At 57.5% G+C, this 48,097-nt stretch carries 48 protein-coding genes; 28 read left to right on the top strand and 20 right to left on the bottom strand.

Annotation, left to right across the window (positions count from 1 at the left end; translation table 11 throughout):
* Positions 1–85 precede the first annotated feature (85 nt).
* From ACIQLF_RS21170 to ACIQLF_RS21150, 5 genes are all read left to right on the top strand, one after another.
* Positions 86–1,393, top strand: coding sequence for a ParB/RepB/Spo0J family partition protein (locus ACIQLF_RS21170; RefSeq protein WP_400303027.1), 1,308 nt, complete (start codon positions 86–88; stop codon positions 1,391–1,393).
* An 849-nt stretch (positions 1,394–2,242) separates the two neighbouring features.
* Positions 2,243–3,034, top strand: a complete 792-nt coding sequence (locus ACIQLF_RS21165; protein ID WP_400303025.1) for an SH3 domain-containing protein — start codon at positions 2,243–2,245, stop codon at positions 3,032–3,034.
* A 102-nt stretch (positions 3,035–3,136) separates the two neighbouring features.
* Positions 3,137–3,412: a hypothetical protein gene (locus ACIQLF_RS21160; RefSeq protein ID WP_400303023.1), complete on the top strand. Its 276-nt coding sequence runs from the start codon at positions 3,137–3,139 to the stop codon at positions 3,410–3,412.
* Between the two features lie 135 nt (positions 3,413–3,547).
* Positions 3,548–4,444, top strand: coding sequence for a hypothetical protein (locus ACIQLF_RS21155; protein ID WP_400303020.1), 897 nt, complete (start codon positions 3,548–3,550; stop codon positions 4,442–4,444).
* A 351-nt stretch (positions 4,445–4,795) separates the two neighbouring features.
* Positions 4,796–5,029 (top strand): hypothetical protein, encoded by a 234-nt coding sequence (locus ACIQLF_RS21150; protein WP_400303018.1) that lies wholly within the window; start codon positions 4,796–4,798, stop codon positions 5,027–5,029.
* 92 nt (positions 5,030–5,121) lie between these two features.
* Here ACIQLF_RS21150 and ACIQLF_RS21145 read toward each other — a convergent pair whose 3' ends face one another.
* From ACIQLF_RS21145 to ACIQLF_RS21125, 5 genes are all read right to left on the bottom strand, one after another.
* On the bottom strand, positions 5,122–5,625 hold the full coding sequence (locus ACIQLF_RS21145; RefSeq protein ID WP_400303015.1) for a hypothetical protein: 504 nt from the start codon (positions 5,623–5,625) through the stop codon (positions 5,122–5,124).
* Between the two features lie 304 nt (positions 5,626–5,929).
* Positions 5,930–6,421, bottom strand: coding sequence for a DUF4411 family protein (locus ACIQLF_RS21140; RefSeq protein ID WP_400303013.1), 492 nt, complete (start codon positions 6,419–6,421; stop codon positions 5,930–5,932).
* A complete protein-coding gene (locus ACIQLF_RS21135; RefSeq protein ID WP_400303010.1) occupies positions 6,422–7,573 on the bottom strand; it encodes an ImmA/IrrE family metallo-endopeptidase in 1,152 nt (383 codons plus the stop codon).
* 282 nt (positions 7,574–7,855) lie between these two features.
* Positions 7,856–8,380: a hypothetical protein gene (locus ACIQLF_RS21130; RefSeq protein ID WP_400303008.1), complete on the bottom strand. Its 525-nt coding sequence runs from the start codon at positions 8,378–8,380 to the stop codon at positions 7,856–7,858.
* A gap of 331 nt (positions 8,381–8,711) precedes the next feature.
* Positions 8,712–9,257 carry a GNAT family N-acetyltransferase gene (locus tag ACIQLF_RS21125; protein ID WP_400303005.1) on the bottom strand — a complete coding sequence of 182 codons (546 nt, stop codon included), beginning with the start codon at positions 9,255–9,257 and terminating at the stop codon, positions 8,712–8,714.
* 174 nt (positions 9,258–9,431) lie between these two features.
* On the opposite strand from ACIQLF_RS21125, the gene ACIQLF_RS21120 reads away from it, so the two are divergent.
* Positions 9,432–10,472 carry a hypothetical protein gene (locus ACIQLF_RS21120; protein WP_400303003.1) on the top strand — a complete coding sequence of 347 codons (1,041 nt, stop codon included), beginning with the start codon at positions 9,432–9,434 and terminating at the stop codon, positions 10,470–10,472.
* Between the two features lie 83 nt (positions 10,473–10,555).
* On the opposite strand, the gene ACIQLF_RS21115 is transcribed toward ACIQLF_RS21120, so the two are convergent.
* Complete coding sequence (locus ACIQLF_RS21115; protein ID WP_400303001.1) at positions 10,556–10,861, bottom strand: transcriptional regulator; 306 nt, start codon at positions 10,859–10,861, stop codon at positions 10,556–10,558.
* A complete protein-coding gene (locus tag ACIQLF_RS21110) occupies positions 10,845–11,327 on the bottom strand; it encodes a hypothetical protein (protein WP_400302998.1) in 483 nt (160 codons plus the stop codon). The genes ACIQLF_RS21115 and ACIQLF_RS21110 overlap by 17 nt, the downstream gene beginning before the upstream one ends.
* A 273-nt stretch (positions 11,328–11,600) precedes the next feature.
* Here ACIQLF_RS21110 and ACIQLF_RS21105 point away from each other — a divergent pair, with 273 nt between their 5' ends.
* Both ACIQLF_RS21105 and ACIQLF_RS21100 read left to right on the top strand, forming a co-directional pair.
* Positions 11,601–12,185, top strand: coding sequence for a recombinase family protein (locus ACIQLF_RS21105; protein ID WP_400302996.1), 585 nt, complete (start codon positions 11,601–11,603; stop codon positions 12,183–12,185).
* A gap of 114 nt (positions 12,186–12,299) precedes the next feature.
* A complete protein-coding gene (locus ACIQLF_RS21100) occupies positions 12,300–12,653 on the top strand; it encodes a recombinase family protein (RefSeq protein WP_400302993.1) in 354 nt (117 codons plus the stop codon).
* A gap of 76 nt (positions 12,654–12,729) precedes the next feature.
* Here the strand turns inward: ACIQLF_RS21100 and ACIQLF_RS21095 are convergent, their stop codons facing one another.
* Positions 12,730–13,827 (bottom strand): hypothetical protein, encoded by a 1,098-nt coding sequence (locus ACIQLF_RS21095; RefSeq protein WP_400302990.1) that lies wholly within the window; start codon positions 13,825–13,827, stop codon positions 12,730–12,732.
* Between the two features lie 1,231 nt (positions 13,828–15,058).
* Here ACIQLF_RS21095 and ACIQLF_RS21090 point away from each other — a divergent pair.
* The 5 genes from ACIQLF_RS21090 to ACIQLF_RS21070 all read left to right on the top strand — a co-directional run bounded on the left by ACIQLF_RS21090 (position 15,059) and on the right by ACIQLF_RS21070 (position 18,847).
* A complete protein-coding gene (locus ACIQLF_RS21090; RefSeq protein WP_400302987.1) occupies positions 15,059–15,427 on the top strand; it encodes a hypothetical protein in 369 nt (122 codons plus the stop codon).
* A 66-nt stretch (positions 15,428–15,493) separates the two neighbouring features.
* Positions 15,494–15,922, top strand: a complete 429-nt coding sequence (locus ACIQLF_RS21085; protein ID WP_400302985.1) for a LexA family protein — start codon at positions 15,494–15,496, stop codon at positions 15,920–15,922.
* Positions 15,904–17,229 (top strand): Y-family DNA polymerase, encoded by a 1,326-nt coding sequence (locus ACIQLF_RS21080; protein WP_400302982.1) that lies wholly within the window; start codon positions 15,904–15,906, stop codon positions 17,227–17,229. The genes ACIQLF_RS21085 and ACIQLF_RS21080 overlap by 19 nt, the downstream gene beginning before the upstream one ends.
* 146 nt (positions 17,230–17,375) lie before the next feature.
* The gene (locus ACIQLF_RS21075; RefSeq protein ID WP_400302979.1) at positions 17,376–17,837 is read left to right on the top strand and encodes a MarR family transcriptional regulator; all 462 of its coding nucleotides are present in this window, start codon (positions 17,376–17,378) and stop codon (positions 17,835–17,837) included.
* Positions 17,837–18,847 (top strand): zeta toxin family protein, encoded by a 1,011-nt coding sequence (locus ACIQLF_RS21070; protein WP_400302976.1) that lies wholly within the window; start codon positions 17,837–17,839, stop codon positions 18,845–18,847. Before ACIQLF_RS21075 ends, ACIQLF_RS21070 begins: the two co-directional genes overlap by 1 nt.
* A 325-nt stretch (positions 18,848–19,172) precedes the next feature.
* Here the strand turns inward: ACIQLF_RS21070 and ACIQLF_RS21065 are convergent, their stop codons facing one another.
* On the bottom strand, positions 19,173–19,583 hold the full coding sequence (locus tag ACIQLF_RS21065; RefSeq protein ID WP_400302974.1) for a hypothetical protein: 411 nt from the start codon (positions 19,581–19,583) through the stop codon (positions 19,173–19,175).
* A 287-nt stretch (positions 19,584–19,870) separates the two neighbouring features.
* Between ACIQLF_RS21065 and ACIQLF_RS21060 the strand changes: the two genes are divergently transcribed.
* Genes ACIQLF_RS21060 through ACIQLF_RS21050 form a run of 3 tightly spaced genes read left to right on the top strand, consistent with a single transcriptional unit; the run spans position 19,871 to position 22,896 of the window.
* Positions 19,871–20,332, top strand: a complete 462-nt coding sequence (locus ACIQLF_RS21060; protein ID WP_400302971.1) for a MobC family plasmid mobilization relaxosome protein — start codon at positions 19,871–19,873, stop codon at positions 20,330–20,332.
* A complete protein-coding gene (locus ACIQLF_RS21055; RefSeq protein ID WP_400302968.1) occupies positions 20,332–22,008 on the top strand; it encodes a relaxase/mobilization nuclease domain-containing protein in 1,677 nt (558 codons plus the stop codon). The genes ACIQLF_RS21060 and ACIQLF_RS21055 overlap by 1 nt, the downstream gene beginning before the upstream one ends.
* A gap of 18 nt (positions 22,009–22,026) precedes the next feature.
* Entirely contained in the window at positions 22,027–22,896 is an 870-nt protein-coding gene (locus tag ACIQLF_RS21050; RefSeq protein ID WP_400302965.1) for a hypothetical protein, read from the top strand.
* A gap of 265 nt (positions 22,897–23,161) precedes the next feature.
* On the opposite strand, the gene ACIQLF_RS21045 is transcribed toward ACIQLF_RS21050, so the two are convergent.
* The 8 genes from ACIQLF_RS21045 to ACIQLF_RS21010 all read right to left on the bottom strand — a co-directional run bounded on the left by ACIQLF_RS21045 (position 23,162) and on the right by ACIQLF_RS21010 (position 31,582).
* Positions 23,162–23,710 carry a DUF4913 domain-containing protein gene (locus ACIQLF_RS21045; protein WP_400302962.1) on the bottom strand — a complete coding sequence of 183 codons (549 nt, stop codon included), beginning with the start codon at positions 23,708–23,710 and terminating at the stop codon, positions 23,162–23,164.
* Between the two features lie 2 nt (positions 23,711–23,712).
* Complete coding sequence (locus tag ACIQLF_RS21040; protein WP_400302960.1) at positions 23,713–25,284, bottom strand: type IV secretory system conjugative DNA transfer family protein; 1,572 nt, start codon at positions 25,282–25,284, stop codon at positions 23,713–23,715.
* A gap of 139 nt (positions 25,285–25,423) precedes the next feature.
* Entirely contained in the window at positions 25,424–26,791 is a 1,368-nt protein-coding gene (locus ACIQLF_RS21035) for an ATP/GTP-binding protein (RefSeq protein WP_400302957.1), read from the bottom strand.
* A 212-nt stretch (positions 26,792–27,003) separates the two neighbouring features.
* Positions 27,004–28,488 carry an SCO6880 family protein gene (locus ACIQLF_RS21030; protein ID WP_400302955.1) on the bottom strand — a complete coding sequence of 495 codons (1,485 nt, stop codon included), beginning with the start codon at positions 28,486–28,488 and terminating at the stop codon, positions 27,004–27,006.
* Entirely contained in the window at positions 28,485–29,819 is a 1,335-nt protein-coding gene (locus ACIQLF_RS21025; protein ID WP_400302952.1) for a hypothetical protein, read from the bottom strand. The genes ACIQLF_RS21030 and ACIQLF_RS21025 overlap by 4 nt, the downstream gene beginning before the upstream one ends.
* Positions 29,820–29,908: 89 nt before the next feature.
* Positions 29,909–30,652: a hypothetical protein gene (locus ACIQLF_RS21020; RefSeq protein WP_400302950.1), complete on the bottom strand. Its 744-nt coding sequence runs from the start codon at positions 30,650–30,652 to the stop codon at positions 29,909–29,911.
* A gap of 46 nt (positions 30,653–30,698) precedes the next feature.
* Positions 30,699–30,989 carry a hypothetical protein gene (locus tag ACIQLF_RS21015; protein WP_400302947.1) on the bottom strand — a complete coding sequence of 97 codons (291 nt, stop codon included), beginning with the start codon at positions 30,987–30,989 and terminating at the stop codon, positions 30,699–30,701.
* Positions 30,990–30,991: 2 nt separating this feature from the next.
* The gene (locus ACIQLF_RS21010) at positions 30,992–31,582 is read right to left on the bottom strand and encodes a DUF6668 family protein (RefSeq protein ID WP_400302944.1); all 591 of its coding nucleotides are present in this window, start codon (positions 31,580–31,582) and stop codon (positions 30,992–30,994) included.
* Between the two features lie 231 nt (positions 31,583–31,813).
* Between ACIQLF_RS21010 and ACIQLF_RS21005 the strand changes: the two genes are divergently transcribed.
* The 6 genes from ACIQLF_RS21005 to ACIQLF_RS20980 all read left to right on the top strand — a co-directional run bounded on the left by ACIQLF_RS21005 (position 31,814) and on the right by ACIQLF_RS20980 (position 36,678).
* A complete protein-coding gene (locus tag ACIQLF_RS21005) occupies positions 31,814–32,089 on the top strand; it encodes a helix-turn-helix domain-containing protein (protein WP_400302941.1) in 276 nt (91 codons plus the stop codon).
* A gap of 130 nt (positions 32,090–32,219) precedes the next feature.
* Positions 32,220–32,345 (top strand): hypothetical protein, encoded by a 126-nt coding sequence (locus tag ACIQLF_RS21000; RefSeq protein ID WP_400302938.1) that lies wholly within the window; start codon positions 32,220–32,222, stop codon positions 32,343–32,345.
* Entirely contained in the window at positions 32,342–33,406 is a 1,065-nt protein-coding gene (locus tag ACIQLF_RS20995) for an NlpC/P60 family protein (protein ID WP_400302935.1), read from the top strand. Before ACIQLF_RS21000 ends, ACIQLF_RS20995 begins: the two co-directional genes overlap by 4 nt.
* Positions 33,407–33,420: 14 nt before the next feature.
* On the top strand, positions 33,421–33,966 hold the full coding sequence (locus ACIQLF_RS20990) for a hypothetical protein (RefSeq protein WP_400302933.1): 546 nt from the start codon (positions 33,421–33,423) through the stop codon (positions 33,964–33,966).
* Positions 33,967–33,970: 4 nt separating this feature from the next.
* On the top strand, positions 33,971–35,917 hold the full coding sequence (locus tag ACIQLF_RS20985) for a hypothetical protein (protein WP_400302930.1): 1,947 nt from the start codon (positions 33,971–33,973) through the stop codon (positions 35,915–35,917).
* Positions 35,918–35,931: 14 nt separating this feature from the next.
* Positions 35,932–36,678 (top strand): hypothetical protein, encoded by a 747-nt coding sequence (locus ACIQLF_RS20980; protein ID WP_400302927.1) that lies wholly within the window; start codon positions 35,932–35,934, stop codon positions 36,676–36,678.
* A 53-nt stretch (positions 36,679–36,731) separates the two neighbouring features.
* Here the strand turns inward: ACIQLF_RS20980 and ACIQLF_RS20975 are convergent, their stop codons facing one another.
* The 3 genes from ACIQLF_RS20975 to ACIQLF_RS20965 all read right to left on the bottom strand — a co-directional run bounded on the left by ACIQLF_RS20975 (position 36,732) and on the right by ACIQLF_RS20965 (position 38,888).
* A complete protein-coding gene (locus ACIQLF_RS20975) occupies positions 36,732–37,391 on the bottom strand; it encodes a hypothetical protein (RefSeq protein WP_400302924.1) in 660 nt (219 codons plus the stop codon).
* Positions 37,392–37,418: 27 nt separating this feature from the next.
* The gene (locus ACIQLF_RS20970; protein WP_400302922.1) at positions 37,419–38,447 is read right to left on the bottom strand and encodes an SH3 domain-containing protein; all 1,029 of its coding nucleotides are present in this window, start codon (positions 38,445–38,447) and stop codon (positions 37,419–37,421) included.
* Between the two features lie 105 nt (positions 38,448–38,552).
* Positions 38,553–38,888 (bottom strand): hypothetical protein, encoded by a 336-nt coding sequence (locus ACIQLF_RS20965; protein WP_400302920.1) that lies wholly within the window; start codon positions 38,886–38,888, stop codon positions 38,553–38,555.
* 231 nt (positions 38,889–39,119) lie between these two features.
* Between ACIQLF_RS20965 and ACIQLF_RS20960 the strand changes: the two genes are divergently transcribed.
* The 6 genes from ACIQLF_RS20960 (at position 39,120) to parA (ending at position 47,504) form a co-directional block, all read left to right on the top strand.
* Positions 39,120–41,876, top strand: coding sequence for a VaFE repeat-containing surface-anchored protein (locus tag ACIQLF_RS20960; RefSeq protein ID WP_400302918.1), 2,757 nt, complete (start codon positions 39,120–39,122; stop codon positions 41,874–41,876).
* A gap of 178 nt (positions 41,877–42,054) precedes the next feature.
* Entirely contained in the window at positions 42,055–42,705 is a 651-nt protein-coding gene (locus tag ACIQLF_RS20955) for a class F sortase (RefSeq protein WP_400302915.1), read from the top strand.
* 255 nt (positions 42,706–42,960) lie between these two features.
* Positions 42,961–43,206 carry a hypothetical protein gene (locus tag ACIQLF_RS20950; protein WP_400302912.1) on the top strand — a complete coding sequence of 82 codons (246 nt, stop codon included), beginning with the start codon at positions 42,961–42,963 and terminating at the stop codon, positions 43,204–43,206.
* Positions 43,207–43,763: 557 nt separating this feature from the next.
* Positions 43,764–45,659: a MarR family transcriptional regulator gene (locus ACIQLF_RS20945; RefSeq protein WP_400302909.1), complete on the top strand. Its 1,896-nt coding sequence runs from the start codon at positions 43,764–43,766 to the stop codon at positions 45,657–45,659.
* Between the two features lie 23 nt (positions 45,660–45,682).
* A complete protein-coding gene (locus tag ACIQLF_RS20940; RefSeq protein ID WP_400302906.1) occupies positions 45,683–46,615 on the top strand; it encodes a hypothetical protein in 933 nt (310 codons plus the stop codon).
* A 238-nt stretch (positions 46,616–46,853) separates the two neighbouring features.
* On the top strand, positions 46,854–47,504 hold the full coding sequence (parA, locus tag ACIQLF_RS20935) for a ParA family partition ATPase (protein WP_400302903.1): 651 nt from the start codon (positions 46,854–46,856) through the stop codon (positions 47,502–47,504).
* Positions 47,505–48,097: the final 593 nt, after the last annotated feature.

The following is a 48,097-nucleotide window of genomic DNA, read 5'->3' as shown; positions in this document are numbered from 1 at the left end:
TCGCCAGCAACCAAAAAAACGCGGGGGAGAGACAAAGCGCGGGGCTGGTGCCGCGATCCCCCTCACCCATGAAACGAGAACCACCATGAACACCCAAAGGATTGAACAGGTCGACCCCCGGTCACTGACTGTGGACACCAACGTGCGCACCGTGGCCGAACTCGGCACCGACTTCATTGCCTCGATCAAGGAGCACGGAGTACTCCAGCCCGTCACCGTCCACGAAAAGAACGGCACGCTCCACGTACTGATGGGCCAGCGCCGCACCCTCTCTGCCATCGAAGCCGAATGCCAAACCATCCCCGTCTATGTCGTGGCCACTCCCGAGGAAGCCGACCGACTGGCAACCCAAGTCGTTGAAAACGACCAGCGCCAGGAACTCACGCACGCCGACCGCGCCGAAGCGTTCCACCAGTTGTCCCTGCTGGGCATGACCCCAACCAAGATTGCCAAGCGCACCGGAGCGCAGAAGGAAACCGTTGCCCAAGCCCTCAAAGCCAAGGCCAACACCGCCGCCGCCGCATCGCTCGGACAAGGGCTGACCATTGAGCAGGCGGCGAAGATCGCGGAGTTCGACGGACACGAGAAGATCATTTCCCATCTGACCGAAACCGCGTTGGAAGAACCAGCGGAATTCGCCCACCTCGCACAGCGCCACCTCGACCAACTGGCCGAAGACGCCGCAGTGGAAGCGGCAAAAGCGGAACTGGTAGAAGCCGGTAAGGCGCTGGCCACGGCAGAGGAAATGAGATTCGACGGCACCGCCAAAGCCGTCACCTCGTTGAACCGCCCCGACGGCGAACCCGCCACCGAAGAGGACGCGACCGCATATCACGTTCGCGTCCTGTACAACGGAAAGATCGAAACCACACCCGTTGTCCAGGAATGGAAGGCCGCAGGCTTCGCGGACCGCTGGGGCAACAGCGGCAGTGGTTCCCGTTCGGGCCCCATGACCGAGGAACAGAAGGCCGAACGCAAGGAACTGATCAGCCGCAACAAGGACATGGACTCGGCAATCACCGTACGGCACGCATGGATTACCAACCTGCTGGCCCGCAAGACGGCCCCCAAGGGTTACCTGCACTTCGTGGCCAAGACCATGAGTGCACACAGCTACGAGCTAAGCCGCTCCATCCAAGAAATGGCCGCGACATTCGCGGGGATCAAGATCGGGGGATTCCACCCGGTCACGGAGCACACCGCCAAGGTCGCGGCTCGCAGTGAGTTCGCCATTCTGGCCCTGTGCTTCGCCGCCTACGAAAAGCACTTAGACCGCACGGCATGGAGGAACCCCACCGCCGATACCCGCGAATACTTCGCACAGCTGATCGCATGGGGATACACCCCCAGTGCAGTTGAAAAGCTGATCACCAACGAGCCAACCGCGGAATAGCCCGGTAGGGGAGGGGCACCGCTATCGGTGCCCCTCCCGTTTCTTGGTGGTGCGGGCGGCCTCCGCCGCACGCTCCCCCGGCCGCTTGACGCTGCGCGGTGGCGGGTTTGGTCTGATGAACCCCATGGATACATTGGAGCCTTTGGATAGGTTCAACCCATTGGGTCGAATGGGGCGGGGTCGGGTCCGCAAGCCCCGCGCCCACATGGGCACGGCAAAAGAAATTTCCTTCGGTCTTTTCCCGCACACCTGATGGACGCCGGGACCCAATCGACCACCCGCACACAATGCCCAGGTCACCACACTTGGTTGGCTCGCCTGTTGCTGCCGGGCAATGTGCACGGCCTCTGTTCTGATAGTGGGGAAGGCCTGCGGGGTTGGCTTGAACCCGCATTACTCAATTACTCATATGAGTAGTGAATCATTTACTCAATGCGGGATGGTGCGGTTTCAGGCGCCCTGGGCACTCGCTCGCTCGCACCCAGGAAGAGGACGCCCCGCTGGCGCGGTGCGGCTGTTGACCTGATTAGCCTTCGGCGAATCAGGTAGCCGGCCTTCGGCCGTCCCCTTTTTTTGGTTGCTGTCCTTCGGAGTGTATGGCCCGAAGCCAAGGGCACAAGCCCCTCGCTGCGCTTCGGGGCCAAGCGCCCGCACTTCTTTGATCGGCGCTTCGCTTATTTCCTCACAAAGAAGTCCGGGCCCTTGCCCTACGGGTTGATGCTCCTTGGTGCTCGGGCCGCTCATTTCATTTCGCCAGCAACCAAAAAACGCTGTGGGGGGCAAAGCGCACAGTTGGCCTTCGCGACCCCACCAAAGATCCCCAAACATCACGTTGCAAGGAAACACACCATGAAAAAGATTCCAACCCTCATCCTCGCCCTGGCACTGGCCTTCGGTGCCACCGGCCCCGCCGTCAGCACCCCGTCCCCACCGCCGCTCCAGAGCACCCATGTTGCCGCCGCCGTGCCAGCATCGGTGAGCAAACAAATCACCAAGACCACCACCAACCTGAACCTGCGTCTGGGGCCCGGAACGAAATACCGATCCTGGGGAATCCTGAACAAGGGAACCACCGTCGCCAAAACAGGCAGAACCAACGGCAAGTGGATCCAGATCAAGACCCACGGCAAAACCGGGTGGGTCTCCTCGACATACTTGCGCACCAGCACCACCAAGGCCGCCAGCCCCGCCCAAAAAACAGCAGCTCCCAAGAGTTCCCCGCCCCGTACACGGGCCGAGCTGCAAAGCTTCGTGGCACGCACCATCGCCCCATACTGCCCCAACACCAAAGTCACCGTCGGCAACGGACTTGTCTCCTGGTACTACTTCGGAGAAAACCGCATCACGGTCGGGGCAGGCCTGCTCAAATTCCCCACAGCCTCGATCAGGTTCGTGGCCATGCACGAATGCGCCCATCACCTCCAAGACCAAGCCGCAGGCAGCTACACCCGCGCCAATACCCTGGCCTCACGTTCCTTCGCCACGCTAGCCAAGAATGCCACCACCATAGAGCTCCAGGCCGACGCCATGGCACAACTCATGAGCGGAACCGCGGCAAAGACCTACGGTTCCTACACCCGAGCAACGCCGACCCAAACACAGCTCAAGACCGCCGCCGCCGTCATCGCGGACGGCCGCTGACACCCGTGGGGAGAGTAGTGCGCATAGGAATAGCTGAAGGCAACAGATCTGCCCTCAATGCTTCACACTCCACAGACCGTTCCTGAAAGGAACACTCCACTCATGAACACACTCGACCACATCGCAGCCCTGCTTGCCATTGGATACGCCATCATCCAAATTTTCACCGTTCTGACCTACGGGGGACGTTCACGGACCGTATGCAACCACCCAACGAAAAAGAAAGGACGATGCAAGCACCCTCGACGTCGAGGAACCCAATGCGCCGCGCGTCACGATGACGCCTGGATTACCTCTACCTATGCGTTGGTGGTTCTCTTGGTCACAGCAGCAATTGCCCTGGCACTCGTGAAACCCCTGAGCTTAATCACCAGCTAGTACGTCATCTTTACCTCAAATGTTCTCGACGCCAAGAGCGACGAAAAATGCCCTACTCTGATCGGTTAGATCGTGGGCATCTCACCTCAAGTGATGCACTGTTGGGCACCTTGCCCGCAGTCGGATAGGAAAGAAATGAGTAATCGCTCAAAACTTGCTCTTGCGGCCGCAGTTCTTTGGGCTGCTGGATGGGCTGCTGGAACATGGAATGCCGTGATGCGGTTGCTCGGGTTTATCCCGGATATTGAATACAACCCTTCGTGGATCAAAACCGTATACGATGCGATTTCTGGAGCAGCCAATGCGGCTCTGCTGGTGTTCTGCGTTTACCTTTGCGTCAAATACCTGGCAAAAGTTTCGTTCAAGGATGCAGGACTCGCATTCCCCACGACACGTGCCGCGTGGAAATCTACGCTCACCGTAGCGGTGCTTTATGTGCTGATCCAAGTGGTGGGAAAAGTTGCCCAATTTCTACCTTCACTACTGACAGGCGGAGGGCCTTCTGGGTACCCGACCCCTGAAACGGCGTCGTTGGTCTGGCAGGTACCGCTAGCTTTCTCCTCGGTATTCGAGGCAGGTCCCACCGAAGAACTTGTGCTTGTCGTGGCGATTCCGTTGCTTCTGCTGGCGGCGCGTGTGCCGTGGCGCGCTGTCCTGGCTATCGCCATGATTGCCCGTGTCAGCTTCCATCTCTACTACGGTTGGCTTGCTGTTCCTGGTCTGGTTCTATGGGCGTTCTTGGCGATTCTGCTGTGGCGGGTATGGCCTAGTGCTTGGGGGCTGGCACTCGGCCACGCAATCAGCAACGGACTCAGCGTCCCCGGTGTTTTGAACCTTCCGACCGCTGCGGTCACAACGGCCGGCGTAGTTCTTGTTGCCTTGGTAATTTGGGGCGGATTCATTCTTGTCAGGAATTTCCTCGGGCACTGGGCGCAACTCCAAGCGTCCGGCAATTTCAGAAACACTGACCTGGATACCAGCAAGAATGCCACGAAATTTCGATGGGACGGCAACAAAAAGCTAGCTCGATAACTACCTCCGAGGAGAAACGTGAAGGTGCGCCCCAAACCTCTTGACGATCGGGGCGCACCGCTAAGGAGCATTTCAGGAACGGAGCAGGAAGAGGACCGCGAGACCTGAGCGATGTGCGAACGACCCCACCGGAAGAAGCGGGCACTATCCTTGAGGCTGAAGCCGGAGCCTTCTACTCTTGCCGCCCGGTACAACAGTTGAACGGTAGAGGATTTCTGCACAGTGAGCTTTGTTCCTGATCCCGAGAAAACCCAGCGATACCCTTTTGGCCGGCGGCCCTACGTCGAATTCGATACTCCGGAGGGTAGGGTCCACGCGAATGTCATCGGGTGGCAAGGCCACATGGTCTTGGTGGAATACCCGCCTCAGCTGATCACCAAGTTCACACATGGCCAGCGCGTCGTTGAATGGCTGGACCGCTCCCAAGCCGTCCGGATCCGCAGGGAGGATTCCATCTGGGCACTAGTGGAAGACGACGTGAAATGGCACGAGTCCCAGGACCTGGCGATATCCAAACGGCCCGATCCGTGGAATATCTACAAGCAAGAATTTCCGGACGGGGGAATGAACCACGGCAGCGTGTGAATCATCGCCCATCGATGACGACGGCAGCTTCCTGCACCGAGTCTGAGGCTGATTCCCCATGAAGGAACGAACGTTCCTGTGCAAGTGGAGTGTCAGAGTTCGCTCATTTTCCGCAGCTCTGGAGAATTGAAATTCGCCGGCTTGTCCATGGTCTTGCCGGCCTCGTCCAGGAACAATCGGTAGTACACCGTGCTCAGGCGCCCATCAACACCACTGAGTGTTCCGGCCCGGTACGCATCGTCCATCCATTCGGGATCAAATATCGCCTGCACCCAGGCATCGCACTCGCCCGAGGGCAGCGAGGTCCTGCCGCCCATGACCCGGTGATGACCAGCGATGGATATCGTTACGCAGGTGCCAGCCACCGATGGATCTTCCATGAGCCAGCCCAAGTCTGAGACGTCCCCACCCAGGGTGAGGTCCACATGCTTGTCCCAGAGAGAGCGTACGGGGCCGAGGTGGGGAAGTCGCCGATCAGGGTCTTTCTCGTTGTGGGGTCCGCTATGTCCCTCGGGGCCGAAGACCTTGCCCCGGAAGGCCGCAAGGGGTTCTCGATACTTCTTTTGAATTCGCGCGCTTAGTTCGTTGATGTCCATCCCAATAACTTACCGAGCTGCCCCCACAAATGATCGTTTTGGGTGCGCCCTACTGCTGTGGCAGGCGGTTGTGCGACACGCCCAGAGGGGGCGCATCGAAACTCCCCACCGAAACTGGTTTGCTTCCAAAGCTTCCCAGATAGATTTTTGGTTGCGTCTAAACAACTGGTGAGAATCGCAGCGCTGGAATCTTTCGGAGCCGAATGCAGTGGCATACCCTCAGTTTCGTGCACCGTGAAAGGATGAGGCAGAAGAAGGTACATCGTGCGACTAACGATCCTAATAGTCCGCTAACGAACGGATCCTAGCGGAAGCGTGCCTGTTCAGTCCTGAGCATATTGAAAGGGTTGATGTATTGGACGCCTAGGTGGTGACAGGCATCTGGTATTTTCACGCGTTTCTTCGAATTTGGTTCTGATGTTTCGTGGGTGACCACCACGTAGCCTTCCGCTTTGGCATGAGCGACCAAGTAGTAGTCGGCAGACTGGAGAAATTCGGAGATTGCGCTGGGCTTGAAGCTTTTCGCGGGGCTGCTAGCCCATTTGGCTAGGTCTATCAGGCCAGGGGTGATTTTTGCCGGCGAGCAGGTTGCGAAGAACCCCGATGGCCGTGCTTTGGCCCACTCAGCCAGCTCGTCGTGGCCGCGTAGGAGCTCATGGCCCACTTTGTCGATACTGCGGAGCTTCCCTGAGCTGTGATTGGCAGCTATCCACTCCCAAAAACCCGGAACGAAGTCTAAGCCGTAGTGCGCGTTCTTTGCTGTAACGAACACATTGGCATCCAAGAGGTAAGTCACTTAAAAGGCCCCAACCTTTTCTCCCAGTTTGTGGAACACCGCAGGATTGTGGGATCCGGAAAGCTCAAAGGCGTGCCTGTGTAGGGTGCCGCCCTCCATCGTGTCCGCTACTAGGGCACGGATGAAACGTTTCCCAAGGCGATACTGTTGCGTATTGTAGTAGTCGCCACCGGAACTAACTCGGCGTGCTTTACCCATTACGCGGTCCAGTTCGAACTCAAACTGTTCGCTATAGCTGTCCCAGCTCCACTGCGTAAGGTCGAAAATTCTACGAAGCACCACGAGGGTACTGACTTTGTATACCCGGGCGAGACGATCCAACTCCCTGGTCAGATCAGTGCCCGCCCGATATTCGGTGCGTAGATGGGCTAAAGGAACTAGCAGTTCGGCTGCCACAGAGTTGCACCATTTCTCGATGGCGTTCGATTCCATCACGTGCAGATCTGGAAGTGAGACGGCAGACTGCCCCAACCACACATGTGCCAACTCATGAGCCAACGTGAATATCTGCGCGGCCTTGGTGTCAGTGCCATTCACAAAGACCAAAGGAGCCGTAGCATCAGCCAATGCAAAGCCGCGGAATTCATTGGGATCCAGGATGCGGTGTGTGTTGGATCCGACTATGCCGCTGATCATAACCAGGATTCCGGCGTCCTCGGCAAGTGCGGCTAGACCAAAGAGAGCGTCTTCCCACTTTTCGTATCGGTTCCGTACACTCCAATTCAGCCCCAGGACTTCTCCCATCTGGGCAGCTGCGTCAGCTATCGGGGTGCGTGTAGTCACAGAACCGACGAACTCCAGGGGATCAAGATCGCGCCGTGCCGCGTAGTCCAGGTACCAGTCCTGTCGTCGCTCGCATATGTAGATGGTTTCGAGCAGGTCAGCACTGGGGGCCTGGACGGCCACGTTGCCTATCGTCCGAAAATCAGGGACGGGAAGATCTTCTTGAAGCGGTTCAGGGAGAAAAAAGTAGCCTACGGGCGTATAAGTTGCCTCGGCGTATTTTTCTAGCTGCCTCATCGTCGGCAGTGCCTCTCCGGATTCCCAGGTCGGGAGCTGGGGGAACTTCTTCAATAGATCTTCCACCGATTTGCCGGCCCTTTGACGCGCCCAGGCGAATAACATGGGAGCAACTTCAACGCGCTCTACCACTGATTCCCCCTGTTCATGTCTGTCCCGTCGTGTCTCGTCAGTATACGGTGCCACCCAGAGCTGGCAGCTATTTTAAGTACTGACCTGCCTAGATACGCTCTAGATGTCATGTTCCTTGAACGATTACCGCACAGTCCAAAGTCCAAAGGCCCTTGCACTGAACGAGGGCTTTGAATGCCAACTCCCAACGGACAATGTTCAGTGATTGATGGAAGCCTGGCCCATCAATTGAGGGACGAGTCGGGCGTATCTCCAGAAGACCCGAATTAGACCGAGAATACCTCAGCCGTCGCCGAGGATGAACGGGAAAATTTTTTTCTCCAGTAGTTTGTGAATCTTCCACCAACGCCGTGAATTGATTTCATCTTTGTTCCGCTTGTTGAACATCTTCACTAGGAACTCGTACCCACCATCGTGATCCCACTGGTCCGGCGTGAATACGCCTTCGTCGTTGAGGTACTTGAGTAGTGCACGTGAAAAATGCTTGGGAAACGTGTCCTCCCCCGCATTGATCGCACTGCGGAGGTTGTGGATTTGGCTGAACAGGTTTGCTTCGCTGGTTAGATCTTGACGCCCGAATTTGCGCACGCAAACGTTGCCGATCGGATACAGCTGATTCCCGTTGTACACGTTCTCAATAGTGAACATCTCAACCAGATTGGGATGGTGGCAAACACACATGCCTTGACCAGCGGGGTCTTCCTCTAGGTCAACGACCGTCCATTCAAGCACGGCCGTGCCCCAATTTTTGGACACTGATGAGGCGACCACAGCCTCTTGAAGTGCTTTGAAATAACCAGTCGTCATTTTTATCCCCCTTGGCTATGACTTTACAACAGCGGTTAGCTCAAGCTGGTCGCTAACCTTGGTCGGCCGGCGGCTACAAGTTGCACTGCAAATATGTCGCCCTTATCGCCGTTACTCATGGCATCCTGTGCGTTTCGTGAGAGCGTTCCAGTTCCTTGGAAGTGGAACACCCCCGACCCGGAATTCGAATCAGGGCGACACGCCGCCAAATTTCGTTCCATAACTAACCTTGACCGGGCGGTCCGCGAGCAGGCCCTTCGGTGCGGTAGCTGCGAGCCGCATAAGGGGATCCATGCCCGCGCAGATGGGCACGCGTTCGCCGTCGGTGCGGTTAGGTACGGTCGCCTGCGAGCACCCCAAAGATTACGGTGTCGGTCCATTCATTCTTGCTCCACCAGTCTTGGCGAAGATGCGCCTCGTGCCGCATCCCTGCCCTGCGTGCAAGTTTGGCCGAGGCCATGTTGCGCCCGTCCATCTGTGCGGCGACTCGATGAACACGGTAGTGATCGAACGCCAGATCGAGGACGGCTCTAACCGCTTCCGTGGCAAGGCCCTTGCCGCCGTGGTCCGGGTCAAGCACCCACCCGATTTCTGCGGACCGTCGTTCCCGGTCGGTGAACCATAGAATCACATCGCCGACGGGGGTTTGGTCGTGCTCGATGACGAGGGCGAGTGCTCCGGCGTCGCCGTCGAGATCGGTCTTGGCGATGCGCTCGCTTGTCTTCTTGCGGGCGATCTCCGCCGTCCACGGGTCGTCCAGGAGGTACCGTGCAACCTCGGGGCGGGAGTAGACCTGCAGCAACCAGGAGGCGTCGGCTTCGGCATGCGGTCGAAGGACCAGCCGGGCAGCGCGGTGTGGAAGGACCAACGAATTCATCACCATCAAGAGACTAGTGGTCTTTTGTGTTTATTGCCGTATCACTTCAATAACCCTGCGACCTCTTGTATTGCGTGAGGCTGCTCTGCATCCGTAAGCGGAACGCTTTGCGGGACTCGTGGAAAGAGTGCTGATGTGCCCTGCTCGGCAAGGGCCAGCCCATAGGGTGGAGTGATGACGGCACGTACAGATGAAGCCCGAAGAATCTCCGATGTGCTCGCAGGGCTCGATGATGAAGACGTGCGGACGCTCATCAATGCTGCCGAGCCCGTTGGCGTGGGCATCGGGGGAACAACCAAGACGGCCCGCATCGGCGGAACGACCGTTTTCGTGAAACAGCTCCCGCTGACAAACATTGAAGAGGCTGATCCAACCGCCACTGCCAGTCGAATCCAACTTCCCTTCGTCAGCCACTACGGGATAGGAAGCCCCACCCACGGAGTCGGGCGAGAATTGGCGGCGCATCAGGCGACCACCGAGTGGGTTCAGGCTGGAGCCGCGGATTTCTTCCCGCTTTTGCTCGGGTGGCGGGTCGTTGATCTGAAGTGCGATACCGACCTCAGCGAATTTGACGGCGATGTTTCCCAGCGCCAGTGGGGGACGCATTGGCCCCAGGTCAAGCGGAAACTCACCGCGATGAAGGACGCGTCCAAGAGTGTGGTGCTTTTTCTTGAATACGTGCCCGAGACGCTGGGCGCTTGGGTGCGCAGGAGCCTGACCGACGGCACCGGAGAGGACGTCTTCGCCGAGGTGATCGACCAGATCACCGAGGCCACGGCATGGATGAAGACGCAAGGATTCCAGCACTTCGATGTGCATCCGGGAAACATCCTCGTACGGGAGGGCAGGCTACTCCTCACGGACTTCGGCCTGGCGCTCTACCGCGAGTTCGACCTCACCCCGGAGGAAAGAGCCTCCATGGCCGCGCATGAAGGCTTCGACCTTGATACTGCCCTTATGCACCTGTTCCACTGGGTGCTGTTCGAACTCGGCTATACCTCCGGCCCGCAGCGCCTGGCACTGTTGCGTGCCGCCGCCGGCGACTCAGCTGCGCCAGCGCTGGATCCGGTGCGCGTGGCCCTGGGTGGGAGCGCCGACCTGATTGCCGAATATGCGGGTGTCGCTGTCCATATGACCGAGATGTTCGGTGCCCTCATGCGGGATGTGTCTGCCACGCGGTACGAGAGCACCCAAGACAGGAGCATTCAGCGATAGCTGCCTAATTGGTGGAGTCGAGCCTTCGTAACTGTGGCGTTCCAAACAGCAACGGCATACGCAACAAATTCTGTGGGGCTTGGCTAGTCCGCCGTCTCGGTCATGGCACGCAAGGCTGCGACATGGCCGACATACGCCTTCCGTCCATCCACGGTCAGCGCAACTCTGACGTGGCTTCGGCCTGCCTTGGAGAACCGTTCAACGTAGACGTACCCGGCATCGGTCAACTGCTTGAGATGTTTGCTCAGCACCGAATCCGCGACTCCAAGCAAATCGCGCAACTGGGCAAACTCCGCCCATTGCAGCGGGGCCAGGCTGGCACAGATCCGCAGGCGAACCGGGGCATGGATCAGCTCGTCGAACTTCGCCGGGTTAGATGGGGCGCTCATTGGCGTCCTTCACTCGATTGTTCACGGTGGCGGTGTGCATGCGGGACATGCAGAACCAGCCGACCCCAAGCAGGACGACCCACTTGGCCGCGACTTCCCACCATGTGCCCGGTTCCCAAAAACGGCTGAATTGCATGACCAGCATAAACAAAAGGAAAGACAGGAAGTACGGCCCCGAGTGGCTCCGTATGGGGCGTGCCTTGGGCCGCTTCCGCATCACGAGGTAGTACCAAATGCCCAGGGGAATGCCCAAGGCGCACAGGCCGAGGATCGCTGGCCAGGGAACCACGGTGATCAGCGCCATGACGGTCGCAATGAGTGCCACCAGTACGAGCGTGAACCCGCGAGGCGCCTCCGTGGAGTTCACCATGGCGTTGGAAACTCCGTCGACCTCTGCGAGCACTGACCGGGGGTCAAAATCTTCAGACCGTGGTTTTTCTTCAGTCACGACATTCTCACTTTCCATTGTGGAAAGTTTGCCTTTTCCGTATCGGAAAGTCAAGGAACGAGCGGCAAACGATGGTTCGTGCTTCCGGAGGGAAACCTGATTGATCGACCCGAAAAGGGTGTGTGCCATTTTGATGTTGGGAAAGTGTCCCGCAAGACGGTCGGCCAGCGGTGCATGTGCAGACGACTTCGGAAATTTTCGAAACCGTATGGTTCCGCAGCTGTCATATTCCCGTATGCCCCGCCCGACTTAATGCCCGGTGAAGGGGGGCTAAACGATACACTCAAAACCATGACCGGACTCCTCATTGGATACGCGCGCGTATCCACCAATGACCAAGACCTCACCGCCCAGAAAAACGCCCTACTGGCGATGGGCGTGTCACCGGAGATGACGTTCACCGACCAAGGACTCACCGGCGCCAATCGGGCGCGGCCCGGACTTGGGCAAGCACTGGCGGCCTGCCGAGGCGGGGACACCCTGGTCGTGACAAAACTCGACCGACTGGCACGCTCATTGCGCGATGCAAAGGACATCGTCGATGAACTCACCCGCCGCGAGGTCAAGCTCAGCATCGGCGGCTCCGTCCACGACCCCACGGACCCGGTCGGCAAGCTTCTTTTCAATGTCCTGGCCATGGTTGCCGAGTTCGAGGCAGACCTGATCCGGGCACGAACGCGGGAAGGCATGGCTGTCGCCAAGGCCAAGGGTAAGCTGCGCGGGAAGCAGCCCAAGCTCTCCAAAGCGCAGGAAGCTCATCTCGTCGCCGTTCACCTGGCAGGGAAACACACGACCGTTGAAATCGCCGAGCTCTTCGGCGTGGCCCGTTCCACCGTCTATCGCGCCATCAAACGCGCCGGCGAAACCACCGAGTAGACCCACAGAAATTTGCCGTCCGCGCCGGAACCGGCTCCTCGGTACGTCGCTAGCGTGAATTTCCGGGGCGATCTTCCTGGCCCCGTTTCGAAGCTGGACAGGCTTTCGCGCAACATGGAGGACGGCACCCGGATGCTGGCCGACTCGCAGCGCCAAGGGTGGCGCATCATCTGTCTCGACCTGGGGGTCGACACGGCAACCATCATGGGTGCCGGTATGTACGACATGGCGTTGAACTTCGCGGAGATCGAACGGAAGTTCATTGGCCAGCGCACCCGCGCCGGCATGCAGGAGATCAAACGGACTACGGGCAAGCACATGGGCAGGACCGCGACCCTGCCCCTTGAAACCATGCGCCGCATTCACCAGCTTAAAGGCGATGGGCTGCCCCTGAGGTCGATCGCGGAACAACTCACGCCGAGGGGGTTGCAACGGCAACGGGCGGAAAATGGTATGCATCAACCGTGAAGGCAGTCCTGGAATCGGTGGCTCTCGAGCGGGAATTGAATGCAGCGGAAGGGAAACGCGACCGAAGCCTTATGATCTAGCTACCCCAGGTGTAACCCGGTTCCTCTGTACAGGAAACCTGCGCGCCGACGTAGACAGGGTAGTCCCTGCTCCACGTGTTGTAGGAGGGTACACCGATAGTTCCGATGAGAAAAACTGGTTCGCCTGTGACGTCAGCAGAAATGCCTGTCAGTGTGCCTAAGGGCCCTGCGCCATATTCCTTGTAGCTTCTTGCACTAATCCAAAATCGTTGGTAACCACCGTTCGACATGTCCATGGCGCCGATCTTGGACTTGAACGTCCTGCACTTCTTGCCCAACATGATTTGGCGCCAGGTGTATCCGCTGTCCGCACTACCGATTACACGTGGATAGGTTTTTCCGGCGACCCTCCAGTAGTCCTGGTGAGTAAGCCCCACGTAACCTTCGGCTGGGGTGTAATCCAGTGAGTACCAGGCGTATACGGTGACATTCCTAGCCGCAGAGGCCGTACCTGTCACGCCAGCAGTGCCTTTGATCCATACGCGGTACGCGGTTGTATCCAGACCAATTGCCTTCCCCTTGACGGAAAAAGCACGCTTTGAGTTGACCTTTGCGGTGCCTAGGTTCTTCCAGGATTTACCGCTTTTTGCCTGGAGGGTGGCTTCCTGCCCAACAAGGGCCTTGCTGGTTGTTCCGGAAAGCGTGATGTTGTCCCCGGCGTTTACCGTGGTGGCTGAGACTTTTGCGACTGTAACCTGTTGCTTCACTTTGACTGTTTTGCGGCTACTGCTGGAGGCTTTGGCTGTCCGAGATCCGGCGAAGGTGAGACGGAAGTCGTAATTTTTCTGTAGACCGGTTACCTTGACGGAGACGCGGCCTGCAGAGTTTGTTTTGGCGGTGCGGACATTGTGCCACTTAGACGTCCCGGAGATGCGTTTCTGGACGGTCACTTTGACGCCCTTGTATGCGCGGGAACCCTTTTTCAGCTGGCCCCCAACGGTGACGGACCCGCTCGGATTAACCGTTGCTGTTGACAGCGTGACTGTGGCCGAAGTCGTGTCCTTGCCTGCGGCCGAGGCAGGCCCGACGAGCAGACCTACGCTCAGGAAAGCTGCGAGCAAAGAAATGAGCAGAGTTTTGACGAGTGATTGCATGTAGTCCCCCAACAGATCATGGAAAACGACACCTCCCTCTGTTCCGAGAAATGGTGTCGTTGTCCCGCAATCCTATCCCTGGATGTAGCGAAAAGGTGAGTCTACTTGGGAATTTAGTATTCTTCAGTGGACTGGGGTCTTTGCTGCTGGTTAGTCGAGCAAGCCGCGCTGTTTTGCATCGGCGCAAACGGGCGTTGAATATGCGCTATCCAGCATTATGCAGGCAGTGATGATATTTGATTCAGCGGTGTCCTGGGTGACAGTGGTAAAACCGACTGACGAGGGGTTGCTCTTCACCCCGTTCATCCATTCTGCGGCGTCCTTGCACGCGCTTAGGGCTGGACGTTCAGCGTTATTGGCCTGTTCAACTGTAAGCGACGCGTCCACTACGGCCGCTGCCTGTTTTGTCAGGGCATTGTTACAGGCTGATGAAACGGCCGGTTCTTTCGTGCTAGAGCACCCAGAGAGGAAAATCATTCCGACTAGGGCTGAAACGGCAATGGGCGCAATTTTAGATCTCAGGCCTTATGGAATCACGATGGGAACGGAATATCTGAATCGGTTAAGTTCTCATGGGGTGGGGTTCAAGAGTGCAACAGAGTGTAACTAGCGCCCTCGAAGATCCTTCTGCTGGCTGTGAACGGAGCAGGCTACTGGCCAGACCACGGCCCGTTCCTGGCGGAGAACCACGCTACCGTCGGTTATTTCACTTTTTCACAAGCCCCCAGTAGGCGCCGTTCGGCAATCCGCGGTTGTCACGGTCGGCACCATCCGTGCTGGCAACTCTTGACCATGATTGAGGTTAGTGCAGAGGACTTCTGAAAAAATGTGTTTGGTGCAGAGGACTTCTGACCAATTAATGTCAGCAGTCCCCTGCACGCGGGCCATCCTTCCGCATGAACTGGTGCAGGCGGCTTCTGAAAACGACATTTTTAGCTGTCGGTTTTTTGGTGCTCGGGTGTCGCGGTGGGGGATCGGCTTAAGAGAACGCCTCATGTTCCTCACACGGACACCAGGGCATCTGTGCCCCGCCGCACCATAAAAGCACTGTCCAAAACATCGGGCTCTATTAGTTCAGATGACTTGTGAGGTGGCAAAACTGGGTGGCTACCTAAAAAATTTCGGGCGCTTACCCGACAAATCTTTTCCGTGCCGAGATCCCACTTAAGGATCTTTTGTGTGCGCACCATGGTGTATCGGAAAGTTTCCGAGACTATGCAAAGGAGTAACCGTGGAAAACGGACGTGTATGTTGGAGCGAAAATGGCGGATCATTCTTCGTGGCCTACTACCAGGACAAACCTGACGAGGGAGAGAGGACCTATTCCGAACTAGTCCAGAAGGTTGAAGCGCAAACCGGTTTGAGGGTTTCGACTGAGCGCATCAGCGCGATTAAGTTCCAGCATGATGGGGAGGTGCATATCGTCCAGGTAGGAGAAGCAAGCCATCGCGAGCCTGGGCTGGTCATGGGTATTTTTCATGAGCCGTTTGTGCGGGGCATGTATTACATCGCTTCGCCAAACTATGGATTCAGGACACCGGGTGCCATTGCAGTAGGGAAAAACGAGATTCTGAATGTGCAGTACTTCGCACCCCTTTAAGCCCAAACCGTGGGTATCGGCCGTATCCTTGTATAGAAAATAGTTTCTATTAAGTTGGGCAGAGCAGTGATAGTTCAGGATATACGTTCTATAGATGGTGGCGGCTTTCAAGCCGTTTTGCCGGTTTCTGAGACCTCAGTGGCGGCCGGGTACCCGTCGCCGGCCCAGGACTATTTTTTGGGGTCCATCAACCTCAGTGAGCACCTGATCCATGACTCCACCAGCACGTTCATTGTGCGGGTGTCTGGGCATTCCATGCAGGGCGCGGGGATCTCCGATGGGGATGAGCTGATCGTGAATAGGGCGCGGAATCCTGTTGATGGATCCGTGGTGGTGGCCATCCTGGATGGGGAGATGACGGTCAAGCGACTGCGCCTCACTCCGCGTGGTGTGGTCCTGCAGGCCGAAAACCCGGACTACCCGGATCTGGCTGTGGGGGAGTTGGCATCCCTGACGATTTGGGGAGTGGCCGAAAAATGCATTCACCACCTTTAGTGCGCGGAATTGCATCTGATGCAGGTTCGCCTAGCCAGGAGTACATCGGGCTGGTCGATGCGAACTGCTTCTATGTGAGTTGCGAACGATCCTTCGACCCCACCTTGAGGGGTACCGCCACGCTCGTGCTTTCCAATAACGACGGTTGTGCGGTGGCCTTGTCCCCGGAGGCCAAGGCCCTGGGCATCACGTTGGGGGAGCCGTGGTTCAAGCTGAAGGCGAGGCCCGATTTGGCTCACGTCGTGGCCCGATCCAGCAACTACGAGCTCTACGGAAGTATGAGCGCGAAAATGATGTCTCTGCTGGAGCGCTTCAGTTCCTGGGTCGACGTGTACAGCATCGACGAAGCCTTCATCGGTTTGCGGGGATCGTTGGAGGACCTTCGGCGGGTTGCCCACGAAATCAAGGACGCCATCATGCAGCACCTGGGGCTGCCGGTCTGTGTGGGCATCGGGGTGACGAAGACGATCGCGAAGCTCGCGAACCGTGCCTCGAAAAAGTTCGCTCACCTCAACGGCGTCTGTATCTGGGATGCAGTACCCGTTGAAGACCGGGAGTCGTTGCTCGGGCGCCTGCCCGTGGTCGAGCTGTGGGGCGTGGGGGTACGCCTGACCAAGAGACTGAACGCCCTGGGTATCTGGACCATGAAGGACCTGCGGGACGCCGATGCGGTGATGATCCGCAACCGGTTCTCGGTCGTGCTGATGCGCACGGTGCTGGAACTGCGGGGGATCCCCTGCATCCCGCTGGAGGAAGAGCATGAAATCAAGGACCAGCTCATTTTCAGCCGCTCGTTCTCCAACCCGATCACCAACACCCACGAGATGGAGCAGGTCATGGGCGTCTATGCCCAGCAGGCCTCGGCCCGGCTGCACAAGCACAACCGGCAGGCTCGCGTATTGACGGCTTGGGCGATGACGAGCCATTTCAACGCCAACCAGTCCCACAGCCCTGCGGTAACGGTCGCGCTGCCGGGGTCGACCTCGGATCCTCTGCTGCTCACCCGGGCGGCCAAGGAGTTGCTGCCGCAGATCCTGGACGGGGTGAAATACGCCCGGGCCGGGGTTGTGGTGACCGATCTTCGCCCCGTGGGGGCGCAGCCCACGTTCGATCCGTTCGTCAACCAGCACGAGGCCAAGGAAATTGGCCCGTTGATCCAGAAGATCAAGCAACGCCATGGGGCCGGCGCGGTGGGCCTGGGTCTGGCGGGCCTGAAGGCCGGCCCGCAGTGGGAGATGAAGCGGGAGATGATGTCCCCGCGTTACACCACGCACTGGCATGAGCTGCTGGTTGTTAAAGCATGTTGAGCACTTGCATGTGAGTTCGCTACTTTTCAAGTCGAATGGTGCTGACTAACGAATGTGCGCTCAGTGAAAGTGTGATTTAGCCCCTCGACAGGAAGTCTTCAATTTGGGCGAGAAACGATATAACCTTAGTTATAGGAGGTTTTGAGATGAGTGTTTCAGCAGTGTTGCAGGATGATTTGGCCGTTGCCGTTCGGTTGAGAAACCGTGAGGTGATTGACCACCAGGATTTTTTGCGTGCGATTCACCGAGCGTCGAAACACGCGACGCAGGTTGAGATTGCGAAACGTCTGGGTATCTCTCAGCCGGCGGTTTCTAAAGTGTTGAAGTCTGCTGCCAAGGTTGCGGATCCGGTTGCTGGTTTTTCGGGTGCAACCCCGTTTGAAATTGCGCAGCGGTTCGCGGCAGGGGAGCTTACCCGTGCGGAGGTGCTCGATGAGCTTGGCCGCTGGGACTACGCGCCCTTGGATGAAACTGATGGTTACGACTCGCTGTTGGTTAATGGTCCGGGAACGACGAACGATATTGCCCGGGCGCGTCGGGCAAACCTGATCGACTGGGAACTTTATGAAGAGATCCTGGGACGGGTCGAAGCAAGGCTTGCCGACTAGTGTCGCCGGTGGATATTAGCGAGCACAGAGAAAGCATTCGTATTTTGGCACGTGATGGTGGGCCACTTTCGCCGTCGAGTCCGAACGCGACGATGAACAATCCGCAGTGGTTCTTCGGCGGCCAACAGCCGCGCGCGGTGCGCGGTCGCATGCACGATGAATTGTTGGAGGAGTATCGTTCGCGTTTTCCCGAGGTGCGTTCGGAGCGTCGTGCGCTGGTGTTGGCGGGGCCGCCGGGTGCTGGTAAGACGACGGCTTTGAAAACGGATGCGAGCCACCATGCGGCGCATTGGTTGAAGATTGATGCCGATGAGTTCAAGGTTCTTTTGCTGTCGAGGGCTCTTGAAGATGGCAGCTACGAGGGTTTCATTAAGCCGCAGGCGGTGAAGGATCTTGAAGCCCAGGGCGACCGGTTCAATCCCTTGGAGCTCGCGTCTTTGGTTCATGCGGAATCGTCGTATCTAGCTGAGGCCTTGCGTGAGATGGCGATTGAAGATGGTCTGAACGTCGTCATTGATTCTGTGCTTTCGAAGCCTGAGAAGGCCGTTGAGCTGGGTGCGCAGTTGGCGGCTGCCGGGTACACCGTAGATGTGCTGCACGTCGAGGTTCCGTTTGAATTGTCGGCTGCCCAGATCGAGAAACGTTGGCAGGAAGCGCACAAGGAGTCGAAGCTGGATCCGAATAGTTTGGGTGGTCGGTGGGTTCCGAGTGAGTATGCGCGCGATGTTTTTGATGGAAAGAACGGGCGTTCTAAGTCTCAGGAATCGGCTATTGCCTTGGCTAACCAGTGCGATTCAGTGGTGAGTTTCCGACGTTTCTACCGTGCATCGGAAGATGCTAAGCCTGTCTTGGAAGTGCACATGAAAAGGGCGGAGCCTGGGGCACCGCTTGTGGATGCCCAAGTTCACCAGGCGAGCCGGGTGGCGGGCATGATGATTCCATCGAAGCCTGCTCTTGGTAGATTCCGTGATGCTTCCGGTCCGTCAAGAGATTCGGGTTTCGGACGCTAGTCCTATCAACAATTGCTGTTAGTTGTATACCCAAGAATCCCCAACACTTTGTGTTGGGGATTCTTTTTGTGCCCGTGATTTCAGAGGCCGTGCACATTGCCTGGTAGCAACAGGCGAGTGAACCAAGTGTGGTGACCTGGGCATTGTGTGCGGGTGGTCGGCTTGGGTCCCGGCGTCCATCATGTGTGCGGGAAAAGACCGAAGGAAATTTCTTTTGCCGTGCCCATGTGGGCGCGGGGCTTTCTGAGGTTCCCACGTGTTCTTTGCGTTTGCTGTGTTGTCGCCGGCTTGGGAGGGCCGGCGACAACACGGTCGAGAAAGTTTGTTAGTTGGTTGCGTATGGGCTGCGTGCGGTGGACGTGGACTTAAAGTCCGGCAGTGGTGGAAGTTTTTCGTCCTGGTCGGCCACGGGCCGCGGCGGAAGTACGACTGGTTTGGCGTCTTCCTGCTGTTCGGTATCGGTGGCCGGGTTGGCCGCCGTGGATTTGCGGCGCGTGGTCTTGGCCCGCTTTCCGGGTTCAGTGATACCAACTTTTTTGAGTTCTTCAATCGTCCAGCCGACGCGCTGCGCGTTGGCGTAGAGACGTGTGTCTTCGCGTTCGGCGTCGGCGAGTTCGTTCCTCAGGCGGGTTGAGTTGTCGCGTGCCTTTGCGAGATCCCGAATGACTTGGATGCGATCTTCGAGCAACTGGCGTGCGATTGATTCGACTTCTGACGTGTTGATTTCGGAGCTCATGAAGTGAATTCTAGCGTGCGCGATACACGATCTTTTTGCGTTCCAGTGGTGCGTCGCCAAGTTTCACCCAGTTGCGTTGCGACATGACACGGTGGACGCGCATTTTCTGTCGCAGGCTCCCTGTAATGCGCGGCGCTTTGCCTCGCTCGCGGACTCGCGTTGATGGCTGCCGGTCGCGGGCTCTCGGCAGCGGGAATCGGAGCACCGGCGGAGCAAGCTAGTGTATATGGTGCCCATATACGCTTTTCCTTCGCTTTGTCGCGCTTCGGTGTGCAACACTTGGTGTGTTGACTCCCCATTTTGGGGTCGCTGCGCTGGGCTTAAGGGAAGAGGGATTGGTGGATCAGAGTTCTGATCAGGTGACACCGAAGCGTCGTCTTTTGGTGCGGCAGACCCGTGTTCCTGGTCAGCCGCGACCGTTCATACACAAGGTTCGTGTGAGTGCTGCGCAGGAGGAGATGTTGTTGCATCTTTCCGAGAAAATGGGTGACCTGAGTATTCCGAAGCTTATGGTCCAGTCCACGTTGATGGGTGGGTCTGAGAACCTGCACAATGCGAAGCATCTTTCGGCTGAGTTGATGCGAATTTCTCGTCTGTTGGGCCGGGTGTCTGTGAATGTTAACCAGATAGCGCGTGCGACCAATGCGACGGGGGAGTTGCAGTCTGATACGCAGGCGACGTTGGCGGCCATGCGCCGGGTGACTGAACGTATTGATGAAATGTTGGACAAGATTAACGGGCCGCTCTGATGATTCCGAATATCACGCGGGGCAAGAAGATCACTGGTGTTGTCCGCTATTTGGTGGATAAGAATTCTGTGCGTGAGGGGCGAACGGGCAACGTTCATGAGAGCCCGCATGTGGTCGGCGGGGATGCTTTTCTTCAGGCTTTTTATGGTTCCGAGGAACTTGATGCAACGGCGGCTGATGAGATTGCTGCGTATCTTGACGAGCCTCGCAAAGAGTTTGATGTTTCTGTTCAGGAGCGGATTCGGGAGTTTGATAAGGACAAGAACGAGTTCGTTTCTGGCGGCTTTCGTGATGCTCATGTGTGGCACTGTTCGCTGAGTTTGCCTGCCGAAGATGGCAAACTCAGTAATGAGCGTTGGGCCGAGATTACCCAGGACTTTATGGACGGGATGGGTTTCACGGAGGCGAGCGGTAAGGCTCCAATTCGCTGGGTTGCTATCCATCACGGAGAGTCTGCCAATGGAAATGACCATGTCCATATCGCTGCTGTGCTGGTGCGCGAAGACGGTACAAAGGCATCGGTTTTTCAGGACCAAATTACCGCGCAAAGGGTTTCGAGAGAGATTGAACAGAAGTACGGCCTGACGCAGGTCAACGTCCGTGGGATGGCTGAGCGCGGTGAGAAGCCGGCCGAGCAGCGCATGGCCAAGGAAGCGGGTTTGGATCGTACGGCGGCGAAGGAAATTGCCGGCCGTGTGCGTTCGGCTGCGGAGGCGTCGGTGACCGAGGATGAGTGGATTCGTCGTGTCCGTCAGGCCGGGGTTGTCATCAAGCCTCGCTTTGCGCGGGGGAGTACCGATGTTGTTGTTGGTTATTCCGCTTCGCTCCAGCCTTCGGAATACGGGGGCCGTTTTGCGTTCTACGGTGGTGGCAAACTGGGTAAGGATTTGTCCCTGGCCAGCGTGCGCGAACGTTTTGGTGCACCCACGGTGGACCAGGCGCAAGCTGCGTCGCGGGAATGGCAGGCGGCGTTCCGTGGCCAACGCCCGGTGGAGACTTCGGGACGCGAAATGCGCCAGCTCAAGGCCGAGGTTGATCGGAAGTACATCAAGGAAGGGCTGTCGCTGAATGAGCGGCTGTCTCGGACCAGTTTCGATGACAATGTTGCCTGGTCTCGTGCCGCCGGGGATGTTTCGGCGTCGTTGAATGCGTGGGCGAAGTTTGACCCTGATAACCGGAAAAACTTGAAGGAAGCTGCGGATGTTCTTTCAAAGACGGCACAGTACCGGCCGCACCAGGGGGAGCGTCAAGCTGCCCCGAGGCGCGACCGCGGCACTGGCACGGCCATGCTGTTCTTGCAGCAACGTACCGGAGGAAAGGGCGCGGTTGCCGGTCAGGCCATGATGCGTCAGATGATCCAAACGGCGTCCGCCATTAGCAAGTATCACCGTGCTAACCGTGACTACCGTGAGGCGGAGCGTGTGTACAAGATGGCGGTTGAAAAGTTGCAGGCCGTTGACCTGACCGGGTACCGGCAGCTCGCACAGCCGGCCCCTGATGTGGGGAAGATGAGCGAAGCCCAACGAGCCCGCCACGTTTCCGGAATCGGTCTTGCGCCAGGACCGTTAGTGCTTCAGGAAAAGGGTGCAGGGGATTCCAAGACCGGTGAGCTGTTACCCAAGAAGCTGACTCGTTACCAGCCCCCGGTTCGGAACCAGCCGGACCGAGGGCGCTAAACAGAAGGAGGACCGTTCATGTCCAGTGAAGACCCGATTGAAGAGGCGCACGGCATTTCTGTCATGCTCTCGTCTTCGGCCATGCGTGGAGGCGAAGTCCTCCTGCAACAGCTACGCGAGCGAAAGATGGATGCAGATCGGAAGTTGCAGGAGCAGACCCGCGAACTGCAACAACGGTTCGAGCAGGAATCAAAGGCCGCGCATGTGGTGCTCTCCCGGGCTTCCAAGTCCGAGGACTGGATGAAGACGGCAGAGCGCACCGACATTGCCAATGCCTGGCGCATGGCCCAGGAATGGAAAGAGGCCGACCCGGAGCGGTTTGCCCCGATCGCCGATAAGCTCACGACGAATTTTGATCACATGTTTTCAACGAAGATCGCTCACGATGGACAAGACCCGATGACGCGGTTGGCCGCGGCCGAGGACATGGTTGATCATGTTGATTCGTTTCGTGCGCAAGCTCAGCTTGAGGAAGAAGCGGCCGTTGAACACCGCGCCACTGCTGATGCGGAATTGACGAATGTGGCGGAGGGAATCGAATTACCTGACGTTGGGTTTGCGGCGGCTGGGGAAGAAATTTCGGTGGCCACCGCCCACGAAGAATCCGCTGACGTTGCCACATCGAAGATGAACGCGGTCGAGGTGGATGCTGCCAACAAATTGAAATTGGGGTACGACAGCGTTGAAGCCCGAGCCGATCGCGATGCCCGAATGAAGGCAGCCGGCGTTGATCCGGAATCTCTCAAGGCGAAGTCAATTGCGGACACCATGAACCCGAACCATCCGGTTGATACCTTGCGTCGGAGCGGCGGCAAGAAGGTTAAGCCGCAAAATAAGTCGTCTCAGCGTTCGACGCCCAGGACAAAGAACACTGAGCTGAGTAGGTAGTCTGAATTTCTCCATCATGAAACTAGGTCACTGCACTCTCTATGTGTAGAGCGGGTGAGATCCATTTTTTAGTGCGCTAGTTTTTCATTCGCTTTAGCGTTCTGCCCATAGCCCATGTGTGGTGGTTCGTGGGCGTGGTTTCTGCGAGTTTCCACGCCTTTCCTGCTTGCCAATTTCATCTCCGTTGCCGGCATGCAGGCTGCGTAAGGGCCCCGCGCCTCCCAAGTCGCGGGGCCCTTACCTTTGCCCTGGTTCTTCTGGATTCCTACTCGGCAAACTCGCTGTCTCCGTCCCGGTACGGGGACGGCGTTTGAACCACCTCGAGAACATCGGTGATGGGTGCGAGATCCGTTGAGGGATTGGGCCTGTCCATGGTTGGATCTTCCAGCCCCTCCGCTATTTGTTTGGTGGGCAAGGGAAGATCCGGGGTGTGTCTGTCCTTTTCGGGGTCGCATTTGCTGAAAGGCCCTTTGTCGGGATCCATCAGTTCCGCCATGCAGGGGTCCAGGTGCTGGTTCCACCAGACTGATTGGCCGAGAGGTCCTTTGTAGCGTAGGTCTTCATAGGCCAGCCACAGTGCTTGTAACCGGGCCAACGCTTCGGTGTGCTTGAACCACTCGGCGCACCACCGGTTGTTTTGGGTGACCCTGCGTGCGTAGGCATGTACGAGGTATTCGGAGACGAACTGGTACACGCTGGTAAAGAGCGGTTCCTTCTTGGCCCGGTTTTGCTTTTGGTCCTGGTGCTGTTCAGCCATCTCCACCATGACATCTTCAAAGAGCGCATCCAACGCTCTTTCTGATTCCGCATCCATGCTCAGGACGCCGCTATCGCCGGATCATACTTGAGGCGGGACGCTTCAACGATCTGGGCGTGTTTGGTGTCAAAGAACGGAACGCTTTGCACCAACATGGGAGGCAGACCCGAGTAGAAGATGACCATTCGGAACCGTGGCAGTTCACGCAATTCCGATTCGGTGAGGATGCGTTTGACTTCAACGCTGCGGCTGCGGGATCGGCCGCCTCGTCCGTTGCTGCTTTCGGAAAAACTGATGCGTTCGTAGTCACCAATGAAGAGGCTCATCCGGCGCATGAACGTCTCGTCTTCAAAGCCTCCGCCGTAGACCTTCACGTTTGCCGCGTCCCAGAGCTTTTGCATTCCTTCTTTGCCCCACACCAATTCACCCTGAACCCAGTTTTGCAGAATTGTCAGAATGATGATTCCCCGAGATCCGTAGTGGGAATACTTGGAGTCGAGCTGGTGGATCTTGCAAATGTTTGCGGCCTCATCGAGGACGCAAATCAAGGGGATGGCCAGGCGGCCGCCCGGAGATTCGGTGGCCAGGTTTTCTGCTGCTTCCATGACCGCGCTGGTGAGTGCCGCGACAATGGGTCCGCCGGATCCGTGTCCTTCCTGAGACAGGAGGTACAGGGTCCCGGCGCCGTTGTTCACGAAGTGATCTGGGTGGAACTCCTTCACGCCGGGCGAAGGGGAGACCCAGCGCATTAGTTCGTCGTTCAGCAGGAACGACATCATGGCACGTGCCGTGTCATAGACACCGGCACGCTGCTTGTCCGGCAGTGTGGAGAGGTTGCGCAGTGAGGCCGCATGGCCGACATGGCCACGTTCCTTGAGAATGTCGGCGGGTTTGGAATCGGTGGGATCAGTGATCCATTCGTGAAGGTCGATCAGGTGCCCCCCGTGCAGGCTGGCCGCGAACAGGAACAACGCCACCAGGTGTTCTGCGGAGCCATCAAAGTATGCGTCCCGCTTGGCCCCGGCATCACGTCCTGCGGTTGCGAGTTGCAGAGACAGTTTTTCGGCTTGCGTCCACGAGGTGACGTAGGAAATAGGATTCCACCACCAGTCGGGTTGGTGTTTCGCAATGCCCTGTGGGTCAAAGATCCACACGGTTCCCGCCTGTTCCCTGGCCAGACGGGTCAGGTCAAGGAGATCTCGTTTGTTCGAGGTGGCCACAACGGCTCCAGGCGCCTCCAAAATGGCGGGGATCGCCCGACTGGTTGTCTTGCCGCGGCGTGGTCCCCAAATATCCAGGTGCATGTCCTCGAAGGAAGCAAAGATCGGTTGCGAGGCCGGCAAAACCTTGCCCAGCAAAACCCCGGGGGTCTTTCCGTCTGCGCCGAGTCTTTTGGCTTTGGCTCTCATGCGCGATTCGCTGAGTTCGGCAATGTCCTTGCCCCGGCCCATGAATTGTGCGGACTTGTCGCCGCGCTGGCGAGTGGCCTTCTTCTTGCTGACTTTCGCAGCAATCAAGAAAACCAGAGTGAGTAGCAGGCCCCAAAGTGCCACAGCAACAACGGTGGCGGCCGTGGACCACTGGATGTCGCCTGCCATCAGACCCAAAGCCAGCGTGAGTGGATTATTCACTGGTCGCGGCCTTCCATTGATCAGGGACGCGCAATGAAGAGCCACCCAGAGAGTGCCTCCGATGGAGATGGCTGCCCCGACCAGGACGCCTACGAGGATCAACATATCACCGTCGGTTCGTGCGTTTATGCGATGGTCCTTAACCACGGTTCGTTCCTTCCATGACTAGTGCGTGAGCCGCCTCCGTGCGCGAATTTTTGTTCTCTCGTTCGCCACCGACCCAGCGGGCATTGGTATCGTGCAAATCCAACTCGGTTTGAGTGAGCTTCACCTGAACCTGGATGCCCGCCCGGTCACCCACTTTGATCAGGAACTTGCCGGCCCCGGGGGGAGGTGTCGGGCGCAGTTCCCCGGTTTTGGTGTCGCGCACCAATTTTGGTGCCCACCCTGGGGGAGTGTTCCATCCGGCTACCCGGTCGATTTCCTTCTCCGTCATCGGTTTCACGTCCGAGAGCGCACGCAGGTCTTCTTTGGCAAGCCCGGCGGTGGCCACGATGCCGCTGCGTTCTGTGAACCCCAGGGCCTTTACCGCGTCGGCCTGGCTTGCCATCGACTTCTGGTCCTTGGGCGTGTGGGCAATGTAGAGGTTCCCGACGCCTTCGTTGCGGTTCAAGCGGGTCAACCCGTCGAGCCTGTCCACGAGCTGCGCGCCACCGATCCTGAGCGGTCGCCACATCTCGTCCATGACGATGAGGTAGTGCTTTTGTGGTCCCTTGCCCGCGTCGGCCAGCGCGTTGGCCGCCTCAACGGATGCGTAGCCTTCGGACCACGTGGCCAGCAAGACGGCCGCAAGCAAGTCATCGCTTTGTTGATGAAGGGCACTGATGTCAATGCTGACCGCCGGGGCGTCCAAGGGCAGGCGCTGGGTGGTTTGCCCGTTGAAGATCTTTCCAAAGGTGTCACCGATCAATGAGTTCATCGACAGAAGCAACTTCTTGGCCGCTTCCTGGTATTCGGTGAGGTTGGAAACCAGGATGCAGGTCATGAGTTCTTCGGTGGGATCAGCCAACAGCTCGCAGAGTTCTTCGAGCACCGGGGGAAGCGTAATTCCTGCTGCGCGGCGGGAATCGAAGAGATGGTTCACAGCCCGTGAAACAAGGGCTGATTCCCAGTCCTCAAGCGTGCCTTTGCGCAAGAGCTGAAGGAGCGTCACGACGAGGTTAGCTGCTCGCTGCTGGGCAATGTAGCGCAGGGAATCGCCCTTTTCGCCGCCGATCAAATCTGCTGCTTCCAACAAGGAACCTTGGTCCAAGACGTTGAGTCGCTGCCCTTCGCCTAGGCGGACGACCTTCCCGCCGAGGGCTTCAATAAGCCGCGAGTAGTCCGGCTTGAGGTCGCCCAGAACCAAGGGCACGATGCCGGTGTATGCCAAACCCAAAATGAGGCGTTCCGCCAGTGATGATTTCCCCAGCCCGGGTGCCCCGTAGATCATCATCGACGGGTTGGAAATCAGCCCTCCGAAGAACCACGCCATGGGGTCGCAGCTGACTGTTGCACCCGTTTCCATGTCTTGTCCGACGGGGACACCGATACTTGGGCGGGAAGACCCGCCGGCAAAGGGCCAGAATCCACACACTTGGGATGACGGGGCACGGAAAGAGGGCGGCATCGGCAGCGGCCCGAACCCTTTGGGCTCCGAGGCAGCAGACGCCTTGCGCTTGGGCGAAGCGGCGACGGTGGACTTCTTGCTTCGTTTTCCAGAAGCTCGCGTTGTCAGTTTCAAATCATTTCCCGAATCTTGGAAGGGATGAGGCTGTGTTCCCAGGGCACGAAACCCACCGGGAGCGTGGTGGCGAATGCGGCGGCTTGGGACCCGAAGGACTTCCGGATGCGGAAGGGGATCGACCCCGATTGCGTCAGGATGGTTGCCTCTGCCTGGGGCAGGTCTTCCTCGTTGGCCACGGTGGCGGTGATCAGCACTGAAAAGCGGACCAGCGCCGATCCGGCGGCGACTTCTTGGCGGGTTTGTTCGGTGGCGCGCATGATTCGTTGGTTGGCGGCCGAGACTTTCTTTTTGGTTCCCGAAGCCAGGAATGTCGCTGTCTGGGCGTCGCGTTCGGCAACGCTTGCGGATTCGTCCGGTGAATGCGGACGGTAGATCAACGCAACCCGTTTGCGGACAAAATCATTGTGGGGACGGGAAACCCCTGCCAGCGCCAGTTCCCGAATTGCAGAGCGCGGCGGAGAAACCATCTCGTAGGTCACCGAGAGGCCCGAGTCATGACGGAACGAGGCCCACAAATCGTGGGAGGCCACTGGACCGGCGTCGTGCCAGTCCACAGGGTTGTCGATGCCTTTCATCTCGGCTTCCTCCAAGTACCGTTGCGCGTCGGGGTCATAGGCCGCGCGAACGATTTGCGGGAGCTGGGAGGCAGTGAGCATTTCCACGGAACCGCCGCCGGCAGCTTGTGCCTGGCCGATGATCGTTGGCACTTTTCGCGACAACTCGGACATGATGTCCTCGAACTTGTTGCGTCGTGACAGAAGCCGGCCCTTGAACGTGAGCTCGATGTAGGTGACGTTTTCGGAGTCTGTTGCCGGGTAAGTTGCCAGGCATTCCTCCATCACGGCCGTAGCCAAGGCCGGAGCGCCGGCCGCACGGGAGGAACGAACATGGGTCTTGAGGCGGCCGCCGTGGTCGGGGGCCGTGTCAATGATGGCTTTGCCACACACCAATGCTGGCTCGGCACCCATGGAGGAGAGCATGAAACCGTACTGGCCAACCCAATGGTCGAGGCGGTCTTGCGGCTGTAGTGCTGGGCCGTCCGAGACGCACCGGGCAACCACCGTGAAGTATCCGCCGTTGTGTGGATTTTCGAGGACGGCAAACCGGTTTCCCATCGGGTCGATCCGGTCGTGAAGCCGCATCTTGCCGATTGCGCCGGGAAGCCGAAGTTCAGGGTTCTTGTTCTTGGAAAACACGCCACTCCTAAAATGGTGCTCATTTTCGACGGTATGCAGTGAGAATCGGATCTGGTGGGTCAGGGCCTTGCCCAAGGGCGTGGTGAAACCGATCAGGATTGCAAAAATCCCCAGGATGACCACAGCCGGTGTTGGACCTGCGAGCATGAGTGCAAAGAGCGCGCAAATAACGGCGGCAAACAAGAGGACTGATCCGAGTAGGCCGAAGCCGGGGATGCCGGGGGAACGTTGCAGGATCCAGTTCCCGTAGGACCGGCGTACCGGTGTGTGGTCGGTGCTCATGCGGTGTCCTCCAATGCTCCAGAAGCCTGGTTATGGCCTTCGGTGGCCAGGTGTTTGCCGGTTTGTGCGGCTTGTATGTATCCAGCGAAGTTCGTTCCGGCCGAGTCCGCTTCCGCAGCCCCCGACGCACCACCAGTCGTTGGGGCGCTGGAAGGCGGTGAAGAGATCGGCGAGGCAGGGTTTTCCCCGTCCATCTGGGCTCCACTGGCACCGCTGTGCGGAGTGCTTTCCGGTAGGTTCAGGCCACCGCCAATCCCAGAGCTGTTTGGACCGGCAGATTGGGTCCCGGAACTATCCGATCCGGTGCTTTCATTGCCGGACTGCCCGCTGGCCCCGCTGGTGGGTGGAAGGCCGCCAGATGGCCCGCCTGTGCTGCCGTGCGAGGTTGCGCCCGCTCCACTGCCCGCGGCAGATTCACTCGTGGCGGCGGTGCTTGCTGCCCCGGAAGCACTTGCCCCGGCACCGCTCGCAGCAGCACCGCCCGCGCCCGCGCTGGCTCCACTCGCAGCAGCACCACCAGCACCCGCGAATCCAGCGGCACCGCCGGTAACGGCAATTGCCCCGACCGCAGCGGCCGCGCCTGCTGCCCCGAGCACCATACCCGCGGCGTTGCCCATGGACATTGCTCCCGCAGCGGGCACACAAATCTTGATCAGGGCCGGCATCGCGACAATCGCCAAGATCATCAGGAACATGCCTGAGAGCTGGGTCGGCAGGTCGTTCTCACTGCCCACCATCTTGAAGGTGAGCGCATAAATGGTGGCGGCCACGGGTAGATAAAGGACAAAGGCGATGCACCACCCCAGCGCCTTGGTGAAGGAGTCCTTTGACGATGCAGCCAGCACGGGGAGCACGCCAGCCAGGAGAACGAGGATCCCCTGAGCGGCGAGCACCAAGCCGAACTGGACAATCTGAATGATGATCATCAGCAGGGCCATGATCAGCAAGAGTCCTGGCACTGAAACCATGGACGTGAAGACCACCGTTTCGCTCAAATTGATGTCTGTTTGTTCAATGATCCACGTCTTATACATGGAACCGATTTCCAGGCCCAAGGTGATAAACGTTGTTGCCGTAAGAGTCGTGATGAGCACCCTGGCCATGGTTTGCCCCGCCGACCTCAAGTGCGTCATGTCGGCTGTGACGGCGAGCTTTCCCGCCGCGATCAACAGGGAAAGCACCGCGGCGGCCATCACAAAATACTTCGTGACACCTTGCAGCCACATCGCCGGACTATCGGCCGAAACAAGATCCGGGACCGGAACATTCATCCACGAGGTGGTGAGTTCCTTGATGACCCATTCCGCAGCGTTCTTGAACGACTCGGCCATGGACTCCAAGGCACTGTTGCCGATCGCGCCGACAACATTTCCGACCCCTTCACGCCCCATGCAAACGAGGTCCCCTTGTGCGCATGCCATTACTTGGTCCACCACTCAACGTAGTCACCTTGGGGTTCCTCGTGGGAACACCCGCTCGAGAGGTTACCGTTATTCTGGAGGACCATTTTCCAGTCCCCGTTCTGCCACTGCATTTTGGCGCTACAAACATAGGGGCGTAGCAATTCTTTGTCGTAGAGGTACCAGCTCAGGTCGGCGTAGTTATCGGTGTATCCGTCGATGACAATTCCCCGGTATTCACCGTCGTTGGTTTGCGGGATCGTTGGCATTCCATCGGCCAGCAGGGCTTTGGTGCCGGTTTCATTCACCGTTTGATAGGTGGCTATTTGCGTCCAGGCTGCTTTGCTTTCGGCGAGTCCTCCCAACTGAAACGTCAGGTTGTTCATGGCGAGCAGAGCGCCCTCGGGCGTGCGTGCGTAGCAGGACCAGACGCCGTTCTCCATGCGGCCCGGGCCGGCGGTCTTGGAAACACCCAGCTTGCGGCCCTTGCTTTCCTGCCACTTGATTTGATTCACAAAGTCCTTATCCGGCAGGTCTACAGACCCGCCGGATAAGCCGCAGGATGACTCGTACGTTTCCACCTGTTCTGGAGCGGCGTTCTGTTGGCCCGTCGGAGTCTCGCTGATTCCGACTACGTTCGATGGCCCGGCCTCGGGGGGCCGGTTCAGTAGAAGGGCCACCACCAACACGAGAGCCAAGATGGCCACTATTCCGCCCGTGATCACAAGAGTCTTTTGACGGAACCAAGCATTGCGGTTACCCATCGGCCAACCCGCCTTTCCTAGAAATGATGGTCAGAAACGACCTGGTTTAGAAGAAGAATCCGGCGATGGCCGAGGCCGAGCCAGCGATGAGGCAAGCGATCAAAACGCCCATAAGACCCTTCAACTTTTCGCCCAGTTCGCCGTTTCGGTGCGCCAAGGCCATGGAACCAGCCACGATCAAAACGCCCAGAACGCAAGCGGCCGTCACGAAAAAGAAGACCAGGCCCAGACCCTCATTGACCTTCTTGGTGAGATCGTCCGGGACATTGCCAATGGTTGGTTCTGGCACCTTGGCCGCGAGGAAATTCAAGGCTTTGAGCTGAGCTGTAAGTAGCATTTCTAACTTTCTTGTTTGACCAAGGCCAAGACGGCCTCAGTGGTTTTGTTCAGGAGCGGTGAGCCCTGAAACGGGTTTTCACGCCAAGCGGGAATCCACGGCACGGTGTGCACCTGTGGCACGACGCCGGAGAGCTCACGAATGCGGCGAGCCAAGGGTCGGGGTGTCCGGCCTGGTGCATCGGCCATGACCACCAGTGCCACCACCCGAACGCTGGGGATCTGGTTGGCCACCCACTGATGCAGCATCCGCCCCGCTGCATCGAGGCCGGCTCGATTGGAACGGCAGACCAGCGCTACCTCAGCAGGCCACCCCAGAAGCGGGTTCGGCCACGATTGGGAAAGAGCAACACCGATATTCGTTGCCCGCTCAAGTGATGTCGCCCCCGAACCGCCGTGGCACCCGAGCCACGTCAAAGGCTGCCCCAGGACCGGGCAAGGAAGCCGGGTCGATGGGGTGGGCGCAAGAGCCCGTGGAGATGCCCCGATAGGCAGGGGGTCAATAGCGCCCTTGTCTTCCGGCTCATCCACTTCTTCGTTTGAGGGCAGGATCGCCGGAATTGACCAGGGCTCTACTTCCGGCTCGGTTAGCATGCGCATCCTCCAGTTCGACTCCACATTTGATGCATTAAAGCGATCCTAACAGCATTTATAGTGCTCCAAAGTATTTTTAGATACCTAAAAATGGTTCAAACTGATTTTTAGGTACCTAAAAATACCTGAAAAGGCTTGAAAATGGCTTTTTGTGTTTTGAGTTGCTACGGTTACGCAAGAATCGATCCTTCAACAGGCAAAAGGTTAGGAAACTGCATATGATGAACGGTGATGAGCGAACAACGAATTACCGCAGCGGAATACGACCAACTTCCCGAGCTGGTCAACGCCGAGGAAGTGGCCAGGATGCTGGACTCCAACGCGGTCCAAGTCACGCGGTGGGCAGCGGACGGAGTCATACCCGGGCGCAAGATCGGCCGCACCTGGTTCTTCTCGAAATCGGCGCTGGAAGCTCTCGTGAAGCAACCCGCATCCGCAGCGCAAACCTCAAAGTCGTCGGTGCTAACCGATGACACACAGGACGCTCCCGCCCTCATCGAAGAATGAGCTAAACGAAACTCACACCACCACCAGTTCCCCGAGGGAACCGGAACCGGTACGTGAGCCTCCCACGGCCGAGGATGTAGCAAAGCTTCCTGAAATCCTGGACAAGGACCAAGCTGCCTGGCTGATGCGGATGACCCCGCGTCAGATACTCTTGGCAACCCGTCGCGGCGACATCACCGTCACCAAAATCGGCCACAGCATGCTCTATTCCAAGTCCAAGCTTTTGGCCATGGTCACCGGAGACGCGCCCTCGTGAGCGAAGGCGGCGGCAGCGGTTTGGGTTGCGCGCTGACTGGGCTTGCAGGAATGTTCGTGCTGGTCCTGGCCCTGCCCTTGGGCGGAGCCATGATCTCCAGCGCAAACCAAACCACCGCAGATACCCCGCAAGCCGGCGGAGGGGCATTCAATTCGTCCACGGTCCCCGCCGACTACGTTGGAGCGCTGAAAGCGGCCGGCACCCGGTGCGAAGCAATATCTACCCCACTGCTCGCTGCCCAAATCAAGCAAGAATCTGGCTTCAACGCCAACGCCACCAGCCCGGTCGGGGCCATGGGCCCGAGCCAGTTCATGCCCGGAACCTGGGCAATGTATGGCAAGGACTACAACGGCAACGGCGTTGCCTCTGCACGGGAAATCGAAGACGCGGTGGGGTCGCAAGCCGACTACATGTGCACGTTATCCAAGATTGTGGCTGGCTATGTTGAGCGTGGGCAGGCCAGCGGTGACTTCACTGAACTCACTCTGGCTGCATACAACGCAGGCCCGGGCAATGTGCTGACTTTTGGGGGCATCCCTCCGTTCGCCGAAACGCAGGGCTACGTGCGAAAGATCATTGACTCCAGCGCCAACTACATGGACCAGAGCGTGGTCCTGGCCGGTGGTGGCGCCTCCAATGAGATCGCAACTGCGACGGGTGCAGCGATTGTCGCCCACGCCCAGAAATTTCTTGGCACACGCTATGCCTGGGGAGGCGGCACCTTCACCGGCCCCAGCTACGGCATCGGCAGTGGTTCAGGAACCCACGGGTTCGACTGTTCAGGGCTCACGCTCTATGCCGTCTACCAAGCAACCGGGAAGAAGCTCCCGCACGCCGCACGAATCCAGCGCACCATGGGGACCCCCGTTTCACGCGCCGACATGCAACCGGGCGACCTCATAGCCTTTCGCAATTCGTCGGGAAACTGGCACCACATCGGGATCTATTACGGGAACGGGAAGATGCTCCACGCGCCCAACCCCAGCACGGTGGTCAAGATCATCGACCTCAACGGAAGCTACTACGAGAAGGAAACATGGGAAATTCGCCGCATCACCTAAACAAATGCACCGGTATGGCCCTCATGCTTCTCTTGCTCGCGGGGTGCGCGCAATCCCCGGCCGCTGAGACGACAGCAGCGGAGACGACCGCGCAGATACAAGAGCTGGAATCCCTCACGGTCCCGGCCGGCGCGTCGGGCAAACCCAGAGGCCAGATCGCAGCGAATCCCAAGACAGCATCCGACGTGGCCTTGACCGCCACCCAGACCATGTTCACCTATGACAGCCGGTTCGACCTTTCCCCGGCAGACGCATCCCGGCGTGCGGCCCCGTGGCTTTCGCCGGTCCTGGCAAAAGCCACGTCAACCGAACGCCCTGGCGGTGGCGGGGCGACATGGAATGAGATGGCCAGCCACGACGGATACACCAGCGTCACCGTGGAACTGGGCGAAGACGACTCGTTCAACGACACCGAAAGTTCCGTGTCACGACAGGTCATAGCCACGATCAGTTACCACGGCAAGAACAACTGGAGTATTCCCGACGAAACCCAAATCCTCTTTCTCACACTCACAAAAACCAGCGGATCCTGGCACGTATCCGCCCTGACGAACGGATAGCAACATGGCCAAGAAACCCCCATATGTGCCCCAGTTCCCTGTGGTCATCGCCAAAATTTCAGACCACGAAGTCACTGTGAATGGCGAGTCAATCGACCTCAATGGAACCCCGCCGCACCAGGCAGTGATCAGTCATATTGCCCTGACCTGCGCCAAACCGTTAGATCGCCCGATCCGGGTCCTTGCCACCGATCCCAGCGGCACCACTCGGCTGATCGTGAACCCGGACGGAACGACCACAGACATTGAACGGGCGGAAGAACAAAAGGCCGCAGCACCAGATGCCCGGATACTCATTCCGGCAACGCCGGCACTTGCTGCCACGCTCGAAGTAAACCACCTCGAAAACAACACCGTCACCGGAACCCTCTCGAATACCGAAACAGGCTCCGTCGAAACGGCCCTTGCAGTATCCCCCGAGGAATTCCGCAACCATGCCATCGCAGAAGCAGCCCAAGTGGCCCAGTCGCTTTCTCGCCCGATCCGCCTGCATCTGCTTGAAGAAGGAAACTCCACGGTACTTGCCGTACACCCAGACGCCTACACCCAGCAGATGGCGGCGGACGGCACCTTGGGGCCGGTACAAGCATACGAAGCTACCGTTGTCGCAGAAGATTTGGTACGCGAAACAGAAGTCGAGCCGGCACCGGCCCTTGTTGCGGTCCCCCCACGGCCAGAACTTCCCCCGGTGCTTCCAACTGAAGCAGTACCCGTGGAGTCTGACCATGCTGAGATTTTAGGTGTCCATTATGTGCCCGACTCGGAACAGGATCAAAAGAAGGATTTCCCCACTCGTAGGGCACTGATTATCGGAGGGGCGGCGGCATTGCTGCTGGGTGCAGGAACGGTTGCCCTCAACAGCCTGAGAGACGGACACACCAATGAAGCGTCCGCCCCAGTGGATGCGCCCACACCCTCGTCGACGCCAACACCAGCGCCGCAACCTCCGGTGCAAGGGTTCAGCGTTGAACCAGCCTGGACAACCCAGCTCACCCAAAACAAGCCAGCCTTTTCACGCGATGGAAAGTACCTGGCCATGAAAACCGACGAAGCCACGGTGGACATCATCGACGCCGGGAACGGGAAGAAAATTGCGTCCTTGAACAGCGCCCGAACCTTCAACTCGGATGCAATCGCCACCGGCAAAGGCGGGTTCGCAGCAGTCATCAATACCGCCGAGAAAGGCCCGCGGCTCTTGACCTGGGCACCGGGAGCAAAGGTCCAAGAGCACGACGTACCCGCTATGCACAGCATCATCACCCGCAACGGCCGCGTCTTCATCTCCGACAATATCCCCAACCTGGGGTCCGCCAAGAAAACCTACGCTCTAGACGGGAATGCGCTCACAACCTTCGTGGGGCCGGGGCCGGGGCCGGCACCAATCACCCTGACCAGCGACGCACACATGCTGTGGGCGTCATTGGACGGCAAAAAGGTTCCTTCCCTGATCAAGGCCACCCGCAAAGGCAAGATTGCCCGCGAGGTGAAGGTCAGGCTTCCCGCCAAAGGAGCTTCCATCACCCAATGGGCGGCATGCAGTGACACCCACTTGCTGATGCTCTGGCAGACCACCCAAAAGAAGATTGCCACCCTTCATTCCGTGGGAACAGGAAAAATCACCGCCACCCAGGAATACAAAAGTGCCGAGGGCGAGCGGCTGAACATTCGACTGTCATTGAGCGGAAACGCAGCCTACTTCGCTGAAATATGGGCTGATCTGGAAACCGGAAAATTCACGGCCCCCACGGGAACCCCCAAAGAGTTCGACACCCTTACCTTCATCCCTGGAGGATGCCAGTTCACCACCGGCACCGAGGAAACCCTCTGGGGAACCAACGGCAAAACCCGCGCACTGCCCTTTGGCAGCAACGCCATAGCTGTCACCGACAATGCGGTGTTCCTTCAACAAGGCACAACACTGTCGGTGCATCCCACAACACCCACCAACTAGAGATAGGAACTATCTTGGGTAAGCACAGAGCAGTACCAATTCGGCACACCAAACGGAACGCCACGGCAGCAGCCGGGGCACTGGCAACAGCAGCTATCCTGGCCGCCATCGGGGCACCAGCAGCCTCCGCCGCTGACGCCATGCCAGCTGTCACGGGTGAGGCCCAGGTGGCAACAGTTGTTGACTCGCTGGCCGGTGATGATGCGTTCGTGCAACCACTCGCAGCAGAGGAATTTGCCACGCCTGGCACGTTCGAGGATTCATTGGGCGACGAACTGGTGCCCGAACCAGCACCGGAACCAATGCCGGAACCGGAACCGACGCCGGAGCCCGAGCCTGTCCCGGAACCGACGCCGGAGCCCGAGCCTGTCCCGGAACCGACGCCGGAGCCCGAGCCTGCACCGGAACCGGCGCCGGAGCCAGCGCCTAAGCCGGAACCGACTACACCAGGCTCTATCACCCCTGTGACGCCGGCCCCAAGCGGCGCTAACCCCAAACCGACAGCACCGAACACCAACGGTTCACCGACCACACCAACCACCAACACTGGAAAAACGGCAAACAGCGCCCTGAACTCCGTAGCCTCCGTGGAACGAACCAGCAGCGTTTCTTACGTACCCAGTAATGCAGTTCGCATCAACTCCGGTCTCGGTGCTGACGAGACCGGCAGCGATGCCCAATTCTGGGCACTGATCGCCGGGGGAACGGCCCTAGCCGGCGCGGGAGCCTTTGGTGCCCGGCGCCTGGCCCGCGAAAACTAAGAACAGAAAATGAGAGGGGCGGGAAAAAATCCCGCCCCTCTCTTTTTCAATACCTAGTTTGTGCCGATGGGCCAGCTCCAGCCTCCATTGTTTTCTGGATCGTAGACGACCTTCCCCGAAATATGGGAGGTGTCCAAGACGACCTTTCCATGGACGCTTTCTCCCGCGTTGACAACTGCGGGAATCAGCAGGCTTTCATCGAAGCATCCCCATGCGGATTGACTGGACACATTTCGTTCAATGTTTCCGCTCTTGTCGCTTACGCTGAATGCCTCAGCAATCAATGGCATATAGAGCTCGTTATCTTTTGCGTCCTCAACGGTGCTTCCCACCTTGGCTGACATGGTTGCTTCAACGTCAAGGATGAGGAACGTTTTCCGTTCCGGAGTTAGGTTCATTTCTGGTACGCGTGAAGGGCACCCCTGACTCGTGCGGATGTTCTTGACGGATATGGAAAACAAGGTTTCTTGGGATTCTTCATCAACAAGACCCGCTGCTTCACCCGGTTTCTTCGCAACATTGTCGAATTGATCCGTCTTTACGGATTCCTGGGTGACGGGGTTTTCCGACGCTACAGCGACGCCTTCCTGCAAATCGGTAGGAAGCGTGAACGGTTCAGAATTCGCTGCGCTCAAAACTCCGAAGCTGGCGCACCCGATGGTAAGTGCCGCAATGGACGTAGCGACAATGGTTCTTTTTTGGTTCTTTTTCATGTGGGGGACCCTTGAGAGTAGGTGGGCTTAGAAGCGCTTGAGGTAGTCGCCGCTGGTTATCTTGCTGCCATCGTTTTTCAAATAGTCAGCAATTTTTTTCCCGGCAACATAGGCATAGACAGTCTTCCCGTCGAGGTCTTTGATCAGCTTTCTGTTGTAGTTCTGATCGGCCAGGGGGGCGGAAGGGTCGAAGCGTTCCCACGAGTCCATTCTCTTAATGGTGTCGTTGTACGCGGCCTTCTTGATAACCATCTTCTCGACCACCACGGTGTTCTTCTTGCCGCTGGTCGGAACGATATAGGTCCACCAGGTACTGCCCGGCTTCAGGTAAAGAGTGTGGGAAACGATTTTTGTCTTGGTTTCCTTGCTAGTCTTGCCAGCCAGAATGCTGTAGGCCGACTGTCCCTTCCTCAATGTTCCATAAACGGCTACTGGATAGTTTTCCGTTTTGGACAGGTAGGTGTTTTTGATCCAGCCGTTCCCTTTGGAAGATTTCACATAGGACCATCCGTTTTGGGTCTTCCCCAGAAATTGCATCTTTTCCCACGCGGGGACCATGCCAAGAGTCGCACGGTTTACAGAAGCTCCCTTGCGGATATTGACCTTATCGGTGTTCCAACGATATGTAGCTGTTTTGCCCGCTGTCACTGGTTTCTTGGTAGCGGCTGGCTTCTTGTCGCTTACCACCGTTTTGGTGGTTTTTAGGAATCCAGAGTTGACCCATCCGGTGCGTTTGCCGGCCTTGACTTGCCACCATTTCCCCTTGGCTTTTCCTGTTTTGACAACAGTTGTTGACTTCTTGAGGACGGCAACCTTTGCAAACTTAGTGCCCGCACCTTTCCTCAGATTGAGGTTTGCAGTGGTCTTGATCGTGGAAACGGTCTTGGTCGCAGCTGGGGTCGTTGTAGCAATGTTTGACGCAACGTAGGACTGTCCAGCAATGGGGGCAGCTACCGCAGGAATTCCAGGGTTAGCTGCTATGCAAAGCGCCAGGGACAGTGCAGTCGTAGTCAGTAATGACCGTGTGTTCTTCGTGTTCTTCTTCTGGAATTCCATCCGTGACTTCCCTCGGGCCGTGGTTCTCTATGCCTTTAAAAGCAGAAGCGAACCAGTTTTAACTTAAGAGAGAGTCGAACGGAGAAAATTACGTGAGAATGAGGGCTATTTTTCCAAGTCGTTCTTGATCCAGCGGCCAAGAGTCATATTGGAGATTCCCAGAGCTTTTGCAACCTCTAGTCGAGGGATACGCATGTGTGTCGTTAAAAAAACGGCAATTTGGCGAATGCTGCTATCCAACTGTTCACGCGTAGCAGCAAGCTCTTCCAAGCCTTCGATGAAGGTGGGGGCTTGGCTAAGTGACGAAGCGTTTTGATTCCCGACTAATTCGAAGAGGGCGCGTGCCCGTTCCGTGGAGTCCAGAAGAACATCAATTTGTTTCACGACAGAGTGCACCACCAGTTTGCGTACCTGTGTTGTGACATCGTCATCCTCCAGCATCCATCTATCATTCCACTACGAAAATATCGTCGCGTTCGTGCATCTCTCTTTGTGATTTTATACCAAGTGTGTATAAAGTAACAGAACGTTACAAGTGTGCCGATTCGTCTCTTTCTACTACTTCTTTAGGGGAATCTTGGATTAATTCGAATCTTGCATCACGTTTTCGACACTACTCCGTCTGGGTATGTGACGAAACGTCCTACGCATCAACCATCAGGAAGAAACCCAATGAAGAAACAACTGGACAAACCAAAGGCAGTGGCCGCGGCCGCGCTCTCCATCGGCGTCCTGGCAAGCACCTTTGGCGCCATGCCAGCGAACGCAGCCAACGGGGTTGAATACTCATCTGATAAACGCGGGTGGGGAGTCTTTACGCTCGGCGATACCGGCTACGTGGGCTCAGAGCAGGTGAAGGAAACCAAGGCTTCCGCGTACTGCATCCAGTACAACGTGCTGACCGACTACGACTACAACGGCGGCAAAGCAGACAAGATCACCAAGATCGACACCACTGCCGCCCGCACCTTGAACTACATCATTCAGAAGTACGACCACGACAAGAACTTGCACCCGGAGATCGCGGCCGCAGCTCACAACCTCCTGGACCCCACCCGCGACGACATGAGTTCCTGGATCAACTGGGGATGGCAGGTCGAAAACAACCCCAAAACCAAGGCATTGAGCGACGTTGCCGACAAATGGATCAAAGAAGCCAAGGACTACATTGGGGAGTACAAGCTTGCCCCCAAAATGACCGTCATTGGCCACAAGGGCGAGGTGACAAACCTTTCCGTGAAGTCCTCTGCCGGCGAATCCATCAAGGTCATCGGTGAAGACAAGGTATCGATCACCTTGACGCTCACCGGCCCAGCCGTGTTTGACGAAAACAGCAAGAAGAGCATCACCGTGGCACCAGGTGAAACCCCGGACTTCACTGCCACCGGCAGCGGTGAGATCTCGGTCAAGGCAGTAACGAATGAGTCGCTTCCAGCTGACTTCGTGACGGCGTACAAGTACGACGACGACAAGAACCAGAACAAGGTTGTCTCAGGTGGCACTATCGCCGTGTCCGGTTCTGATTCCGTTGAGATTGCCGCTCCCGAACTGGGCACCACTGCCACAGACAAGTCAGACGGCGACAAGGTACTCCACTACACAGGAGGCACCATCGCTGACAAAATTGCCTATGAACGCCTGATCCCCGGCAAGGAATACACCGTCAAGGGCGAACTGATGGACAAGGCCACGGGCAAGGGCACCGGAATCACTGCTTCGGCCAAATTCACGCCAAAAGATGCAAGCGGCACCACGACCGTTGAATTCAAAGTGCCCAGCGGATACGCGGACAAAACCCTTGTCGTCTTCGAGTACCTCTACGACGGGAACAGCAAGGTCGCCCAACACACGGACATCAACGACGTTAAGCAGACCGTGAAAGTTGGGCCAAAGCCCGACTTGAAAACCACGCTGACCGATTCCCTGGACGGGGACAAAAACCTGATCCAAGCCGGCGGCAAGGTCATTGACACCGTGCAGTACACCGAACTAATCCCGGGCAAGGAATACACCATTGCCGGGGAACTTCAAGACAAAGCCACGGGCAAGGGAACCGGGATCAAGGGTTCAACCACGTTCACTCCCCAGGCTGCCAAGGGTTCGATCGACGTACTTTTCGATGTACCCGAGGGATTTGGCGGTACGACCCTTGTTGCCTTTGAAGATTTGATCTTTGACGGCAAGAGCGTAGTTGTTCACAACGATCTGAACGACAAGGCCCAAACCATTGTTGTAGCCGATATTGGCACCGAGGCATTGGATGCTGAAGACGGGGACAAGAACCTTGTCCAGGCCGGTGGCAAAGTCGAAGACAAGGTGAAGTACACCAACCTCGTTCCCGGGCTGGAATACACGGTCAAGGGCGAACTTATGGACCAGGCCACCGGAGAACCCACCGGAGTCACCGGAACCGCTACTTTCACGCCGGAAACCGCCGATGGTGTTGTGAGCGTGTTCTTCGACCTCACCGACAACGAGGCCGGGAAGACCCTCGTTGCCTTCGAGGATGTGCTCTTGGGCGAAATTGTCATTGCCTCACACCACGACATCGAGGACGAAAAGCAGACCGTCCACGTGGCCGACATCGGCACCAGAGCTATTGACGCCGAAGACGGCGACGGAAACCTTGTCCAGGCCGGTGGTACCGTCACCGACCTTGTCGCGTACAACAACCTGGTTCCTGGCAAGGAATACACCGTCAAGGGCGAACTGATGGACAAGGAAACCGGAGAGGGAACCGGTATCAAGGGTGAAGCTGTGTTTACTCCAGAGGAATCCAACGGAGTTGTGGAGGTCGAATTCAAGGTCAACGAAGACTACCCAGGGAAGTCCCTTGTCGCCTTTGAGAAGGTCTTTGACGGCGAGATCCTGATCGCGGCTCACGAAGACATTGACGACGTAGACCAGACCATCGTCATTGCCGACATCGGCACCATCGCTACAGACAAGAGCGACGGCGACAAGGTCCTGAACCACACCGGTGGCACCATCGTGGACGAGATTCAGTACACGAACCTGGTCCCCGGTGAGGAATACACCGCTGAAGCCGTTGTGATGGACAAGACCACCGGCAAATCAACCGGAGTCACCAACACGGCAAAGTTCATCCCAGAAAGCGCAAACGGGACAACGACCGTTGATCTTGAGATTCCAGCCGAACACGCAGGAAAAGAACTGGTGGTCTTTGAAGTCGTGAAGGACTCCGAAGGCAACATCGTGGCGATCCATAAGGACATCGATTCTGCATCGCAGTCCTTCACCGTCGCCCAAACACCGGCCCCAGCACAGCCCGTTTCCATCAACACCGGATTGGGTGCAGCAGATAAGGACATCACCGCAGGAGTCCTCATCGTGGGAACGGGGGCAGTGCTGTTGACCGCTGCCGGTGCCGCGCTTCTTCGCATGAAGCGTCGCCGCACCGACTCCTAAGACTCGTGGTCTGGGTTCCCCAAGCCCAGGCCACGTAGCCTGCCCTACCCCAAGGTGCAGGAACTTTGACCATCACCCACGGTCAAAACACGTCCCATTACCGTTCGCGGGACACCGGTTGCGGCCCTCCCTCCCAAGGGGGCCGCAACCCACCCAACTTCTAATGCAGGGCTGAGTCATGAGTAACATAACCACCAAACGTCGGATCGCAATCGTAGCGATGATTTTTATGCTGCTTGTCGGAATCGTCGTTGCGGCATTCGGAGCCATGACGCTTACGGCACCACCCAAAAGCGCCCCGATGCCTCAAACCACATTCAGCCAGAATGACCAGGACACCTACACCGGACCCCCGGTGAAAGAAGCCGAAAAGCTCATTGCCGATCTGTCCGGCCCAATGATTTCAATCCCCGCCCTTGACCTTGGCGCCGAACTGGTTCAGACCGGCGCAGAAAACGGTTGGCTGGTCCTCCCCGACCCGCCAGCAGCCACCTGGTACAAGAAAACCGTTCCCCTGGACAGCAAGCAAGGACGCTCGCTGATCGCCTCACACGTTGACTCTGGCTACGGCGACCAAGCCCCCTTTAGCCGGCTACACAAGATCGAAAAGGGCACCCCGATCTTCGTACGAGATTTTGACGGCACCATGCTCAGCTACAAAGCCACAGACATCCAGGTCTACGAACGCCAAGCCCTATCCCCCGAACTCTTCTCCAGACAAGGCAAACATGAGCTAGTCCTCGTGACTTGTTCCGGCCCCACAGTGGATGCCGGCGAAGCCGCCCACTACCTCTACAACCTCGTAGTCATCGCAGAACCCACTTCTTAGCCACACCCCCTATCCAGCGCACAGCAGCACGAAAGGACACGAAATGCCGCAAGTTTGCACCGCATCCACACCGCTAGTACATATCAGCATCCAGATTCCCCAGCCACTGCGAGACCACGCCGCAGACTTCGCCGACAGAAACCACAACACGCTCTCGGACATCATTCGGAAAGCCCTGGACGACTACATCAGCGACGCCGAAGAACGCGAACAGATATGGCAAGCAAACATTCGAGGAGCACGGAGAGCAACCCGATGAACAGCATAGATTCACCAACAACAGTTCAATTTCCCGAAAACAACGTCGTTTTCATGGAAACCAGCCAAAACCACCGCGGCCGGCCCCATCTCGGTACAAGGGCAACCATCACCCTACGCGTTCCACAAAAACTCAAAGCCGACCTCAAAGTCATCGCAGCTGAGCAGGGATGCACCATCACCGAGCTACTCACACGCACCATAGACCAGATAGTCAACGCCGAAAAACCCCACAGTAGTTAGTCCCAAGTTCCTGCATTGAGGGTGGAGACGGGTACAGGGTGTAGTTAGCTCTAGACGCCAATCCTGGAATCACGAAAGTAGACCCCGCCAAATCTACAGCCGTGATCGAAGGCTCGAACGGTTCCGTAACGGATGACTTGGGAAAATATATCGCGACACACCCCGCGTGAGTTTGGTGCCGTTATTTCTGAAATGTAAATTTCTACCTATGGGTAATCTAACGCGCACAAGGGTCGGACGTCCTTCCAAGGGCGAACGACACGTATTTACGACCCGTATCCCCACGTCCCAGGCTGAGAAGCTTTTCGCAGCAGCCAGGGCACAAGGAATCTCTGCCAGTGACTTTATCGCGGACATAGTTCTCGAACAGTTGGGCACCATCGACATTTCCAGTCTTGATAGCCAATCGGAGCTGCCGATCAAGCACGCTTCTTAAATGAAGAAGGCCCGTACTAGACGGGCCTTCACTCAAGTTATTCAGCTATCCACCCTCTAAGTTTGGCGACGACGAGGTGAATAGCTCTTACAAACACACCCTTTTGCAAGGAATGCTGCTTATGCACACCAGTTTACACATATCTGTTTTGGAACCAATAGTTGAGCTTTCCACTCCCCCACGTGTCGCGGTCCAAGATGCCAAGTTCCCTTTAGATCGATCTGCTGATTTGGCGCGCGCTTCTGCGGAGTGGAAGGCGCTTGCCGCTGCAATTGCGGGCCAGCCGATGATGCGGCTTTCCAAGGACGGCGGCCGCAACTACTTCACTAAAAACACCCGCGCGTTGACCGCAGAGCTACCGCATTTTCCGGCAGCCGTGATGGTGACTGGCAAGGACGGCCGTGTAGCGTCCTTCTGTCTGGACTTTGACTCCGGCCGCGGCGATGTAGCAGCCGATGTCCTTGGAATGAAGATCCTGTTGACCAGATGCGGGTTGGGTTGGATTCAGGACACGTCTCCTTCTGGAGGCTTCCATATTTACGTTCCTTGGCGAGAGCGGATTGACTTCACGTCTGCGCGGGAAACAGTAGAAGCATTGGCCAAGCGATTCCCAAGCCTTGACCCCTCCCCTCACCAGTCCGTGTACAGCGGTTGCATCCGTGTTCCTGGATCCCCATGGAAGCACGGTGGACACCAAACTCTGACCCAACCCCTGAAAGTAGCCGTTGAAGTAGCTACGCTTCGGAATCCGTCCAGTGGCCATGCCGCACTTCGCGCTGAACTTACATCCGAAATGGCGAGTCTCCGCGAAACCGCAGAGGCACCCATTCCCTTATCTGATCCTCAAGAAGAATCCACGGCCGTCCGTACTACCTTGCGTGCAGAAGCAGAGCAGATGGGACGTCACGGAACGTTCGATACTTCCCGCTACTGCTCTCCCTCGGAGGCCCGCCAGGCGGTGCTCGCTTCTGCCGCCGGCTCCGGGTGGTCGCTGACCGATGTGCAGCGACGGATGCACGACGGCACTTGGGCCGGCCTTGCGGGGTTCTATGCCCGCTATTCACCGAACCAGCGGGGTAAGGCACTGCGCGCGGACTGGAGGAAAGCAGAAACTTTCTGCGCTACCAAGGCCACCCGGAACGAGGCGGGAAAGACCGGCCGTAAATACGACACAAGCCGGATTAACACACAGGGGGGGCTAAGGAATACGTCTCTATCGAATCATCAGTTCCTGCGGTCCTGGGAACGTGTGCTTCACTCCTACGAACGCTCCCACCTACGTAGCCGCGAAGGTGTCTCCCTGAGGTTCCTTCTAAGGGCCTTGTTGGAAGCTGCCCACAAGAAGAACTCACCCATACTGGAATTTGGTGTTCGTGCTTATGCGCTGGCCACGGGGACCCACGAATCAACCGTTGCCCGGCAACTGCGCATGCTGGCCAGCGGCCCGACTCCCCTGATTCGCCAGGCCAGCGAAGGGCGCGGACGGCATGCCGATGCCTACGAGCTTGTCATACCCGATGACTACACGGTGGTGGCCGAGACGATGCCCTGGAAGAAGGGCAAGACGCACGCGCTGCGTCCGGTGTTCAGGGAGCTGGGCCAAGTTGCGGCTCTTGTCTACGAAGCCATTGAAAAGTCCCAGGGCGGAGCCACCACGGCCGGCATCACGCGTGAAACCGGCCTCTCCCCCACCAGCACCAAGCAAGCACTGGAAATGCTCAATTCCTGGAACCTTGTCAGCCGCACCGCTGACGGATGGATCATCACAAATCCTGGCAAGCTCCGCACCTTGGCCGAGTATTTTGGTGTGCTCGAAGCCATGGCCGCCCAGCACGCAACCCACAGGATACAGCGCGCAGCCTGGCACTCCTGGCTGGACAGCCGTGCAAATGCTTTCGGGACGCTCGCGCTCATGACAGATGACTACGAATACGCCGACGAAGACATACCCTTCTGGCCCGAGCACTATGAGCTTGACACCTCACTCATGGCCATTGCTCTCAACCGCGCTAGCTAGCTACTACACCAAGAAAAGGGAACATGGAAAGGTCATATACGACGGTGCCTTCGGGGCTAATCCACGGCTACTCAGAACTTGTGGGCTGCACGCTCACTGATGAAGATATGAGAGCTCTGGCCGAGATACCTGGAGAAAGCAGCGAAGTAACGAAACGGTTCGAGGCTGACGGACTACATGAAATGCGTGTGAATCTGTGTTCCGTAGGCACTGAACTCTTGATCTTGGACGACACAGTGCATTCCGTGACCATTTGGACCCAATCCGATCCAGCGTATTGCGGTGATCGATGGGTATCAGCCATTTGTGAGAACCTGCCTGCCAACGCTAAACGTCGGGAAATCCACGCGGTTTTGGGCTGGCCAGCTTGGGAAGGTGGTAGGTCGATGACCTATGTGCTGGATGAAAGCAAATTCCTGAACTTCACTTTCAGCAAAGAAAAAGTTGCTCAAATTTCCATAACCTCATTTCATGTCTTCCAAAATGAGTTTGACGAGGAAGGCCCATTCCTTGAAATGCGGCCGATCGACCAGATCCTTGAAGCTGTCGAGCGCCTAGCCTTGCTCCAGTGGGATGCTGACACTACCGAGGACTGTGCACTCAAAGATTTCAATGTATTGGGAAGCCATACTCAGACCTACCACTCGCTAACAACCGCATCAACTGATGGGGAAGCTATTGAAGAATTCCACTGGGACTATTTTGGCACCCGGGTAAATGCTGTCAAATCAGCCGCGGAAAACCGCTGGGGTGAACCAAGAATGCGTTTCAGTCCGGTCCGGAATCCTCCAACCAATCTTGGCGATTCGATCATTGCTGACAACACGGCAGGAAACGCTCCCGTATGGGTTAAAGACGATCGGTGCATCATGCTGATCACGGGAACCAAACGACGGAAAAAACATCCCTTCTTGCAAGCGTTCATTATCTGCCCCCTGACCTGGTTCGACGAATGAACCAAACGGATTCTCCAGGCCCGCGAACATCGCGACAATCACCAAAGGAATCCTCTTCCTTCAAGGACAGGATGACGTCAAAGCACCGTGGGTAGGACTCCCCCATAACAAACCTGTTCCCCGCCCGAATCCGAGCATCGCCAAACGAGTAAATGAGTATTTACTCATTTACTCGTGATATAGTAATGAGTAACGCATCATTTACTCATCCACTCATCGAGCAGTCCGAAGGAAACTCATGAAAACCATCGCGGTACTGAACCAAAAAGGTGGAGCTGGCAAAACAACGATCGCCACTCACCTGGCCACAGCGTTGCAGCACTCAGGCCACAGCGTCTTGCTTATCGATTCTGACCCGCAAGGCAGCGCTAGGGACTGGGCCGCGGTGCGGGAAGAACACCCAATTTCAGTTGTAGGCATGGATCGTCCCACCATCGAGCGCGACGTGAAGAGCCTCGCGCCGGTGGACTTTGTCATCATTGACGGCGCTCCCCAGGCCAGCGACCTGGCTGTATCGGCGATTAAGGCATCAGACTTCATCCTCATCCCGGTCCAGCCCTCGCCATACGACATTTGGGCGACCGCAGACCTGGTGGATTTGGTCAAGCAGCGGATTGATATTACCGATGGAAAGCTGCAAGCAGCGTTCATCGTCTCCCGCGCTATCACGGGATCAAATATCGGGAAGGAAATTTCCGTGATCCTGGAGGACTACGAGTTGCCGGTCCTCACTACCAAGATCCACCAACGCGTTGACTACCCCGGCACTGCGGCCGGCGGATCAACGGTAATTGAAGATTACCCACGCTCAGAAGGCGCTCGGGAAATGATGGAACTCAGCGCAGAAATTGTGTCGCTCTTGAATGAACATGAGGCAGTAAGCAAATGAGCGCAAAGAGAACTGGGCTCAGCGCCGGTCGCCCAAGCGTGAAATCGGAGTCTGAGAAAGCCCGCCTAATGGCAAGTCTCAATGACGTCACTCCCGTAGAGCCTATGGTTCGCGTGAACTTTGATCTCGCCCAAAGTAAACACACCAAGCTGAAAGTTCACGTCGCTCGCAGCGAACACAAGAGTATCCGAGACTTCCTCACCGCATACATTGACTCACTCCCCAATGAGTAAGTGAGTAAATACTCATAATATTGGCGGCGCGACCAGAAGCAAACCGCTTCTATACTATTGAGACAACCAAATACTTGCCCATCGGCAAACAGTGTTTCTTTCATGGGAACAACCCGCGGCCCCCTGGCTTTGTCTCCGGGGGGCCGCACTTTTATGTTCCAGGCACGCCGCACCGAGGCTAACAGTCCCCTCGGCCAATGTTTTGGGTACCAGCGTTGGTTGCGTGGCTCTCCAGCTCGCGATGAAACTGCTTGCTCACCCGCATCCGCATTACTCAATTACTCATATGAGTAGTGAATCATTTACTCAATGCGGGATGGTGCGGTTTCAGGCGCCCTGGGCACTCGCTCGCTCGCACCC

It is taken from the genome of Paeniglutamicibacter sp. NPDC091659 (genome assembly GCF_044756805.1).
GTDB lineage: Bacteria > Actinomycetota > Actinomycetes > Actinomycetales > Micrococcaceae > Paeniglutamicibacter.
This window is presented reverse-complemented; position numbering and strand designations above follow the sequence as displayed.

Excerpts from the sequence above, each read along its gene's own strand:
- ACIQLF_RS21075 (WP_400302979.1), top strand. The coding sequence starts at position 17,376 with ATGAGTGTTTCAGCAGTGTTGCAGGATGATTTGGCCGTTGCCGTTCGG.
- ACIQLF_RS20950 (WP_400302912.1), top strand. The coding sequence starts at position 42,961 with ATGAACAGCATAGATTCACCAACAACAGTTCAATTTCCCGAAAACAAC.
- ACIQLF_RS21000 (WP_400302938.1), top strand. The coding sequence starts at position 32,220 with ATGACCCCGCGTCAGATACTCTTGGCAACCCGTCGCGGCGACATCACC.
- ACIQLF_RS20970 (WP_400302922.1), bottom strand. The coding sequence starts at position 38,447 with ATGGAATTCCAGAAGAAGAACACGAAGAACACACGGTCATTACTGACT.
- ACIQLF_RS21095 (WP_400302990.1), bottom strand. The coding sequence starts at position 13,827 with ATGCAATCACTCGTCAAAACTCTGCTCATTTCTTTGCTCGCAGCTTTC.
- ACIQLF_RS20945 (WP_400302909.1), top strand. The coding sequence starts at position 43,764 with ATGCACACCAGTTTACACATATCTGTTTTGGAACCAATAGTTGAGCTT.
- ACIQLF_RS21110 (WP_400302998.1), bottom strand. The coding sequence starts at position 11,327 with ATGGAAAGTGAGAATGTCGTGACTGAAGAAAAACCACGGTCTGAAGAT.
- ACIQLF_RS21170 (WP_400303027.1), top strand. The coding sequence starts at position 86 with ATGAACACCCAAAGGATTGAACAGGTCGACCCCCGGTCACTGACTGTG.
- ACIQLF_RS21125 (WP_400303005.1), bottom strand. The coding sequence starts at position 9,257 with ATGAATTCGTTGGTCCTTCCACACCGCGCTGCCCGGCTGGTCCTTCGA.
- ACIQLF_RS21160 (WP_400303023.1), top strand. The coding sequence starts at position 3,137 with ATGAACACACTCGACCACATCGCAGCCCTGCTTGCCATTGGATACGCC.
- ACIQLF_RS21010 (WP_400302944.1), bottom strand. The coding sequence starts at position 31,582 with ATGCTAACCGAGCCGGAAGTAGAGCCCTGGTCAATTCCGGCGATCCTG.
- ACIQLF_RS20965 (WP_400302920.1), bottom strand. The coding sequence starts at position 38,888 with ATGCTGGAGGATGACGATGTCACAACACAGGTACGCAAACTGGTGGTG.
- ACIQLF_RS21045 (WP_400302962.1), bottom strand. The coding sequence starts at position 23,710 with ATGGATGCGGAATCAGAAAGAGCGTTGGATGCGCTCTTTGAAGATGTC.
- ACIQLF_RS21130 (WP_400303008.1), bottom strand. The coding sequence starts at position 8,380 with ATGACGACTGGTTATTTCAAAGCACTTCAAGAGGCTGTGGTCGCCTCA.
- ACIQLF_RS21055 (WP_400302968.1), top strand. The coding sequence starts at position 20,332 with ATGATTCCGAATATCACGCGGGGCAAGAAGATCACTGGTGTTGTCCGC.
- ACIQLF_RS21115 (WP_400303001.1), bottom strand. The coding sequence starts at position 10,861 with ATGAGCGCCCCATCTAACCCGGCGAAGTTCGACGAGCTGATCCATGCC.
- ACIQLF_RS21005 (WP_400302941.1), top strand. The coding sequence starts at position 31,814 with ATGAGCGAACAACGAATTACCGCAGCGGAATACGACCAACTTCCCGAG.
- ACIQLF_RS21030 (WP_400302955.1), bottom strand. The coding sequence starts at position 28,488 with ATGAGCACCGACCACACACCGGTACGCCGGTCCTACGGGAACTGGATC.
- ACIQLF_RS20940 (WP_400302906.1), top strand. The coding sequence starts at position 45,683 with ATGGAAAGGTCATATACGACGGTGCCTTCGGGGCTAATCCACGGCTAC.
- ACIQLF_RS20985 (WP_400302930.1), top strand. The coding sequence starts at position 33,971 with ATGGCCAAGAAACCCCCATATGTGCCCCAGTTCCCTGTGGTCATCGCC.
- ACIQLF_RS20990 (WP_400302933.1), top strand. The coding sequence starts at position 33,421 with ATGGCCCTCATGCTTCTCTTGCTCGCGGGGTGCGCGCAATCCCCGGCC.
- ACIQLF_RS21120 (WP_400303003.1), top strand. The coding sequence starts at position 9,432 with ATGACGGCACGTACAGATGAAGCCCGAAGAATCTCCGATGTGCTCGCA.
- ACIQLF_RS21105 (WP_400302996.1), top strand. The coding sequence starts at position 11,601 with ATGACCGGACTCCTCATTGGATACGCGCGCGTATCCACCAATGACCAA.
- ACIQLF_RS21025 (WP_400302952.1), bottom strand. The coding sequence starts at position 29,819 with ATGGCCGAGTCGTTCAAGAACGCTGCGGAATGGGTCATCAAGGAACTC.
- ACIQLF_RS21035 (WP_400302957.1), bottom strand. The coding sequence starts at position 26,791 with ATGGAAACGGGTGCAACAGTCAGCTGCGACCCCATGGCGTGGTTCTTC.
- ACIQLF_RS20955 (WP_400302915.1), top strand. The coding sequence starts at position 42,055 with ATGAGTAACATAACCACCAAACGTCGGATCGCAATCGTAGCGATGATT.
- ACIQLF_RS21155 (WP_400303020.1), top strand. The coding sequence starts at position 3,548 with ATGAGTAATCGCTCAAAACTTGCTCTTGCGGCCGCAGTTCTTTGGGCT.
- ACIQLF_RS21145 (WP_400303015.1), bottom strand. The coding sequence starts at position 5,625 with ATGGACATCAACGAACTAAGCGCGCGAATTCAAAAGAAGTATCGAGAA.
- ACIQLF_RS21100 (WP_400302993.1), top strand. The coding sequence starts at position 12,300 with ATGGAGGACGGCACCCGGATGCTGGCCGACTCGCAGCGCCAAGGGTGG.
- ACIQLF_RS21065 (WP_400302974.1), bottom strand. The coding sequence starts at position 19,583 with ATGAGCTCCGAAATCAACACGTCAGAAGTCGAATCAATCGCACGCCAG.
- ACIQLF_RS21165 (WP_400303025.1), top strand. The coding sequence starts at position 2,243 with ATGAAAAAGATTCCAACCCTCATCCTCGCCCTGGCACTGGCCTTCGGT.
- ACIQLF_RS21015 (WP_400302947.1), bottom strand. The coding sequence starts at position 30,989 with ATGCTACTTACAGCTCAGCTCAAAGCCTTGAATTTCCTCGCGGCCAAG.
- parA (WP_400302903.1), top strand. The coding sequence starts at position 46,854 with ATGAAAACCATCGCGGTACTGAACCAAAAAGGTGGAGCTGGCAAAACA.
- ACIQLF_RS20960 (WP_400302918.1), top strand. The coding sequence starts at position 39,120 with ATGAAGAAACAACTGGACAAACCAAAGGCAGTGGCCGCGGCCGCGCTC.
- ACIQLF_RS21020 (WP_400302950.1), bottom strand. The coding sequence starts at position 30,652 with ATGGGTAACCGCAATGCTTGGTTCCGTCAAAAGACTCTTGTGATCACG.
- ACIQLF_RS20975 (WP_400302924.1), bottom strand. The coding sequence starts at position 37,391 with ATGAAAAAGAACCAAAAAAGAACCATTGTCGCTACGTCCATTGCGGCA.
- ACIQLF_RS21080 (WP_400302982.1), top strand. The coding sequence starts at position 15,904 with ATGCATTCACCACCTTTAGTGCGCGGAATTGCATCTGATGCAGGTTCG.
- ACIQLF_RS21050 (WP_400302965.1), top strand. The coding sequence starts at position 22,027 with ATGTCCAGTGAAGACCCGATTGAAGAGGCGCACGGCATTTCTGTCATG.